Source organism: Synechococcus sp. WH 5701 (assembly GCF_000153045.1).
In the GTDB taxonomy this organism is placed as follows: Bacteria; Cyanobacteriota; Cyanobacteriia; order PCC-6307; family Cyanobiaceae; genus Regnicoccus_A; species Regnicoccus_A antarcticus.
In genome coordinates this window covers 997,823-1,054,435 of record NZ_CH724159.1, presented here as the reverse complement: position 1 = coordinate 1,054,435, position 56,613 = coordinate 997,823, and the positions used below count along the sequence as shown (strand labels likewise).

Here is a 56,613-nt window from a genome sequence, read left to right as displayed (position 1 = left end):
GCTGGTGGCCTGCCTGGCCAGGGCCCAGTCCCGGGGCAATGCCGTCTGGCAGGATGCGCGCCGCAACAACAATTTTGCGGTCTTCCAGCCAGCGCTTGAGGAGTTGCTGCAGCTGCGGCGGGAGCAGGCCGCTCAGCTGGCCCCGATCGAGCTGGCTGGCCGCAGCCCCTGGGAGATCCTCGCCCAACCCTTCGAACCCGACGTCAGCAAGGATCGACTCCAGGAGCTGTTCACACCCCTGAGCGCAGGGATCCCGCCGCTGCTGGAGCGGGTGCTGTCCTCATCCCCTGCTGCTGCGGCCAGCCCCTCGACCACAGCAGCAGCCATCCCCGAGGCGCTCCAGGAGACCCTCTGCGCCGAGCTGCTCCAGAGCTGGGGCTACGACCCCGCCCGCTGCCAGCGCTCGCGCTCGGCCCATCCCTTTTCCTGCACCCTGGGCCCAGCCGACTACCGCATCACCACCCGGGTGGTGCCCGATCAACCCTTCTCCGCCTTCCTGGCCACTGCCCATGAATGGGGCCACTCCCTCTATGAACAGGGGCTCCCCCGCGGTGATGACCACTACTTCCCCTGGCCCCTCGGGGAGGCCACCTCGATGGGGGTGCATGAATCGCAATCGCTGTTCTGGGAGTGCCGGGTGGCGAGAAGCCAGGCCTTCGCCAACCGCTGGCATCCCCGCTTCTGCGGGGCCCTGGGCAGCGATCCCTGGGGCGGCAGCCACCCCTTCTGGCGAGGGCTCAACCCGATGCGGCCGGGCTTGATCCGGGTGGAAGCCGACGAGCTCACCTACTGCCTGCACATCGTGCTGCGCTTCGAACTGGAACTGGCCCTGGTGGAACAGGGGCTGCCGGTGGTGGAGCTGCCCGAGCTCTGGAACCGGCGCATGGCTGAACTGCTGGGCCTCAGGCCCCAGCGGGATGCGGAGGGCTGCCTGCAGGACATCCACTGGGCCGAAGGCCTCTTCGGCTACTTCCCCTCCTATGCCCTCGGCCACCTGATCAGTGCCCAGCTGGCCGAGACCATGGAGCGTGAGCTCGGGCCGATCGAGTCGGCGGTGGGCGCCGCCCAGGAGCTTCAGCTTCAGCACTGGCTGGGCGAGATCGTCTGGCCCCTGGGCCGCTCCGTCAATGGGGAAGAGCTGGTGGCCAAGGTCACCGGGGCGCCCCTGAGCGCCAGCCCGTTCCTGCGTTACCTCTCAGGCAAGGTCGATCGGCTGCTGGAGTCCGCCTGAGTCAGCAACGGCGGTTCAGCCGCCCCGGCGTCCGTAAGATGCCGCCGCAGCCGCTTCGCAACGCCTCATGGCGAACATCGACCACGCCCCCAGCCGCACCATGCTCAACCTTCTGCATGTGCTGCCGGCGTTCGCCGATGAGGCCGAACTGCGGCTGAATGCGATCGTCGAGCTCAACTCGATGACGATCAACAAGTACGAGCTGATCACCGAAACCGGCCACCTCAAGCTTGATCGGGTGGGCTACTCCTCGCTCTCCTACCCCTTCGCCTACGGCTGCATCCCCCGCACCTGGGACGAGGACGGCGATCCGCTCGACATCGAAATCGTGGGTGTGACCGAACCGCTGGTGCCCGGCAGCCTCGTGGAGGCCCGCATCATCGGCATCATGACTTTCGATGATGGCGGCGAGGTGGACGACAAGGTGATCGCCGTGCTGGCCGATGACAAACGCATGGATCACATCACCAGCTATGAGCAGCTGGGCGACCACTGGCTCAAGGAAACCCAGTACTACTGGGAGCATTACAAGGATCTGAAGAAGCCAGGCACCTGCAAGGTCAATGGTTTTCTCAACACCCAGGAGGCGGTTCGGATCATCAAGGAGTGCGAAACCCGCTATCTCGAGCAGATTGACGCCAAACTGGTGAACTGAATCGCCCCGTGCGTTCGTCGTCGTACCTGTCCACAGCCCCGATCCACAGCATGCGCTCCATTCACTCCCGTCTGTTAGTGACCCCCGTCGGACTTGCTGCAGGCCTGCTCACCGGTCTGGCCAGCCTCGGGGCCGTTTGGTCGCCCTCGGCTCTGGCCAGTGGCAGCGGCATCATCACCCCTACCGCCCCGATCCCCAGCGCTCCAGCCACGGCTCCTCCGCCAACGGCGCCTCCCTCGGTCGGCAGCCCAGCAGCAGTCCTCCAGGCCGACCCCGCGCCTGCTGAGGCACCGTCTCCGGAAGCGGCTCCGGCAGCCCCCCAGGCAGCTCCTGTGAACAACTCCAGGATCCTGCTGGCCCTTGGCAAGCGCGAGATTCGCCTGGAACGCGATGGCAAGGTCTACGGCCCCTGGCCGGTGGCGATCGGTGATCCAGCCACCCCCACACCGCTGGGAACCTTCAACGTGATCAACAAGGTGATCAATCCCCAGTACGTGAGCACCAAGTCTGGGCAGAAGAAAGGTGTGATCGGACCGAATGGTCCCCTCGGCGATCGCTGGATCGGCTTCAACACCAAGGGGCCCAATCAATTCGGCATTCACGGCACCCCCAGTGCCTGGTCCTGGACCGTCAGCTCCCGCTCCGCCGTGACCAACGGTTGCGTGCGCATGTTCCACGAGCATGTGCGCAAGCTGTTCGAGATGGTGGAGGTGGGAACTCCCGTGGTGGTGGTGAAGTGAGCTGAACTCAGCTGCGAAGCTGACGGGCGAGGGCTCTGGCCATGCCATCGCGGCTGGCCAGGCCCAACAGAGCACTGGCCGGCAGACCGCTGTTCGGCAAGCCAGACGGTAACTGGGCAGGGCCAGGACCGCCGAGGTCGAAGATCGGCACCTGGCGCAGACCATTGGGCACCAGCTGGTCTTCGAGCTGGGCCAGGTTCGCCTGATCGGGCAGCCAGAGGAGATCGGAGCGACGGCACTCCGCTAGCGGCAACCCTTCCCCGCCGTGGACGGCGCTGATCGCCCGCTGCAGGTCGATCAGGGTCACCACCCCGATCACCCAGCTGTCGCGCTCCACCACCAGGCAGTGGCCGTGGGCTTCGATCAACTGTCCCAGGGCCTCCCTGGCCGGCGTGGTGGCCTTCAGCACCAATGGTGCCTCCGCTTCCAGGGCCTCCAGCACGTTCAGGGAGGCCAGCTCCTGACGTCGCTCCTCTTCGGCCGGATCCGGCCCCAGCAGGCCGGGATCCGCCAGTCCCTGCCAGCGTTCCACAAGGACTGCGCTGAGGCCGGTGGCGGCCATCAGTGGCAGCACGATGCGGATGTCGTGGGTGAGTTCGAACAGCAACAGCAGCGCCGTCAGCGGCGCCCTGGCACTGCCGGCAAGCACGGCCGCCATACCCACCATGGCGTAGGCCGGTGGTTCCGCCACCGGCAGACCCAAGCCGCCGTCCCCCAGCAGCTGTCCATAGAGATTGCCCAGCACGGCACCGAGGAACAGGGCCGGCGCGAAGCCCCCGCCCACGAACCCGGTGGCATTGCTCAGACCCGTGGCCAGCAACTTCACCACCAGCAGGGCCGCCAGGGTGGTGAGCGCCACTCCACCCTCACTGCCGAGCAGGGCCTCGATCGTGTCGTAACCGACCCCCAGCACCTGGGGGAAGCCCAGGGCCAGCACACCCACGGCGAGGCCGCCGAGGCCATTGATCAGCCAGAGCGGCAGACGGGAGAACCAGTGCTGTACAGGCTCGCTGCGCCCTGCCGCCAGCAGGCTCACCAGCGCCCACGACATCAGGCTGGCCACCAGCCCCAGGCCCAGGTAGAGCGGTAGTTCCAGCGGTGAGCGCACCTCATAGGCCGGCAGCCGGAAGATCGGCTCGTCACCAAGGCACAACTGGGTCACCAGCGAGGACGCCACCGCCGCCACCAGCACCGCCCGCAGGCTGGGCCGCCCGGGAATCGCGCTGTAGGCCCCTTCGAAGGCAAAGAACACCCCGGCGATCGGTGCCTTGAAGCCGGCCGCCAGTCCCGCCGCCACGCCGGCGGCCACCAGGGCCTTCTGGGATTCGGGCGGCAGCCGTCCGCGCAGTCCCACCCACAGGCCGAGGTTGCCGCCGCTCTCCACGCTCGGCCCTTCGGGCCCGAGTGAAGCGCCACTGCCCAGACTGAGAGAGGCCGCCACGAGACGCAGCCCTGGCAGGCGCGGCAGAGCAGGCGCCGCTCCGTCGGCCATCGCCATCAGACTGGGCAGGCTGGGGCCCAGATCGCGGCCCAGCTGGCGCAGCAGCCCCACCGCCACGCCGCCCAGCAGGGGAGCGATGACCACGGGCCAGGAGGCCAGCCAACCGGCGGGTCCGATCGCGGGAAGGGGGGTTGGCTCGGGCAGGGGTGCCGGAGGCGGCGGCAGAAAGCCGATCCCCCCCAGACCGATCTGCAGCAGCGCTTTCAGGGGTGTGCCGGAATCCGGAGCCGGGGCACTGAACACCTCCACCGTGGCCGGATCCAGCTGGTGCGGACTCACCAGATCGAGCACCCACTCCACCAGGGTGCCGAACAGGAAATTGTTGATGAAGCCCAGCAGGTAGTGGAAGCCCACCACGGCCAGACCGGTGAGGAGGCCCACCAGCGCAGCCCAGGCCAGCAGGCTCCACTGAAAGGGCAGACCGCGGGTGTCGCCCTCCAGAGGTGCGGCGGAGCCTGCCTCAGGCTTCGGGCCTGACCTCTGCAAAGATCTCCTCCAGAATCTCGCCAGCACCCTGGCTGCGCAGCAGCTGGGCGAGGCTGGTGCCGACTGCTTCGGGATCCTGCTGAGGGCCCCGGGCCTCATCCCGGATCAGGCGCAGGCCATCAAGGCTGGCCACCATCCCGGTGAGCACCAGCTCCTCCCCCTCGAAGCGGCTGTTCACGCCGATCGGCACCTGGCACCCGCCCTCGAGCTGACGCAGGAAGGCCCGCTCCGCCAGACAGCGGCGGGCGGTTGGCAGGTGCTCCAGCACCTTGATCTGCTCCAGCACCGCGCTGTCGCCATGGCGGCACTCGATCCCCAGGGCCCCCTGGCCCACCGCATGCAGCGAAATCGAGGGATCGATCAGGGCGTCGATGCGGTGGCCCAGGCCCAGGCGCCCCAGGCCGGCGGCCGCCAGGATCAGGCAGTCGTAGTCGCCGGAATCGAGCTTCTCAAGGCGCGTGATCACGTTGCCGCGCACGTCCTTGAACTGGAAATGGGGGAAGTGGTGGCGGAGCTGGGCCAGGCGCCGCAGCGAGCTGGTGCCCACCACACTGCCCTCCGGAAGGGTTTCGAGGCTGCAGCCCCGGTGGCGCTCGTGCAACACCAGGGCATCGGCGGGGTCTTCGCGCTCGGTGATGCAGCCGAGCATCAGCCCATCGGGGAGGTTGGTGGGCAGATCCTTGAGGCTGTGGACGGCGATGTCGGCCCGGTCCACCAGCATCTGGGCCTCCAGTTCCTTGGTGAACAGGCCTTTGTCACCGATCTTGGCGAGGGCCACATCCAGGATCTTGTCGCCCTGGGTGGCCATCGCCTCGATGCTGATTTCCAGGTCCGGATGAGCCCTGGTCAGTTCATCGCGCACCCAGTGGGTCTGCACCATCGCCAGCTGGCTGCGGCGGGAGGCGATGCGCAGAGTGGTGCCAGCCATCAATCGATTCCTCAGCCCGGCCGCGTGGCCGTTGAACAGCGGTCAAGCCTAAGGACTGGCCGGCCAGCCCCAGGCCAGAACAGGCTGCACCGTGATCAGCCGAAAAAGTCGAGGGGCAGGGGCCCCCAGGTGCCGGTGGCCTCCGGATGGCTGTCGCTCTGACCGCCGATCAGCAGCCCCTCGCCAAGGCCGGACTCGGCCCGCAGCAGAAAGCGGCCCGTGCGCTGATTCCCCTTCAGGAACACCTGACCCTCCACCTGAGTCTCGCTCTCGGCTTGCAGGGGGCTCCAGCCGTGGGCGGCCTCACAGGAGCGCAGGGCAGCCAGCGCCGCCTGGGCGGAAGGCGCCATCACGCCAACGGTGAACCAGTCACAGGCCGCCAGGCGCCCCTTCAGCTCCTGGCCAAGAGCCTGGCGCTGGGCAGCATCGAGGTTGGGGGCGCTGCGCAGGCCCAGCAGGCTGGCGAGATCAACCACCAGCGGATCGGAGCCCTCCCGGCGATCCCCGGGGGCAGAGGGGCTGGAGGGTGCGGTGCTGCTGATGGTCATGACGGCCTGCTCGGGCTCAGCCACTCTGACGGTCGGCGCAGAAGCGCAGGCTCGTCAGACAGATGCTCAGCCAGATGAACCCCACGGCCGCCCCCGCGATGATGTCGGTGAGCCAGTGAACCCGGCAGTAGAGGGTGCTCACCCAGATCAGACCCACCCAGAGGGCGGAGCCCAGCACCAGTGGGCGGCGCAGCTGCGGGTAACGCTCCGCCAGGATCGTGCACATCAGGAAATAGAACACCACCGCTCCGGCGGCATGGCCGCTGGGAAAACTGCGACCGATCACCTCCACCAGCCGTCCGAGGGGCCTGGCCCGGTCGAACTGGGGTTTCAACCAGCGATCCACGATCAGCAGGATGCCGCTGGTGCCGATCGCGAGCCAGATCAGCTGGTTCCACGACCGCTTGATCATCAGGAAGATCAGGGCCGCCAGCACCAGCATCGCCGTGAAGCGGGTGCCGCTCACCTGATACACCAGCACCAGAAAGCGGCCGATGCCCTCGGGGATGCGCTCCCCCAGCCAGGCCAGCACGGCCTCATCGAAGACCGGCTCCTGCTGGCTGAGCACCAACTGCTCGATCAGGATCACCACCAGGGCCGCCAGGCCGCAGAGCAGCAGCCGCACCGGGCCGAACAGCTGAAGCCAGCGGCGGATTGCGGCGGGTGTCGGTGCGGAGAAAATCGGGGAATGGGTTCGGATCAAGTGACCAGCCGATCGAATCGTTGGTGATCTGGATCACTCATCGTGCCCGACCATCGCTCCCTGTGCTGCGCGGGACACGCCAGAGTTGATGGCCAGTTCGGCTCTCCAGCAGCGTGGCCCCCGGCAGGGTCCCGGGCAGATCCCTCAGGCGATGTTCCTCCCCAAAGATCAGCACGCTGCCGGTGGCTGAGCCAGGGCCCGGGGGCGCTTGCAGGGCATCGCGAGCACCCTCGGGGCTGTCGAGGAAGACGGCCTGACGGCCGCTGTAGAACACAACGCTGTAGCGCTTGTAGCCCACGACCCAGAGCGGTTCGCCGGGTTCTGCGAGCTGTCCGGCCCGCTCAGCCAGCTCGCGCACCGGCCGCTGGCGCTGGGTCTCCATCAGCGGCGCCAGGGGGGGCACCACCAGAGCCAGCAGGAGCAGCATGGCGGCCAGATCCGGCAGCCACAGCGCCCGGGGCTTGCCGGCCCGCAGCAGCAAAACCACCAGGGCGATGGCGCTTCCCGCCAGGATCAGGGCCAGCACCACGGGCAGACCGGAGCGCCTCAGGGCCTCGGCGAAGCCGGGATAGGCCGGATCCGTGGCGGCCCAGCGCGGTGCCAGGGCAGCGGCCGGGGCCAGGGCGACGAACACCAGGGCGTTGATCCAGGCGCTCCAGCGCTGGGGACGATCTGGCTGGTGTGGAGCCCGCCCATCGCTGCCGTGATGGGCCACGGGGGCGACACTCGCCAGAGGAAACCAATAGAGGGCCAGCAGCAGGGCCGTGGCCGGCACCAGAGGGAGGATGTAGCCCGCCAGCTTGGTAGCGGCGGCGGAGAAGAACAGCAGCACCACCAGGAACCAGACCAGGGCAAACAGAGCCAACTGGGCCTGGGGAGGTTGGCGGCGCCAGGCCTTCAACTGCCAGAAGCGCAGGCGCACCAGGGCCACGGGCAGATGGAACGACCAGGGCAGCAGCAGCAACAGCACCCAGGGCAGGTAGAAGTGCCAGGGGCCGGCGTGGCGGTAGAGCACCGAGGTGAACCGCTGAATGTTGCTGAACCCGAAGAACCCCCCCAGAAACGCCATGCCATGGGCGTGAGCCGCCAGGACGTACCAGGGCAGCACCACGACCAGGAAGATCACAGCGACCGGAAGAAACGGCAATCGCCGCACGTAGGCGATCAGCTGGCCCTGGGCGATCAGGAAGACCAGAGCCACCAGCCCCGGCAGCACCAGGCCCACGGGCCCCTTGGCCAGCACAGCGATGGCACTGAACAGGGGCATCGCCACGAGGCCAAGGCGGCAGGCCGTGCTGCCGGAGGGCTGGCTGTAGCTCAGGAAGAAACCGAAGAGGCTCAGGGCGATGGCGCTGGCCAGGAACATGTCGGTGACGGAACTGCGGCCCCAACCGATCCAGCCGGGGTTGAGCGCCAGCAGGGCCGCACCGAACGCTGCCCTCTGCCAGCGCCGGCGCAGCCCCCCCTCAGCGCTGGCGCTGACCCAGAGCAGGCCGAAACCCGCCAGCACCACGGCGCTGGCCGCCAGGGCCACCGGCAGGCGGGCGGCCCACTCGCTCACGCCGAAGAGGCGAAAGCTGAGGGCAACCATCCAGTAGCCCCAGACGGGGTAGTCGAAGAAGAGTTCGCCATTCCAGACGGGGGTGATCCAGTCGCCCCGCTCGACCATCTGGTGACCCACCTCCACGAACAGGGCCTCGGTCTTGTCCATCAGCGAGAGGCTGCCCAGGTTCTGAAAGAACGCCAGCCAGCACAGCAGCAGATACCCAAGCCCACTCACGAGCCAGAGCCGGCGCTGATCGCGCTCCAGCCAGTCCATCCATCCCTGAGTGATCACCACACCATCCGGCAAGGAACAGGACACAAGCCTCCACCTTCGCCCGGCACAGGGCCGCGGCGGAGCGTGGACTCAGTGGACTCAGGGGCTCGGGATTACTTGATGTACTCCTTGAGCACACCGTTGCGGTTGGGATGCCGCAACTTGCGCAGGGCCTTGGCCTCGATCTGGCGGATTCTCTCGCGGGTTACATCAAAGATCTGACCGATCTCTTCGAGAGTCTTCATGCGGCCGTCGTCGAGGCCGTAACGCAGCCGCAGCACATCCCGCTCCCGCGGGCTGAGGGTGGCGAGCACACCTTCGAGATCTTCCCTCAGCAGATTCTTGGCCACATCCTGCTCAGGATTCTCGATGTCGGCTTCGATGAAGTCGCCCAGGCGGGAATCTTCCTCCTTGCCGATCGGGGTTTCGAGGGAAATGGGCAGCTGAGCTGATTTGGCGATGAAGCGGAGCTTCTCGATCGTCATCTCCATGCTCTCGGCGATCTCCTCCTCGGTGGGCTTGCGGCCGAACTCCTGGGAGAGCACCTTGGTGGTTTTTTTGATGCGGGAGATCGTTTCGTAGAGGTGCACCGGCAGGCGGATCGTGCGGCTCTGGTCGGCGATGGCACGGGTGATCGCCTGGCGGATCCACCAGGTGGCATAGGTGGAGAATTTGTAGCCCTTCTCGTGGTCGAACTTCTCGGCGGCGCGGATCAGGCCGAGGCTGCCTTCCTGAATCAGGTCCTGGAAGGAGAGGCCACGGTTCATGTACTTCTTGGCGATCGACACCACCAGGCGCAGATTCGACTGCACCATCTTTTCCTTGGCCCGGCGGCCCAGCATCAGGCGCCGACGGAATTTCACCGGTGGCATGTCTACCAGCACGGCCCATTCCTTGTTGTCGGGGTAGTGGCCATTGTCCTGCTCAAACTGGCCGGCCAGCTCTTCCAGCAGCAGCAGGTCAGCGATCTTGCGCGCCAGCTCGATTTCCTCATCGGGGCGGAGCAGACGGATCCGTCCGATCTCCTGCAGGTAGACCCGGATCGAATCTTCGGTGTAAACGCCCTTGGGCCCCACCTTGATGCTGGCCAGAGCCTTGGCGTTGGCTGCGGTCTTCTTGTCCTTGGCCCCGTCGGCGGCCTCGAGCAACTGGTCAGCCGCTGCACTGAGATCGGTGCTGGCCGCTTGAGTCTTGGGCTTGGCCGCCGCTTTGGCGGTGGTTGCTTTTGCCTTGGTGGAACTGGTCTTGGCCGCCGATTTGGTGGCCCCGGCTTTGGCGGTGGTGCTCTTCGAACTCGCCTTGGCAGCAGGTTTGCGGGTCCGGGTGACGGTGTTGGCTGCCGCCAGGGCTTCGGCCTCGCTGCCAGCGACAGCAGGGTCAGCCTTGGACTTGGCGGAGGCTTTGGCCTTGCTGCTGCTGGCCTTCGGCTTGAGCTTCACCGCCACTTCCTCTCCCGATGGAGCGGCCACCATCAGGATCTGAGGAACGCCTGGCTTGGGGCTGGCGGCGGACACTGGGCTCATAGCGGGACTGCGACGGGGTGACGGAATGGTCGAGTGAAAACAATTGGGCCGAAAGGATCAGACCGGCCATTCAGCCGAGCCGAATGAGCGTGATGACAACATCACGACACAAATCTTTGCTTCAACATTCGGGTGCAGCCGATGGCCGACCGGGATCAGGAACAGGCACCATCAAGGGCCGGGTGGAAGCTGTGGAATCAAAGACCTGACGACGTGGAACGGCCCGGAGGCCAGGCAGGGCTGTCAGGGGTGTTCGCAGACCGGGAGGCGCGCTGGAGGGATTCTCCAATCGGCCTGCTCTTCAGGTCTTCCCACTGGACGGAACTCTGCCTGGTTCCGACAGCAGCCAGTTGAGCTGCTCAACCCCCTTATCTTAAGAAACCCCTATGGGGATTGCAAGGCGAATCTCGACGCCGTTGGAGAACTCCTTGCCTCCGCGCTGGGTTCAGGTCTGGGTGGAGGCCGGTCGGGAGGGGCGGATCTTCACCTATGCCGCCCCCCCGGACCTGGGCCTGGCGGCCGGGGATCTGGTGACCCTGCGCCTGAGGGGCCGCCCCCAGATCGGCCTGGTGGTCGAGACTCTGGCGGCGCCTCCGGCCGATCTCGATCCAGCGGTGATCCAGTCCGTGGAGGGCCTTCACCAGGCCGCCGCCGTGGATCCCCACTGGCAAGCGCTGCTGCAGGAGGTGGCCCGTCAGTGCCACACCAGCCTGTTTCGAACCCTCAAGACAGCCTTGCCTCCAGGTTGGCTGGGACAGCGGGCGGGGCGGGCCCATGGCCAGCCGCGCTCCCAATGGTGGCTGGAGCTGTTGGAGAGCCCCCTGCCGCTCACCAGCCGCCAACGTCAACTCATCGAGCGCCTGCGGGCCGGCGCCGGCTCGGCTCCCCAGAGCACGATCATGGCGTGGGGATTCAGCCGCTCCCTGGTGCAGGCCCTGGTGAGCAAGGCTTGGTTGCGCCGCAAGCAGCGCTTCCTCTCTGGCAGCGGTGCCTCTCCGGCAGCCGCCGCTCAGGAGTCTCCTGATCTGACCGGCGGGCAGCTCGAGCCTCCCCGACCCCTGAATTCTGAGCAGCAGGGTGCCCTCGATCAGATCCTCGCGGCATCCGGCCCGCAGGAGTTCCTGCTCTGGGGAGTGACCGGCGCGGGCAAGACGGAGGTGTACCTGCAGGCGGCGGCGGACTGCCTGGCCTCCGGTCGCAGCGTCCTGATGCTCACTCCGGAGATCGGACTGATCCCGCAGCTGCTCGACCGTTGCTGTGCCCGCTTCGCCGGCCGCCTCGTCGAGTTCCACAGCGGCCTCACGGAACGGGAGCGCATCGCCGCCTGGCGCCGCTGCCTGCAGGCCGGCGCCACTGAGCCACTGATCGCCGTGGGCACCCGCTCGGCGGTGTTCCTGCCTCTGGCGCCCCTGGGCCTGATCGTGCTCGATGAGGAACACGACAGTTCCTACAAGCAGGACAGTCCAATGCCCTGTTACCACGCCAGAGATGTGGCCCGCCTGCGCTGCCGCGCCGCCGGAGCCCGGCTGCTGCTGGGGAGCGCCACTCCCTCCCTGGAATCCTGGCTGGCCTGCCGGCGGACCCAGCAGCCGGCCACCCTGCTGCGCCTCAGCCGGCGCATCAGTGGTCAGGAGGCTGCGCCGGTGCGGGTGGTGGATCTGCGCCAGGAGCTGGCGGAAGGCCACCGCCGCCTGATCAGCCGGGCCCTGATGGAGCGGATGGAGCGGCTGCAGGAGCGTGGGGAGCAGGCGGTGGTGCTGGTGCCCCGGCGCGGCTACAGCAGTTTCCTGAGCTGCCGCAGTTGTGGCGAGGTGGTCCAGTGCCCCGATTGCGACGTGTCCCTCACGGTCCATCGCCTGCGTGACGGCAGCCAGACCCTGCGCTGCCACTGGTGCGGCCACCGCCAGCCTCTGACCTCCCGCTGCGGGTCCTGCGGCTCCACCGCCTTCAAGCCCTTCGGCGCCGGCACCCAGCGGGTGATGGAGCAACTGGAGCAGGAACTCTCAGGCCTGCGCCTGTTGCGCTTCGACCGGGACAGCACCCGGGGCCGGGATGGGCACAGGCGCCTGCTGGAGCGCTTTGCGGCCGGGGAGGCGGATGTGCTGGTGGGCACCCAGATGCTCGCCAAAGGCATGGATCTGCCGCGGGTCACCCTGGCGGCGGTGCTGGCAGCTGATGGCCTCCTGTACCGGCCGGATCTGCGGGCCTCGGAACATTGCCTGCAGCTGCTGTTGCAGCTGGCCGGCCGGGCCGGAAGGGGGGAGCGCCCCGGGGAGGTGATCGTGCAGACCTACCTGCCGGATCACCCCGTGATCCAGCATCTGATCGATGGCCGCTACGACGCCTTTCTCGAGGCGGAACTGCAGCTGCGCCGCCAGGCGGGCCTGGTGCCCTTCAGCCGGGCCTGTCTGCTGCGCCTGGCTGGGCCATCCGGAGCGGCCACCGCCACCGCCGCCGCCGCCCTTGCCGAGCAGCTGCGGCCCCAGGTGGAGCAGGCCGGCTGGCAACTGATCGGACCAGCGCCTGCTGCGGTGGCGCGGGTGGCCGGCCGCTACCGCTGGCAACTGTTGCTGCACGGCCCCGCCGGCTCCGATCTGCCCCTGCCCCCAGAAGCCGAGCTGCGCGCTGGGTTGGCTCGCAGCGTGAGCCTCTCGATTGATCCTGATCCGATCGAGCTCTGAGGTGAACCCTAAGGAGAGGGCAACTCGGGCCAGCCGAATCCCGCCTGCCGCCGTAAGCGCTGCAGCAGAAGGCTGAGCCCCAGCAACAGGACGATCAGCAAGCTGCCCAGTCCGAGGCGGCTCCAGCGCCAGCTGCGCAGCTCCAGCCGGTTCATCGCCCCCAGCTGAAGGGGCCAGCTCAGGCCCTTGGGCCGGGGTTCCACAGCCAGCGGCTGGGCCGTGCGCACGGCCCCGACACCCATGGAGCTGAGCCGCACCTTGAAGCTCAGACCCGGCAGGGGCTGCAGCTGGCGCAGGTCGAGCTCGAAGCCGATCTGTTGACGAACTCCAAGCAGCCAGTTGCGCTCCTGAAGGCTCAGCTGCGGAGCAGGCAGGGCCTGCCCCGTGAGCTCTCCGGCGTCGAGGGCCAGGCGCTTGAGCAGGGCAGCAGCCTCCGCCGGCGAGACCACACCGCTGCTGAGGCTGAGGCGGCCCTGATCCGGGTCCAGGGAGAGCTTGAAGCGGCTGAGATCCGCATCATCGGCGAGGGTGCTGGCGAACTGTCGCTGCCAGGGCATCCAGCTGCCGCTGACACTCGTGAGGCTCTGGCTCAGCTCAAGGCGGCCGGGCGCCGGCAGGCTGAGGTCGGTTTCGACGCGCAGGCAGCCCCCCAGCAGCCCCGTGAGCAGCAAAAGCACAGCCGCCACCACAATCGCAAAGCCCAGGGGCGCCCGGGTTGGACCCACCGGCGGCGGTGGCGGTGCCTCCGGTCTGGCGCGGCCTGGACGAGCCTGATCCAGGGACACCACCCGTTGCTGCAGCGACTCCACCGCGCCGATCTGCGGCAGCGTGAGCGACCAGTTCTCCGGCCGCTGGAGGCTGGGGGCCTCCAGAATCAGGCTGAGATCGCGGGCCTGGCGGCGCAGATCGGGATCGGCGCAGGCCTTGAGGCCTCGCACACAGCTTGCTGCATGCTCCGACTCACCCTGGCCGATCAATGCGGTGGCCATCAGCATCCGGGCCCGGCCCCCGAGGGGCACCGTGACGCCATGGGCCGCCACGATCGGCTCCAGCAGGCGCAGACAGCGGCCATACTCCCCGCGCTCGATCGCCGCCCGTGCCGGCTCCAGCGGATCGTCAGCCACGCCGCGGGACACCCGCCCGGCTGGCGGCACGGCTGCTGCCGACCACCATCGTGCCGACCCCGGCATCGGTGAACACCTCCAGCAGCAGGGCATGGGGCACGCGGCCATCGAGGATATGGGCCGCGCCGACCCCCTGGGCCAGCGCCCGGATGCAACATTCGGTCTTCGGAGTCATCCCCGCGTTGACGACGCCGGTGCTGATCAGCTCCCGGGCCTCGGGCAGGGTGATCTGGCGCAGGAGACTGGACGGGTCTTCACGGTTCTGCAGAATGCCCGGGGTGTCGGTGAGCAGGATCAGCTTCTCGGCCTGAAGGGCGGCGGCCAGCTCCCCGGCCACCGTGTCGGCATTGATGTTGTGGGCCTGACCGCTGGGATCGGCCGCCACACTGGAGATCACCGGGATGTAGCCGCTCTGGAGCAGAGGAGCGAGCACATCGGGGTTGACCGCCGCCACCTCTCCCACCAGCCCGTGGGAACCCTCCCCCCAGGTGCGGGCCTCCACCAGGGCCCCATCGCTGCCTGAGAGGCCCACGGCCCGGCCGCCCACCCGGTTGAGACCGTTGACGATCTGCTTGTTGACCCGGCCCACCAGCACCATCTCCACCACATCCATGGTGTCGAGGTCGGTGACCCGCAGGCCGTCACGGAATTCAGCCGGGATCTCCAGCTTCTTGAGCCACTGGTTGATCTCCGGTCCGCCGCCGTGGACCACCACGGGCTGCACCCCCACGCAGGCCAGCAGGGCCAGGTCGCGGAAGACCGCCTCACGCAGGTCTTCGCGCACCATCGCCGCGCCGCCATACTTCACCACCACGCGGCGGCCGGCGAAGCGCTGGATGTAGGGAAGCGCCTCACTGAGGACGGACACCCGCAGGGTGTCCTCTGCGCTGATGACGGGGTCCTGGCTCAAGACGGGGAAGGGAGAGGGTGGGCAGAGGGTCCGGCCACATCGGCGCCGGGCAGCAGGCTCAACTCCAGCTCCCCGGGGGAGACCAGGCGCAGCTCGGCGCGAAGGCCAGGACCGAAGAAGCGGCCCAGGCGCTCCTGCTTGGCCAGCCAGCGCTCCGCTGGCACCCCATGGCAGCGGAAGTGGAGGACTAGGCCATAGCTGCCCTCCACATCGCGCTCGGCCACGCTCAGCAACTCCGGCGGAGCGTCGTCGTCCCAGAGTTTGAGGGCTTCGAGGGAGCTCTCCAGATGGGCTTTCTGGCCATAACGCCAGCGGGTCACGTCTTTGAGAAGCTTGCGCAGGGGCTCACTCTCGGGGCGCTCGCGCAGCTCACGCAGCTCGGTTGCCGGCGTCAGCTTCTGGGCGGGAGGCAGCTCCGACGACTTCAAAGCCAGACCCCCCAGTAGCAGCGGAACGCCGTAGAACACCCCTGCCAGGCTGATGTTTGGGCTGTCGGTGGCGTAGGCGATCGAGCCGATCACCGTGAGCGCCGCGCCGAGGATGGTCAGCAGACTGCCGGGCGATGTGAGTGCTTCCATCACGCCATCTTCCTGCAGCGCGGTCCAGGATGGCCACCGTTGCCCAGGAGCACCACCGGCCATGGAACAGCCCAGCACCGATGCCGATCCCGCTTCGCCTCCATCCACTCCCAGGATTCCTCTCAACGACCCCAGCACCCTGACGCTGCTGGATCAGCTCACCGAAGACCGCCTCTGGCTGCTGCAACAGATCGATGGCGGCCGCTGGCCCGACCTGAGGCTGGATCTCGCAGCACTGGAGCGGGAACTCGGTCAGCTGCTCGACCAGGCACGCCAGCGGCTGGAGGCCAGCTGATCCAGGCTTCAGAACGGGATCTCGTCGTCGTCGTCGGCGAGATCAGGCACCAGCGGCGAGGTGTTCCAGGTGGGAGGCGCTGGCTCCGCTGAGGCAGGGCGCGGGGCCGGAGTGGCTGAACGAGCTGCCGAAGGTACGGGCCGGGGAATCGTGCGCGCCGGCACCCCGGCGGCCGGTGCGGCAGCTTGGGCCATCAACGGGTGCAGGCGAGCGAGGGTGAATTCAGCGCGCTTTTCCTTGATGCCGTCGGGTCGCGAGACCGTGCTCATGCGCAGCCGCCCCTCGATCATCAGCCGCTGACCCACCTGCACCCGGTTCTGCAGATCCTGGGCGAGATTGCCCCAGCCCACCACCTTCAGCTGTCCCGGGGGATCATCGGGGCGGAGACCCTCGAGTTCGACGGCCATCTCCGCCACCGGCGTCTGGTTGTCCTGGGTGTAGCGCACCTGGGGTGCCTCCAGCACCACCACTTCCAGCAAACAGTGGTTCACGACCCCTTCGGCGACAGCGGGCTCCATCCTGATGCACGGACCCAACCCCTCGATCTGGCTGCTGAGCGGCACCGGTGAGGGGCCCTTGATCGCCGCCCGGCTGCTGGCCGCCGGCTGGAGTGTGCAGCTCTCGCTGGTGAGCGAGGACGCTCTGCGCGCCTATGCCCCCCATCCCCGGCTGCAGAGTCGCCTGGGGGCGCTGGCCGGGCCCGGGGCGATCGAAGCCGAACTGCAGGACGCTCCCCTGGCCCCCTTCCGCTGGGTGATCGATGCCAGCCACCCCTTCGCCTGCCGCATCAGCGCTGATCTGGCGGCGGTCTGCGCCCGCTTTAACCAGCCTCTGCTGCGCCTCTGGCGTCCGCCTGCCCCCCAGCGGCCTGGATCCAGGCTGATCCTGCTGGACCAGCTGGAGGATCTGGCCGCCCTGGATCTGGAAGGCGAGCGACTGATGCTGGCCATCGGCGCCCGTCATCTGGCCAGGGCGGTGGAACGGGCCGGCGCCAGGGTCTGCTTCGCCCGCATCCTGCCCAGTCCCGCCAGCCTGCGGCTGGCCCTGGCGGCGGGGCTGGCGCCCGGGAGCCTCGCCTGCCACAGGCCCGGCACTGGCCTATCGGCCACAGCCACAGCTTTGGGCGCCATCGAGCGGGCCCTGCTGCAGCACTGGGGCATCACGACCGTGCTCTGCCGGCAGTCGGGAGGGCCGACGGAGCAGATCTGGCAGGGGCTCTGCGCTGAGCTGGGGCTGACGCTGTTGCTGCTGAAGCGACCGGATGAACCGATCAGCGAGGCAGGCCTGTGGCCACTGGAGCCGTTGCTGGAGCGGGTGGGGTTCCCAGGTGTTCAGCCACCAGCTGGGGAAGGGAAGCCCTCGGGCGGGGACCCAGCTGGGTGATCACCTGGCCGGCACAGAGGGATCCCAACTGGCCGCAGCGTTGCAGGGGCTCCCCCCGGCTGAGTCCGTAGAGGAAACCGGCGGCATAGAGATCACCGGCCCCGGTGGTGTCAACCAGTGGGCCGAGCACATAGGGGTCGATCCGATGGACTTCGCCGCCACCCAGCACCACGGAACCAAGCGCCCCGCGGGTGAGCACGGCGATGGAGCAGCGGCCACGCACCTGCTCCATTGCCGCCTCGAATCCATCGCACTGGTAGAGCGCGGTGATCTCGGCCTCGTTGGCGAAGAGCACATCAACATGGCCATCCACCAGCTCCAGGAAGCTTTCGCGGTGGCGCTCGACGCAGAAGGCATCGGAGAGGGAGAGGGCCACCTGGCCACCGGCGGCGCGCATCACCTCCGCGGCGGCGAGAAAGGCCCGCTTGGCGGCCTCCCCATCCCAAAGGTATCCCTCCAGGTAGAGCATCCCCGCCTGTCGCACCAGATCCAGGTCGAGATCAGCTGGTTCAAGGTCCACCGAGGCGCCCAGATAGGTGCACATCGTGCGCTGGGCATCGGGGGTCACCAGGATCAGGCAGCGGGCGGTGGCTGCTCCGCTGCTGGCTGCCGGGGTCTCGAAGCGAGCCCCCACCGAGCGGATGTCGTGGCTGAAGATCGCCCCCAGCTGGTCATCGCGCACCCGGCCGATGAAGCCGGCCCGAGCCCCCAGCATGGCCAGGCCCGCCAGGGTGTTGGCGGCCGAGCCGCCTGAGGTTTCCAGGCCCGGCCCGGCGGCGGCATAGAGCTGCTGGGCCTGCTCGGCATCCACCAGGGCCATGCCGCCCTTGCTGAGGCCGTGCTCCTCGAGGAAGGCGTCGTTGGAGCTGACGAGCACATCGACGATCGCGTTGCCGATGCCCACCACATCAAGGCTTCGGCCGTCAGCAAGCATCGTCATACGTTCAGCAGGGCGCGTTTGGGTCCGTGGATGGGATCCTCCACCACGATGGTTTGATCGCGCTGGGCACCGAGGGAGACGATCGCAATCGGCACCTCCATCAGCTCAGCCAGGAAGCGCAGGTAGGCCATGGCTGGGGCGGGCAGATCCTCCAGGGCGCGGCACTCGGCTGTCGAGCATTGCCAGCCCGGCAGGGTCTGGTAGATCGGACGGCAGCGGGCGAAGGTCTCGGCGCTGCTGGGGAAATGCTCGATGCGCTCGCCATCGAGCTCATAGGCCACACCGACCTGGATCTCATCGAGCTCATCGAGCACATCCAGCTTGGTGATGGCCAGGCAATCCAGACCGTTCACCTCCACGGCGTAACGCCCGATCACCCCATCGAACCAGCCACAGCGTCGACGGCGGCCCGTGGTGGTGCCGAACTCGCCGCCCCGGTCGCAGAGGTGGTCGTTGAGGCTGCCCTGAAGCTCGGTGGGGAAAGGACCCTCACCCACCCGGGTGGTGTAGGCCTTGGCGACTCCAATCACACGATCGATCAACGTCGGCCCCACGCCAGCGCCGATGCAGGCGCCACCGGAGACGGGATTCGAGGAGGTGACGTAGGGGTAGGTGCCGTGGTCGAGATCGAGCAGGGTTCCCTGGGCGCCCTCGAAGAGGATGTTCTGGCGGGCGCGGGCAGCCTGGTGGATCGTGCGGGTGCAGTCGACCACGTGCGGGGCCAGACGCTCGCCGTAGGCGAGGTATTCCTTCAGCACCACCTCGGGATCGAGGGGCTCAAGGCCGTAGATCCGCTCCAGGATCAGATTCTTCTCGGCCAGGGGCCCCATCAGGCGCTCGCGCAGGCGCTCGGGATCGAGCAGGTCGATCACCCTGATGCCGTTGCGATCCGACTTATCGGCGTAGGTGGGACCGATACCCCGGCCGGTGGTGCCGATGCGCCGGTCACCACGCCGCTGTTCCATCGCCTGGTCGAGCAGGCGGTGGTAGGGCATGGTGACGTGGGCCGTTGAGGCCAGCTTCAGCCCCGAAATGTCGATGCCGTAGTCCTCGAGCATGTCGAGTTCTTCGAGCATGATGCGCGGATCAACCACCGTGCCCGAACCGATCAGGCAGATGGTGTCGGGGTAGAGAATTCCGGAGGGAATCAGGTGCAGCTTCAGCACCTTGTCGTCGACCACGATCGTGTGGCCGGCATTGACACCGCCCTGATAACGAACCACCACATCGGCGGATCGGCTCAGGAGATCAGTGATCTTGCCTTTTCCCTCGTCGCCCCACTGTGCACCGATGACGACAACATTGGCCAAGGACACAGCGGCCCGTAGCCGCTTCAAAGCACAAGGGTCAAGAGTCTCAGATGACCAGCCCCTTCGTCAAAGCCCAGTGGTCTGCAGGCAAGCTGGCTGAACGCAGAAAGGGCCCCGACCCTTGACCCTGCAAGGGGATCAGGTGCCCCGGACCACAGAGGTTTCGGCCTTTTTCAATTCCTTCTCCAGACGGGTCTTGAGCGCTTCAGGAAGGGGGCGGTTGGCGTAATTGGTGTAGTGCCCGGCCAGGGAGTTCAAGGCGGTCTGCATGGTGGTGAAGGAGGGCAGTCCGTTGACCCGTCCCTTCGGCCTGTAGAGGGCCATGTAGTCGTTGATCAGGACGCGGGCCTCGCTTTCGGCGTCGGGGCGGGCCGGATCATCCTGGCTGAGGGCGATGGTGCCCAGCAGTGATTCAGCCACCGTCATAGTGTCCTCGACGTAGGACCCGCTGAGGCTGTTGCTGACACTCCCGCAGCTGCTGAGCGTGAGGCTGAGTCCGAGGGCGATCGCCAGCAGGGGAGTGAGCCTGCGGCTCCACCAGCTCCGGGAGAACATCCCGGCCAGGAAGGACTCAAAGGCTGTGCTGAGGGCTGCACCTGCGGCACGGGAGAAGGACCTCCAGACAACAGTCATCAGCATCTCCACACGACTTCGGCCGATCCTACGAGCTGCCCGTCGCGGCAAGGCCCAGACGGGCGGCGGCGATGTGGTCCTGCAGCAGGGCCACCACCGCCCCGGCGGCCACGTCGCGCTTGGCCCCGCCAGCGCGCTCCACCAGCTCCACCTGGGCGGAGGCGGCACCGCGCCCCACCACCACCCGCCAGGGAATTCCGATCAGATCCGCATCCTTGAACTTCACGCCGGCCCGCTCGCTGCGGTCATCGAGCAGCACCTCGAGACCCGCCTGCTCGAGCTCGTCATGGAGCTGCTCCCCGAGAGCCACCTGAACGGGATCCTGGGCGCTGGCCACCAACACGATCACCTCGAAGGGGGCGATCGCCACAGGCCAGCAGATTCCCTGCTGATCGTGGTGCTGTTCCACGGCGGCCTGGGCCAGACGGGACACCCCGATGCCGTAGCAGCCCATCCACAGGGGCTCGTCCAGGCCCTGCTCATTGGTGAAGGTGGCCTCCAGGGCCTGGGAGTACTTACGACCGAGCTGGAAGATGTGACCCACCTCGATGCCGCGGCTGGCCTCGAGCCGCTGGCTGGGGTCCTGGAGGCAACGCTCCCCCGGCTGGGCTGAGCGCAGGTCAGCCACGCCCGGCAGTCCAGCGCCCAGAGCCGGCCAGCGGGCTCCCACCAGGTGAGTGTCGGGCCGGTTGGCGCCGCAGACGAAGACTTCGAGCTCCGCTGCGGTGGGATCCGCCAGGCGCAGAAAGGCGGGGTGCCAACTGCGGGCTCCGGCCAGCAGCTCATCCCCCAGATGCGGGCCGATGCAGCCCAGGGGCCAGGCGGGCAGGCCCTCGGAGCGGATCTGCTCCGGGGTGATCGGCTCCAGGTCCAGCAGGGCCCCAGCCCCCTCCCCCAGGCTCCCGCTGACGGCATTGGCGAGCTTGGTGGGGTTGAGCTGCTGATCACCGCGCAGACTCACCAGCACCGCCCTCGGCTGGCCCTTGGCGCAGCGGGCCAGAAGAAGCAGCACCTTCACGGTCTGGCTGGGCTCGAAGCCATGGGCGGCACAGAGGGCTTCGATGCTGTGCTGATCCGGCGTGTGGAGTTCCACCGCCTCGGCAGCGGCCGGCACCAGGGGAACCGCCGGCTCCGGCAGGGAGCAGGCCCGCTCCTGGTTGGCGGCATAGCGCCCGTCCGCACTGCTGAGGATCAGATCCTCCCCGGCATCGGCGGTCACCATGAACTCCTGGCTGGCCGAGCCGCCGATGGCGCCGCTGTCGGCCTCCACGGCGACGGTGCGCAGGCCACAGCGGCTGAAGATGCGGCGGTAGGCCTGGTCCATGCGCTGGTAGGTGAGCCTGAGGTCGGCCTCGTCGGCATGGAATGAATAGGCATCCTTCATGATGAATTCACGCCCGCGCATCAGGCCGAAGCGGGGCCGGATCTCATCCCTGAACTTGGTCTGGATCTGGTAGAGGGTCACCGGCAGTTGCCGGTAGGACCGCAGCAGGTCGGCGGCCAGGGCCGTGATCACTTCTTCGTGGGTAGGGCCGAGCCCGAGGGAGCGCTCCTGGCGGTCGACCAGGTGGAACATGATTCCCTCCCCGGCGGTGTAGCCCTGCCAGCGACCGCTGCGCTCCCAGAGGCTGGCGGGCTGCAGGGCGGGCAGGAGGGTTTCCAGGGCGCCGGTGGCGTCCATCTCCTGGCGCACGATCGCCGAGATCTTGCTGAGCACGCGCCAGAGCAGGGGCAGGTAGGCGTACACACCTGAGGCCACCCGGCGCATGTAACCGCCACGCAGCAGCAGCTTGTGGGAGGGGATCTCGGCTTCCGCCGGGTCATCCCGCAGCGTCACCAGCATCAGGCGGGAGACGCGCATGGAAATGAGCAGCTTGAGCGGCCTGGGACCTTATCACCGGGTCTTGCAGGGGGCCAACGGGACCGGTTTAATCACCCCACCGGGTGGGCCGATTCAGAGGCCTGGCCAACCAGGCTTCCTCTGCTAATGTCGGCATGCATTCCCAGCCGTCCAAGATAAGTCTTATGGTTGCACCCACGGCCGGCTCCAACGGAGAGCTCCCACCGACCGTGGCGCCCTCCTGGCCTGCCGGCCTGCCTGATCCTGGCCCCGAATCGAGCGAAGGACTGATCGGCATCGACGAGGTGCAGAAAGCGCTCAACCGTTCCAGGGCCTCGGTGTACCGATACACCAACACCGATCCCCGCAACCTCAACCCACCATTCAATCCGCGCAAGCTCAATCCGGAATACCGCACCGATCAGAAGGAGGCTCTGCTGTTTCACCCCAATGAGGTGGCCCGTTTCGCTCGCGATGTGCTCCGCATCAAGGAGGTGACGGTGGAGGTGCTCAATTCGCCCTCGACGGCCACCCAGCAGCTGCTGAGCTCGATCCTCCAGGAACTTCAGGCCATCCGGCACAGCCTCCAGGATCTGGATCAGGCCCCGGCGGTGCTCAGCAGCAAGCGCGATCAGCTGGAGCAGTCGCGCCCTGCCGCCTGAGAGGCCCGTCATGGGCTTGGGCAGACGGGTGCCAGAGGTGGCATATTGAAGTTGGTAACCGACTGACTGAAGGTTGTTTTCTTTCCTCCAGCCAGGTCGTTGCCGCTTCCAGGTTCAGCTCTTTGATCGGCCTGAGTGCCCATCGAACTCTGCACCTTGAAGCTGGTCCCTCATCCCTCTCCATGGATTCCGAACCTCCGCGAACCGGCACTCCCACAGCCACAGCCACTGCCTCTGCAGTGTTCGCCAACCTCCTCACCCCCACCGCCACCGAGTCAGGGAGTGGGTCGCCAGCAGCAAGAGGGGGTTCCACAGATGATTCGTACAATCCAGACGGATTTCTGGATCCCGGCTCACCGCTCCTTGGAGTCACGATCGCCCTGCTGGCGCTGATCGTTCCTGTGGCTGCGGTTCTGCTTGAGCGCAGCGCTTTCCGGGCTGATCCCCGCTTCTCCATCCCCATCAGTCGTGGACATCAGCAGCCTGGCCGCCTCGCCATCCCAGGGATTGGTGAATCTGGTGGTGGAGATCCCCGCCGGTAGTCGCAACAAGTACGAATACAACAGCGTGGCCGGCCTGATGGCTCTCGATCGAGTGCTGCACTCCTCGGTCCGCTATCCGTTCGACTACGGCTTCGTTCCCAACACCCTTGCCCAGGACGGAGCTCCCCTCGACGCGATGGTGATCATGGAAGAGCCCACCTTCGCCGGCTGCCTGATCACCGCCCGGCCAATCGGCTACCTCGACATGATCGACTGCGGCGCCCATGACGGAAAACTGTTGTGCGTTCCCGAGGCCGACGGCCGTCAGAGCGGGTTGTGCAGCATTCGCCAGATCGCTGCGAACCAGCTCGAGGATGTGGCCGAATTTTTTCGCACCTACAAGAATCTGGAGGGGCGGGCGGTTGAGATCATCGGATGGGAGGACGCCGATGCCGTTCCTGCCCTGCTGGAGCGCTGCATCCAGGCCGCCCGCGCCGATCAGGACGAGCGCTGCAGCAGGAAGCCCTCGTAATCGAGGGCCTGGAACACCCGCGCCGGATCCCCGAAGCCAGCGGCGTTCACCAGAGCGGTGAGCCGCGCCAGGCCCACTGGATGGGCCCCGTGGGTGAGTGGCTCGAGCAGTTCAAGGGGTGCCTCGAGCTGGGAAGCCCGCTGGAAACCCAGCCAGGCCTCAGCCATCTGCTCTTCCAGCAGGGGTAGGGCCGGGCGCATCAGATCCACCAGCACCAGCTGGCCCCCAGGCCGGAGGCAGCGGGCCAGGGCCGAAAGAAACGCCAGCTTGCTGCCGTCATCGGGTAAGGCCTGCAGCACCAGCACCGAGAGTGCCCCATCGAAGCTGGCCTCCAGCTCCAGCGCCTCCACGGTGCTCTGCTGCCAGGTGAGGCCAGTTGCCGCGGTGCCGAGGCGCTGCTGGGCGGCGCTGAGCATCACCTCGGAGGGATCGATCGCGCTCAGTCGCCAGTCGGGGCGCTGGGCCAGGGCCTCCACCAGCTCGGCCCCGGTTCCGCAGCCGGCCACCAGCACCTCAGCTCCTGCCTGGGCTGCAAGGGGTGAGGCCGCCAGCAGGGCCACCCCGAGGCGGGCAAGGCTGGCGTAGCCAGGGATCAGGCCCTGCACCACCTGGTCATACCCGGAGAGTTCGCCGCTGATCGGTGCAGCCATGGCCCTGTGCGCGCTCTTGAGGATCGTAGGCAGCGGCGGCGGCGGCGCCCGGACCAACAACCTTTGCAAGGCGGCCATGCCAAGACCCGCCGGAAGGTAAGTTGGTATGCGCCAGTAGCCGCTGCGATCCGTGCCCACCATCCGCTTCGATAATGAAGACCAGAAGGTTGGTTGTATCGAGGGGGCCAACCTGCGCCAGGCGGCTTTGGATGCCGGCATCAACCCCTACAAGGGTCTGAACAACCTCAACAATTGCGGCGGCCTGGGCCAGTGCGGCACCTGCGTCGTCGAGGTGCTTGAGGGCGCCCAGAATCTTTCGCCCCGCAGCGATGTCGAGCAGGTTTACCTGTCTGATCGCCCAGCCAACTACCGCCTCAGCTGCCGCACCAGCGTCAACGGCGACGTGACCATCCGCACCCGGCCGGACGCCGCCGTGGGCAAGGGCTCCAACAGCCTTGTCGGTGCGCTGAAATCGCTCGTCGGGCGGAAGTGAGCCCAGCTGGCGCCTCCAGCGGAGGCCGCCCTCGGCTCTACAGCTATCCGAAGTGCTCCACCTGCCGGCGGGCCCTGAAGTGGCTTGCGGCTGAGGGCCTGGAGGTGGATCTGGTCGACATCACCCTCTCGCCCCCATCCAAGGCGCAGCTGGAGCACATCTGGGCGAGCCTTGCTGACCCCCGGCGCTTGTTCAACACCAGCGGGGCCAGTTACCGCGCCCTTGGAGCCGCCCAGGTCAAGGCAATGTCTCGCGACGAAGCCATCACAGCCCTGGCCGCTGATGGCAAGTTGATCCGCCGCCCCCTTCTGCTGGCTGAAGGCGTTGCGGTGCTCACGGGCTTTGATCCCGAGATCTGGAAGGAAGCCCTGAAGCCTCTGCTCCGATCGGCTGGTCCTGAGCTGCGGTCGACGGTGGCACCGTGAGCTGATCCAGCTCACGAATCAGGGCATCGATCCCGGTGCGATTGATCTGGGCCAGGTAGGTGAGCTTGAGTTCCTCCAGCAGCGCGCAGACCAGCTGCTGGCTGCGCTCCAGCACCGGACCACTTTCGAGGGCTTGGGCCAGCTCGTCCCAGAAACGATCGACGCAATCACGCAGCAGATCGATCTGGCGGTTGTCGCGCCGCTGCAGCCTTGAGCCAGCGCCGCGCGAGAGCTCCATCATGCTGTCCACCATTCCGGAGGCGAGCTGCTGGGTGAGTTGCTGCTCGACCTGCATCAGCAGCTGAAGCTGGCGCAGACCCGGTGGCACCACCATCGATTGAAGCGTCTGCTGCAGGGCATGGGCCAGGACGGCCTGGAGCTGGGGCGCCAGCCGAGGGCCGACATCGCTGAGCAGCAGGGGGCCCCAGATGCGCATCAGTTCCACCAGTTCACGCTCGTCGTTGATCGAGACGCTCTGATGGCTGCGCAGTCGGCGGATCCGCTGGGGCCACTGGGGGGAGCGGATCAAGCCCTGGGCCCCGTCCATGAGCTGCAGGGCGAGCACCTCGAACAGCTCCACGGCAAGGAGGGCCACCACCGCTCGGCTGACCACAGCCCGAAGGGGCTCCATGTTCACCAGGCCACTGGTCTGAAGCCTCTCCACCACAGGAATCAGGCGCAGCCAGCGCCAGAACGGCATCAGCAGGGGCAGATCAGTCCAGCGCCGCAGCAGGGCCTCACCCCAGCTCAGGCCAGGCAGGCGGCGGCGCAGCCGTGCCGCCCGCAGCAGGATGTCAGCCAGGAAGACGCTCTGGAAAAGCAGCAGATCAAAGCGCCAGAAATTGTCGGTGGGACGGCCGTTCTCATCGATGGAGCGCCAGTAGTTGGTGGCCACCAGCGGCAGCACCTGCTGCTGCCAGAAGCGGCGCTCCTCGCTCCAGGGCTGGCGGCTCAGCCAGTCGTCTCCAAGCAGCTGTTCGGCCGATTGTTTGGCCGAATCCTGGTCGGCGCGCTCGCGCAGGCGATTCTTGATCTTCTCCAGCGTGCCGGAGCCACCCGAGGCCAGAAATGGGTTGTCGTCGATCATCTGATCGGTGAGCGCAACCTGACGACGGCGCAGGTCGCTGGCTGAGGACCCGGCCAGCAGGGCGCGGTCCATCTGATCGAACGCATCCAGGTAGGCCTGGGTTTCCCGGTGGGCTTCGATCCCCTTCACCGGGTCGTAGTGGGGCGTGATGTCGGGCAGAAAGCCGAGCCGCAGCACGAGCGGGGCCGAGGGCAGGGGATAGAGGTTGCGCTGGAGCCAGAACGTCCGCAGGGGCACGTAGGTGATGTCGAAGCAGACCCAGAGCAGATTGAAGGCCGCCCAGAGCGCAACGAACTGATCCCAGCGATGTCCAAGGCGGTTGCTGCCTGCCGAGGACCTCAGATGCCAGCGCGGCCGCACCATGGAGAACAGCGTCGATTGACCCAGGGTAGGGAGGGGGATTGCCCCGCTCCGGAGCCTTAGGGTGACCGGCTCCAGCAGGAGAGCATTGAGCGCCGAGGATTCCCCATCACCGACCACACCAGCTGGGATACCTGAACACGAGCCGGAGAAGGGGTCGAAGCCGCAGGAGCACTCGGGCCAGGGCTCGGAGAGCTCCTGGGCGTTCTGGCGCAGCGTGCTGCTCACCCTGGCGGTGGCACTGGGGATCCGTCAGTTTCTGCTGGAGGCCCGCTTCATCCCCTCGGGCTCGATGCTGCCCGGCCTTCAGATCCAGGACCGGCTGCTGGTGGAGAAGATCACCTTTCGCAGCCGTGCCCCCCGGCGGGGAGAAATCGTGGTTTTCCACTCCCCCTTTCACTTCGACCCCGCCTTGCAGGCCAATCGAAGCCCGAGCCCCCTGGGCTGCCTGCTGGTGAACCTCCCCCTGATCGGCTCGATCCCGGGCCTCCAGGAGCCCGCCTGCGATGCCTACATCAAACGGGTGGTGGCCATCCCCGGCGACCGGGTGGTGGTCAACCCACGCGGGCAGCTGAGCATCAACGGCAAGGCCATCAGCGAGCCCTACGTCGAGAACTTCTGCCCGATCGACAGCCAGGGCATCGGTCCCTGCCGCACCCTCGACACTGTCGTGCCCCCTGGGACCGTGCTGGCCCTCGGCGACAACCGCGCCAACAGCTGGGACGGACGCTTCTGGCCCGGTGGTCCCTTCCTGCCCCGCAAGGAGATCATTGGCAGGGCCTTCTACCGCTTCTGGCCGCTGGATCGCACAGGTCCCCTGGGGGCTCCGGATCCCCTCAGCGGGGTCCCAGCCAAAGCCGGGGCAGCAGCCCCGTCGCCAGCACCCGGCCCCTGAGGACCTCGCCCCCCAGGGGCTGGTTGGCCGCCTTGGAGGCATGACTATCGGCGCTGGGGATCCACTCCATGTCCGGGTCAAAGAGGAGCCAGCGCCTGGAGCCGCACTGGAGCCGTGGCTCCTCCAGATCGAGCAGCCGGGCCGGCCCCCAGCACAGGGCTTGCCAGAGCGCTTCGGGGCTCCAGCCCTGCTCCCGCACCAACTGGTTCCACAACAGCGGCAGCACATAACGGTGACCCGCCAGACCAGGCCGGCGCTGATCCAGGGGCAACAACTGCTCCTCGGGATCGAGCGGTTGATGGTGCACCGCCACCGCACCGATCACCCCATCGGCCAGGGCCGCCACCAGGGCACGGCGATCCTCGGGGGTGCCCAGGGAGGGCACCAGCCGCCAGCCCTCGGCCACGGGATCGAGACTGCCGCTGTCGGCCACCAGATGCCACCAGCAGACCGTGGCCATCGGCGCCGGATCGGCCGCCCGCAGCAACTTCACGCCAGCGGCAGTGGAGAGATTCGCCAGGCGCAGGTTCACCTGGGGCAGTGAGGTCGCTAGGGCCAGCAGGTTCTGCAGGGGGATGGTTTCGCTCAGCTGAGGATCCAGGGGCCAGCCGGCCCGCAGAGCCTCCACCCCTTCACGGACGAAGCCGCCGTGATCCAGGCTGGCGTTCCGCGGTGCCAGAAGCACGGGACGATCGGCGCATTCGCCGATGCTGAGTCCCCGTTCCAGCAGCGGCAGCGGTGGCAGCTCCCCCTCCTCCGCCAGTCCGAGGGCACCGGCGGTCAGCAGATCGGCGTGGGCAGAGAGTTCTTCCCCGCGGCCCCCGAGGCTGAATCCCCCCCACAGCCGCAGCTCGAAGGGGGGCTCCGCCGCGAGGCGGAGGCATTCGGGGCGATCGCGCCAGTTGCGGGCCCGCGGCAGCAGCGCCACGGTGCCGTAGCCGGCCGCCGCGGCTGAGCGGACCAGGCTCTCGAGGGTTTCGGCACGGCCGTCCTCGGGTTCCTCCAGGACGCTGTGGGGATCGACCAACGCCGGTGCCAGCAGCCAGGAGCCAGCGGGTTGCGCTGCCAGGCCGAGCCGCACCGCCCCGTCCCAGGCGCTGGCACCAAGTGCTGTGATCACGCCCTGCTCGAGCAGCACATCGCTGCGCTGGAGCGGCTGGTCGGGCCCCTGCAGCAACTGGACATCCTGCAGGAGCTGGGCCGACATCAGAGGGCACCGGCGGCGGTGCGGTCGATCACGCCACCGAGGTGGGTGGTGAGGTTCAGGCAGGTCACCACCGGCAGGGCTCGGCCAGCACTGTCCGGCGGCGGCCAGTCGATCACACTCACCCCGCCGTTGCCCTGCTTGACCATCCAGATGTCAGCTGGGGTGAGACCCAGCAGGGCACAGAGGATCGTCTTGTTGACGGCGTCATGGGCCACCACCAGGGCAGTCTCATCCGCCTCCAGGCCATCGGCGAGGCCACTCCAGCAAGCCAGGGAGCGATCCCAGACCTGCTGGAGATTCTCACCTTCGGGCATCTGAACGGTGTGGGGCGCGTCTTTCCACTGCTGCAGCAACTCCCCCCAGGCCTGGGAAATCTCCTGCTCCAGGCGCCCTTCCCACTGGCCATGTCCGATCTCCACCAGGCCCTCCTGGCTGCTGAGCAGCACCCCGGGGTGGGCCGTGAGGATGGCTTCGGCGGTCTGGCGCGGCCGGGCCATCGAGCTGGTGAAGGCCCTCTGGATCGGTACGTTGCTGAGGAAGTCGGCCGCCGACCGTGCCTGGGCCAGACCATTGACATTGAGAGGGATGTCGATCTGCCCCTGGAAGCGACCCTGGCGGTTCCAGTCGGTTTCGCCGTGGCGTACCAGCAGCAGACGCGCCCCGGCGCCTTTCGGCGGTAACCCGTTGCCGAGGTGGGCGGTGACATTGAGTGATTCGATCTGCACCTGTACGCCGCCGCCGGCCTGACGCTGCAGGTTGAACACGGAGAGGGAGGCGTTCTCAAGGCGAAGTCCCTGAAAGCGGCTGGCGGGCAACCCCAGCAGCTGCAGCACCAGGCAGCGCAGGATGGCGCTGTGGGCCACCACCAGCACCGTGGTCAGATCCTTTCCCGACTGATCAGCCTGATCCAGATGCTCACGCTCCAGGCGATCCAGCCAGCGGCGGGCCTGGTCCATCAGCTCAGGAATCGGCCGGAATCGACTTCCATCAGAGCGCTCCAGTTCCAGCTGATCGGGAGCCTCTCTCCAGAGGCGGTAGGCCTCGGGGAATCGTGCTTTCACCTCACTGCCCAGCAGGCCGGACCAGGGGGCCAGGTCCACCTCGAGCAGATCGTCGTCGAACTCGGCGCTGAGGCCGCCCCCCTGGGCCTCCAGCAGCTGGGCAGCGGTGGCGGCGGCCCGGCTCAGGGGGGAGCTGTAGACGGCATCGAGGTGAAGGTCCGCCAGCGCTGCGCCGGTGAGGCGGGCCTGGCTGTGGCCCTCGTCGGTGAGGCAGGAGAGATCATCCCGGCCCTGGATGCGGCGCTCGGTGTTGAAGCTGCTGAGTCCATGGCGGACAAGCAGGAGCCGAAGGGGCACGAGGTCTGGAGCTGGAAGCGCCGTCATCGTATGGGAGGGATCCCAACACAGCTCAGGGCCGCGACCGATGCTGGCCACCAATCGGGCTCGGGGGAGAATCGCTCGATTGCAAGGAGCTGGGGTGGCAACAGGAGGGCGAGGACGGGCCGGATCCCTGAAAGTGGGGCTGGCCATGGTCAGCCTTGTGCTGAGCCTGCTGCTCTGGCTCAACGGGCTGCTGGAGAGTCTGGAGCGCCCATCGGTGGGTAACGACCTGTCCCGGCGTCAACTGGAGCTGAGTGCTCTGGCTGCCCCGGCGGTTCCGCCATCGCTGCGGCCGCTGTTGGTGGGCGTTGACCCAGGAGCCCTGTTGCTGGTGGAGCTGGAGCAGCAGGCAGAGGAGAGCGGCGACAGCACCACGGCCTCAGGGGCCGCCCAGGCCGCCGGTGATCGGGAGGCCTGGATCAGCCTGTTGGAGCGGGCGCTGCTGCAACTGCGCCAGGGGCAGCCTGCCGCCGCACGCCCCCTGCTGCTTCAGCTGCAACGGCTTGCCACCGCTGACGATCGGGCCCTGATCGAGCAGCTGCTCCAGGTGCCCCAGGGCGGCAGCTGGCCCGTCGAGGCGGTGGGCATGCTCCAGGACCCACTGGTGCGGCGGCTGAGCTGCCAGGTGCTGGGCGACGCCAGCGATTGCGCCGAGCCGGCCGCCGAGCGACGGGCCCTGCTGCAGCTGCTGGGCATCAATCTGCTGCCCGCCCTGGCCCTGCTGGCTGGACTGCTGCTGCTGCTGCGGGAAGGCTGGCTGCGCTGGCGTGGCAAGCAAGCTCCCCTGCCGGACCTGGTCGGCCCCGACCTGGGGCTGATCGATGTGGTGCTTCTGATCGCCGGAGGGTTCGTGCTGCTGGGGGAAGTGCTCACGCCGGTGCTGCTGGGTCCTCTGCTGCAGGCCACTCTCTCGGCACTGGCGATCAAGCCTCCCCTCGCCGATGGCGTCACGGTGCTCACCATGTACCTCGGTCTGATGGCCGCGCCGCTGCTGATGCTTTTGGTTCTGTTGCGCTCGGGGGGCGAGGCCCCGGAGGGCGGCTGGCTGCAGTTCCGCTGGCGGCCGCTGGGTTCAGTTCTGCGCAAGTCGATGAAGTACCTGCTGATCGTGCTGCCCCTGGTGTCACTGGTGGGCTGGCTGCAGCAGCACTTCTTGAGCGATGTCGGCGGGAGCAATCCCCTGCTGGAACTTGTGCTGCGCAGCGGCAACGGACTGACCCTCGCCTGTTTCGCCTTTACGGCCATCGTGCTGGCCCCGCTGTTCGAGGAGACCATCTTCCGAGGGGTTCTGCTGCCGGTGGTGGGCCGGGAGATCGGGCCCCTGCCCGCGGTGTTGATCAGCAGCATGGTCTTCGGCATCGCCCACCTCAGCCTCGGAGAATTTCCGCCCCTGTTCACCCTGGGCCTGGGTCTGGGCTGGCTGCGCCTGAGCAGTGGCCGCCTGAGCACCTGCGTGGGTCTCCACGCCCTCTGGAACGGACTCACCTTCACCAACCTGCTGTTGCTGGCGCGCTGATCGTCGGCTTGCTGCCCCTTGCGCCCCATGGTTCACTTGCGGAGATTCGTCAGGTACCGGTGGTCGCCGTTCCATCGCCCCAGCCCTTCTTCAGGCGCCGCTCCCTGGAGCTCATCCAGGGCTCCTTCTCCGCTCGGCGCGTGGTGCGCCAGTCCCCCTGGCTGGCGGGTCTGCACAGGGCCTCCGATGGCCTGCTCGTGGCCCTCGGCCTTTCGATGGTGGGCCTTACCGCTCTCACCCTGCACTGGCAGGGACAGTGGACCCGCAGTTTTGAGCGACTGGAGTCGACCCAGGTGCTGGAACATCGCCTGCAGGAATCCACCGCGGTGCTGGAGCAGCACCATCTGGCGATGGCTCGCCGTCCCGGCCTCCTGGAGCCCACAAGCCTCCAGCGCCTGATTCATCTGCCCTCCCCCAGCTCCAAGACCCCTGAGAGCCGTCCCACACCCAGTGCCAGCCAGCCTCAGCTCAAGCCGTTCAACCTCCAATCCCTCGATCCCCGCTCACTCAGCGTGGAGCTGAGCCGGATCAGCCTCGACCCTGAGATCGTTCGGGCCGGGTACTGAGGGTGGTGCGTCGCTCCGCCACTGGATCACCCCCCATTCCCCTCCATGGAGGGGGACGCAGCTCCACCGAGGCGGATAATCCGCGCAGCAGCCGGCGCCGGGTGATCCAGCTGCAACCGGTGCCGGCGGGCCGCTTGCTCACCGTCTATCTCACGCTCTGCCTGGCTCTGACAGGCCTGGCTGGACGACTGGCCTGGCTTCAGGTCAAGGAGGGCGACCGTCTGCAACAGCGGGCCCGGGCGATCCAGACCCAGAAGACGAAGCCGATCGGCAAGCGCCGGCCGATCGTCGACCGCAAGGGCAGGCTGGTCGCCCTTGATGAGGAACGCTTCACCTTGTGGGCCCATCCCCGCTACTTCAACTTTCCCGGTGACGATCCCAACCTGATCCGCAGCAGCTCCGACACGGTTGAGAAGCTCGCCAAAGTGCTGCTGGTGCCTGCAGCGGATCTCATGCGCACGATCGACGGCCGCAAAACCGGGGTCAAACTCGCCACTGATCTCGATCCGGAAACAGCCCGTCGTCTGCGTGAGCTCGGCATCAGTGGTCTTGACCTCGAGCCCTACCCCCAGAGGATCTACCCGCAGGGTCAGCTGTTCGCCAATGTGGTGGGGTTCCTCAATCTGGAGCGGGTGGCCCAGGCGGGACTTGAGCAGAGCCGTGACAAAGACCTGCGCCGTCAGGAAACGACGCGTCAGATGCGCCGCGGCGCCGACGGCACTCCATTACCCGACGGACTTCAGGCCGGGGTCCTTTACACCGACGATCTGCGGCTGCAACTCACCCTTGACGCCCGCCTGCAGCAGGTGGCCCAGCAGGCACTCGCCAGACAGCTGAAGCAGTGGAAAGCCAAGCGGGGCTCCGCCATGGTGATGGATGTGCGCAACGGCGAGATGCTGGCGCTCACCTCGATTCCCAGCTACGAGCCCAACAAGTTCTGGAAGTTTTCTCCGGGGCTGTTCCGCGAATGGTCGGTGCAGGATCTCTATGAGCCGGGCTCCACCTTCAAGCCGATCAATCTGGCGATCGCCCTGCAGGAGAAGGCCATCCAGCCCAATGGCACCGTCAACGACGTGGGACAGCTCACAATCGGAGGTTGGCCGATCTTTAACCACGACCGCAGGGCCAACGGCATTCTGGATTTCGCCACCGTGCTTCAGGTGTCCAGCAATGTGGGCATGGTGCAGGCCATGCGCCGGCTCAAGCCCTCCATCTACTGGGAGTGGATGCGCCGGATCGGCATCGACACCGTTCCAGATACCGATCTGCCAGGGGCCGTGGCGGGAGAGCTCAAGACCCGCGAGCAGTTCACCACCCAGCCGATCGAACCGGCCACGGCCGCTTTTGGCCAGGGGTTCTCGCTCACACCGCTGAAGCTCCTGCAGTTGCACGCCATGCTCGCCAACGGTGGGCGTCTGGTGAGCCCCCACATCACCCGCGGCCTGCGCTCCGGCGACAGCCTGGCTCCAGCCCCTGCCGCCAGCGGCCTGCAGCTCATGCAACCTGCCGTCACCAAGCAGGTGATGGACTGGCTGGAAACGGTCGTGGAGAAAGGCAGTGGCAAGGGCGTTCAGGTACCCGGATACCGCATCGGTGGAAAGACCGGCACCGCCCAGAAGGCCCTCAACGGGGTCTACATCCCGGGAGCACGGATCACCAGCTTCGTGGCCCACCTACCGATCGACGATCCCCGCTTTGTGGTGCTTGTGGTGGTGGATGAACCCCAAGGGGGCAATGCTTACGGCTCCACCGTGGCGGTTCCGGCGGCCAAGGAGATCATCGAAGCCCTGCTCGTGCTGGAGAAAGTTCCGCCCAGTACAGGCAAGAAGCCAGCCGGCCAGCCAACGGTGCGGGGTTGAGGACGCTCCGGGTGGACTCGGCTCTGCCTGGCTAGCCTCGTCCCAGACGCCAATGCTTGGGGACATGCCCAACCTGCTCGATCAACTCGCTTCCATGACCGTGGTCGTCGCTGACACGGGTGAACTGGAAGCGATCAAGCAGTTCACCCCCCGTGACGCCACCACCAACCCATCCCTGATCCTGGCGGCCGCTCAGATTCCTCTGTATCAGCGACTCATCGATGAATCCCTGAAGGCCTCCAGAACGGTGATCGGTGCCACAGCGCCCGCTGAAGCGGTGGTGCTGGAAGCTCTCGATGAGATCTGCGTCACCTTCGGCAAGGAGATCCTCCAGATCGTCCCCGGACGAGTGTCCACTGAGGTGGATGCCAGGCTCAGTTACGACACCGAGGCCACGATCGAGAAGGCTCGCAAACTGATCGGTCTTTATGCCGATGCCGGGATCAGCAAGGAGCGGGTGCTGATCAAGATCGCCTCCACTTGGGAGGGCATCAAGGCCGCTGAAGCACTGGAGAAGGAGGGCATCCACTGCAACCTCACTCTGCTGTTCAGCTTCACCCAGGCGTTGGCCTGCGCCGAAGCGGGGGTGACCCTGATCTCACCGTTCGTGGGCCGCATCCTCGACTGGTACAAGCAAGATACCGGCCGTGAGTACTATCCCGGCCCTGAAGACCCAGGAGTGATTTCCGTCACCAAGATCTTCAACTATTACAAAACCTATGGCTACCGCACCGAAGTGATGGGTGCGAGCTTCCGCAACATCGAGGAGATCATCGAGCTGGCCGGTTGCGATCTGCTCACGATTTCACCCAAACTTCTCGATCAGCTACGCCAAACCGAAGCCCCCCTGCCGCGCAAGCTCGATCCCCTCAATCCTGGGTCCACCGAAGCACAGTTCAGCCTGGATCGCTCGAGCTATGTCACTGCCATGGCGGCCGATCGCATGGCCAGCGAAAAGCTCGATGAGGGCATCCGCGGCTTCAGCAAAGCGATCGAGACCCTCGAGGCTCAGCTGGCCCATCGACTCGCCGAACTCGAGGGGGAGGCCGCCTTTGCCCACGCCGCCCAGGAGATCTTCCTGCTCAACGACATGGATGGTGACGGCTGCATCACCCGCGAAGAGTGGCTGGGCAGCGATGCTGTCTTTGATGCCCTCGACACCGACCACGACGGCAGGCTGGTTCCCGAAGACGTGCGTGGTGGACTCGGAGCTCCCCTGGCCCTGGCGGCCGTCGCGGCCTGATCAGCCACACTCGAAGTTCATCCCTGGCCTGATCCATGAATGCCCTCGACACCCTGCGTGCTCTTGCCACCCAGGGTGAAGTGCGTGACTACGCTCCAGGCGACTTGATCTTCAAGGCCGGAGAATCCGGCGATTGCATGTTCGGGTTGCTGCAGGGCAGCGTCCTGCTCAGCTGGAACGGAGACGCGGGGCACGAGGAGATCAGGGAAGGTGATGTCTTCGGTGCCGGTGCGCTGGTCACCCCGGATCACCGCCGTTACGGCAATGCCAAGGCCATCACCCCCTGCCGGATCCTGATGATGAACCGGGAGAAGTTCCTCTTTGCCGTTCAGGAATCGCCGATGTTCGCCATCGAACTGCTCTGTTCCATCGATCAGCGTCTGCGCCAGCTCAAGGACTGTCTGCGCTAGCTCTGAGTGCGGTTGAACATCAGGCGGCGGATCACACGCTGGGCGATGTCGCCATAGCCCAGCTCCCCCGAGAGGATCTGGGCTATGCGCCGCGGAGCGGTGGGCCTCTTCACCCCCAGTTGATAGCCCACCCGGGGCAACCGGTAGAACACCTGGGCAATGCGCCGTCCCCAGGCCATCGACTGGCCCCAGTCAGCGCGCATGCGCTCGCTGTAGCCCTCCAGGGCCCTGGCCTCGCCGCCCAGCCAGCGGTCGAGGGCCTCGGCGGCCCGGGTGCCGCTGAGCAGTGCGGGGCGCAGTCCCTCCGCCAGAAAGGGATCCACCAGCGAGGCCGCATCACCGACCACCAGGGCACCGGCTCCATGGTGGAGCCGGTGATGCCCATCCCAGACTCGCAGAGGAGACACCCGCCGCTCGCCACTGTCGGGTGGCAGGCCCAGGCTGGGCAACAGGCGCGCCAGCACGGCCTCGGCCTCCAGGGGCTCGCGGCCGATGAAGCTGCCCACACCGATGCTGAGCCCCCCCTGGCGGGGAAAGGCCCAGCTGAAACCATGGCGCACCAGGCCGAATTCGAAATGAGCCGTGTCGGGCTCCTGCACTTCACCCTCCACCTCCACCGACACAGTTGAGGCGAAGCGAGGCTGAAGCGAACCCAGCCCCAGCCGTTGGCCGAAGACTGAGCGAGCCCCATCGGCGATCACCACAGCCCTGGAGTTGAGCGAGCCTCCCGCTGAGGTCTGCACGCACCAGTGATTCTCCTCCCGGGTGATCGCTTCCACGGCGGTGCCCTCAAGCAGATCAGCACCGCAGTCAACCGCCTGCTCCGCCAGAAAGTGATCCAGGCGTGAGCGGCGAACGATCCAGAAGGGTGCCTCCCCAGGCAGCTCGGCGATCACGGGATCCTCCAGGCACCAGGTGAAGCGCACTTTGGTGATCACCCGATCGACGGCCGGGGTGAGATCGAACGGGAAGAGGGCCTGCACGGAGGCGGCCATGCCACCACCACAGGGCTTCGGCCGGGGCAGGGTTCCTGCCTCAAGAAGCTTCACCCTCCAGCCCCGAGCAGCCAGGTGGTAGGCCGCCGCCGCCCCAGACGCGCCCGCTCCGACCACGATCACATCGGCATCAAAGCCTGACCCGGCTGCAGAGCTGGCCACGCTCAGACCTTGAGGATGTCGGCTTCCTTCTCCGCGAGGCTTTTCTCCAGTTCGACGATGAAGCGGTCGGTGAGCTTCTGCACCTTCTCCTGCTCATCGCGGCTCTGATCTTCGGAGAGCTCCCCGTCTTTCTCCTGTTTCTTGATCTTCTCGATCGCGTCTCGGCGGATGTTGCGCAGGGCCACCTTGCCGTCTTCGGCGTAGCGGGAGGCGAGTTTGCAGAACTCCTTGCGTCGGTCAGCCGTCAACGGGGGGATATTGATGCGGATCAGACGGCCATCGTTGTTGGGGGTGAGGCCCAGATCACTCATGGCAATGGCCTTCTCGATCGACGCCATCGCTGCGCTGTCGAAAGGCTGGATCTGGATCGTCTGGGAATCGGGGGTGGAGAGGCTGGCCACCGAACGCAGGGGTGTTTCGGCGCCGTAGTACTCAATGGTGATCTTGTCGAGCAGCGAGGGATTGGCCCGCCCGGTGCGGATGGTGTTGAAGGTGCGCTGGGTGGCTTCCAGCGACTTGCGCATGCTGGCGTCGAGATCCATGGGCGTTGCGGGGATTGACCGGGGTCAGCCGGCAGGAACGATGCGGGTGCCGATCGGCTCGCCGGCAATGGCGCGGCCGATGTTGCCGGGCCCGAACAGGTCGAAGACCACGATCGGGATGGCGTTGTCCTTGCAGAGGGCGATGGCGGTGCTGTCCATGACGGCCAGCTCACCGCTGAGCACGTCCTGAAAGGTGAGCTGGTCGTAGCGGATGGCGTCGGGATGGCAGGCCGGATCCTTGTCATACACCCCGTCCACTTTTGTGGCCTTGAGCACCACGTCGGCGTTGATCTCAGCAGCCCGCAGGGCGGCGGTGGTGTCGGTGGTGAAGAAAGGGTTACCGCAACCGGCGCCGAACACCACCACCCGCCCCTTCTCAAGATGACGAATGGCTCGGCGCCGGATGTAGGGCTCGGCGATCTCCTGCATGGCGATGGCGGTCTGGACCCGGGTGGGAACACCAACCCGCTCCAGGGCGTCCTGGAGCGTGATGGCGTTCATCACGGTGGCGAGCATGCCCACATAGTCGGCGGTGGCCCGGTCCATGCCGGCCGAGGAACCCTTGAGGCCGCGGAAGATGTTTCCTCCTCCCACCACGATGGCCAGTTCCTTGCCGGTGTTGACCACCGCCGACACATCCGCCGCAATGGCCTGGACGATGGCGGGATCGATGCCGTAGCCCTGCTCCCCCATCAGCGCCTCGCCGCTGAGTTTGAGCAGAACGCGCTGGTAAGCCATCGGAATTCCGCGCACGGCGAACACAGTCGGCGGCAGAGTAGCAAGCGCTCCCGCAATCGCTGAAGTGGCGCCTGCAAGGTTCAGAACTCGATGCCGGCCTGGGCTTTCACCCCCTGCTCGCGGAAGGGATGGCGCACCAGCTTCATCTCGGTCACGAGATCGGCCCGGTCGACCAGGCCCTGGGGAGCCCCCCGGCCCGTGAGGGCCACGTGGCTGAGCTCCGGGCGGAGATCGAGCCCCTCCAGCACCTGATCCAGCTCGAGATAGCCCAGTTTGAGGGCCACGTTGACCTCATCGAGCACCACCAGCTTGCGAGCGGGATCCGCGAGATACGCCAGAGACCGCTGCCAGGCCTGCTGCACCAGCTGCCGGTCCCGCTCCCTGTCCTGGGTCTCCCAGGTGAAGCCCTCTCCGAGGGCATGCCAGGCCAGATCATCACCGAAGAGCTGCAGGGCCCGGGCTTCCCCCGGCTGCCAGCCCCCCTTGATGAACTGCACCACCGCCACCCCCTCGCCATGACCCAGGGTTCGCAGCACCAGACCAAGGGCAGCCGTGGTCTTGCCCTTGCCATCTCCGGTGAACACCAGCACCAGCCCCTTCTCAAGGCTGCGTTCCCCCACCCGCTGCTGCTGCACCTCCCGGCGCCGTTGCATGCGGCGGCGGTAGGCCTGGGCGTCGCGCTCGGGGGCGAGATCCCCGCCGGGCCCCAGCTCTGCAGCCACCTGATCGAGCGGGTCGGCCGCAGGAGAGTCGGACATGGACGCTGAGCTCGGCAACCGCTGAGCACTCTGGCGCGCTGTCTGGCTCAGAGGGTCAGTCGCTGGCGGGCCAGGGCCGCATCCACGGCCTGCTGCTGGTCCCGACGGGTGATCCAGTGGTGGTAGGTGCGGGTGTGGATCGCCACCGAGTGGCCCATCATCCGCGCCGCCACCGTGTCGGGCAGGCCGATGTGGATGGTGCGCACGGCCCAGGAATGGCGCAGGTCGTAGGGGGTGCAGGGGAGCTCGTAACGGCGAAACTGCTCGGCCACCCGACGGCCCACCTGCTGCAGGGTGGTGCGCCTGAGGTCGGTGCAGACAGCGGGGAGCCTGGCGCCGCCCTCGCCAAGGGGGGCCAGATCGAAACGGTCCACCCATTCGGGCTGGAAGGGCCACACCTGGTGCTCACCGGTCTTGGTGGTGGGCAGCACCCGGATCACCCGGTCGCCACCCTGGGCCAGAGCGGAGAGATCCGCGAAGAACACCTCGTGGTTGCGAAGGCCATAGGTGGCCATCAGGCCGTACACCAGCCGCCAACGGGGGTTGGGAATGCGCTCCACCCACTCCAGCAGCTGGGCATCGCTGGGCAGACGCCGGTACTGGGCCTGGTGCAGGCCATAGCCGGCGGCCCGCTCGCGCCAGTCGCCGGGAAGGGGCAGTTCCAGCTGCCGGGCCAGGGCCGCCAGGGCGGTGCCGCACTGCTGACGGCTGCGGCTGGCAGGGGGATACGCCTCCAGAACCTGCACCAGCTGCTCGCTGTCGAGGGGCTCCCCCTGCTCCAGCCGGGCTCGCAGCCTGCGCAGGTAAGGCTGGTAGGCGGCACTCCAGGTGGTGCGGCTTCCGGCGGGATTGCGGCGGCGGCGGGGATCGCTGAAAAAGGCTTTCTCGAAGTCCTCGAGCCGCTCCAGCGCCGAAGCCGCTGCTGTGGGTCGGCCCCAGTCCCCCCAGTCGAAGCGACGCTGGCGCAGGGCCTGGCTCACCCGTTTCAGTTCCCGCCGGGCCTGGTTCAGGCCACTGGGGCTGGCCTCCAGGCCCAGGCTCAGGCGCTGCACCCGCTGGGGGCCTCCCCGTGGACAGGGCAGGGGACCGCGCAGGGCCAGCCGCCCCCCCCGTCGCTCCAGTCGCAGGGCCAGGCCGCTGGCCGCCAGGCGGGCATTCTCCTGGCTCACTGCGGCATCAATCGCGGCAAGGGAAGGGGTCAGAGCAGGGGTCAGGGCAGTGGGAGCCGGTGGCCGCCACCAGACGGTGGGTCGGCCGCCATGGCGGCGATGGGCGCGCCGACGTTATCGATCAGTGCCGCCTACCGCCAGCGGGCACCAGCAGGGTTACGCTCTGAGCCAATCAGTGGATCAGTTCAGGTATGGCCAGGGTCGGCGTCTTGCTGCTGAACCTCGGCGGGCCTGAGCGCATCGAAGACGTCGGCCCCTTTCTCTACAACCTGTTTGCTGATCCGGAGATCATCCGGCTGCCCACCCCCCTGCTTCAGAAGCCCCTGGCCTGGCTGATCAGCACCCTGCGCAGCAACAAATCCAAGGAGGCCTACCGCGCCATCGGCGGTGGCTCCCCCCTGCGCCGCATCACCGAGCAGCAGGCCCGCGAGCTCCAGAGTGAGCTGCGCCAGCGGGGCGTCCAGGCCACCACCTATGTGGCGATGCGCTACTGGCACCCGTTCACAGAGTCGGCCGTGGACGACATCAAAGCGGATTCGGTGGATGAAGTGGTGGTGCTGCCGCTCTATCCCCACTTCTCGATCAGCACCAGCGGTTCGAGCTTCCGCGAACTGCAGCGCCTGCGCCAAGCCGATCCCGCCTTCAGCAAATTGCCGATCCGCTGCATCCGCAGCTGGTACGACCATCCCGGCTACGTGCTGGCGATGGCCGAGCTGATCGCCGCTGGGGTGCGCAGCTGCCACGACCCCGCCTCCGCCCACGTGTTCTTCAGCGCCCACGGCGTGCCCAAGAGCTACGTGGAGGAAGCCGGTGATCCCTATCAGCAGGAGATCGAAGCCTGCTCCACTCTGGTGATGGCCAAGCTGGAACAACTGCTCGGCCATGGGAATCCCCACACCCTGGCCTATCAGAGCCGGGTGGGTCCGGTGGAGTGGCTCAAGCCCTACACCGACGAAGCCCTGGTGCGGCTTGGTGAGGAGGGGGTCCAGGAGTTGGTGGTGGTGCCGATCAGCTTCGTGAGCGAGCACATCGAGACCCTCGAGGAAATTGACATCGAATACCGGGAAATCGCCACTGAAGCCGGCATCAGCAACTTCGTGCGCGTGCCCGCTCTTGACACCTACCCCACCTTCATCAAGGGTCTGGCTGATCTGGTGCAACTGGCCCTGGCCGGCCCCGAAGTGAACCTGGATCAGGCCGCCTCCCTGCCCACCCAGGTGAAGCTCTACCCCCAGGACAAGTGGGCCTGGGGGTGGAACAACAGCTCCGAGGTCTGGAATGGACGCCTGGCCATGCTTGGTTTTTCGGCTTTTCTACTGGAGCTGTTGAGTGGCCGGGGTCCGCTTCATGCCATCGGTCTCCTCTAGACCTCGCGGACTCCTGGCCGGCCTGGTGAGTCTGCAGCTCGGCCTGGCCTTTGACCTGGGTCTGACTCCCCAGCCGGCCCGAGCGGAACTGCGCTGGGCCCGGGGGGTGTTCCCGATCGTCCACTTCGCTGGCTACACCAGTCATTTCGGCCGCCGGACCGGTCCAGGTGGCGGCAGGGAGATGCATTCCGGCCTCGACATCGCCGCGCCGCTCGGTTCGCCGATCCGCAACTGGTGGGCTGGCACTGTGGCCGACGTCTTCCATGACGGAAGCTGTGGAGTGGGGGTGGTGATCCGCTCTGGCGACTACGAGCACATGTACTGCCACCTGGCCGGAGCGGCGCATGGCGGCACCTATGCCAGTGGCCCGGTGCTGCTGCGCCCCGGCCAACGGGTGCGGGCTGGCCAGCTGATCGCTCATGTGGGCCTGAGCGGCCGTACCACGGGCCCCCACCTGCACTGGGGAATCCGCTACCGGGGCACCTGGCTCGATCCGGGCCTGATTCTCCGGGCCATGGTGCGCGGCCGGCGGTTGCAGCCACAGTCCCCGCAACAGTTCTCCCAAGGTCGGAAGTGAGCTCCTACGCTGACGGTCTTCGTTACGTGTGTTGCCCGCCACCGTGACCGTGACCACCGTGCCCTCGACAACTGTCAACCCCGCAGCCCCTACAGCAGGGTCCTCTCCAGGCGATCAACACCCGATTCCCGCTGAGGCGGTTGCCCCCATCGTTCCCGGGCGGCTGAGCGGTGCTGATGCCCTGATGGATGCGCTCCATCGCCACGGCGTCACCGATGTGTTCGGCTACCCAGGCGGAGCGATCCTGCCCATCTACGACGCGCTGCACAAGGCCGAGAGCCGGGGCTGGTTGAAGCATGTGCTGGTGCGGCACGAACAGGGGGGCACCCACGCCGCCGATGCCTATGCCCGGGCCACCGGCCGGGTGGGGGTCTGCTTCGGCACCTCCGGGCCCGGCGCCACGAATCTGGTCACCGGCATCGCCACGGCCCAGATGGATTCGGTGCCGATGGTGGTGATCACCGGTCAGGTGCCCCGCGCCGCCATCGGTACCGACGCCTTCCAGGAAACCGACATCTTCGGCATCACCCTGCCGATCGTGAAGCACTCCTGGGTGGTGCGCGACCCTGCCGACATCGGCCGGATCGTGGCCGAGGCTTTCCTGATCGCCTCCACGGGCCGCCCTGGTCCGGTGCTGATCGATGTCCCCAAGGATGTGGGGCTCGAGGAGTTCGACTACACCCCCGTCGAGCCGGGCACGGCCATCCCGGCGGGGTACCAGGTGCCCGGTGGTCCCGCCCCTGAGGCGATCGCCCAGGCGATCGAGCTGATCCGCCAGGCGCGCCGCCCATTGCTGTATGTGGGTGGCGGCGCCATCAGCTCCGGCGCCCACACCTCCCTGATCGCCCTGGCCGAGCGTTTCCAGCTGCCGGTCACCACCACCTTGATGGGCAAGGGGGCCTTTGATGAGCGCCATCCACTGGCGGTGGGCATGCTGGGGATGCACGGCACCGCCTACGCGAACTTCGCTGTCACCGAGTGCGATCTGCTGATCGCCGCCGGCGCTCGCTTCGACGACCGGGTCACCGGGCGTCTCGACAGCTTCGCTCCCCGCGCCCAGGTGATCCACATCGACATCGATGCGGCTGAGGTGGGCAAGAACCGCCTGCCGGAGGTGCCGATCGTCTCTGATGTGCGCCTGGCGCTGGAGGCCCTTCTGGAGGCCTCAGTCGGGGAGAGCGACAACGGACGCACGGGTCCCTGGCTGGAGCGCATCAGCCGCTGGAAACGTCATTACCCGCTGGTGATCCCCACCCCGGAGGGGGCCATCGCCCCCCAGGAGGTCGTGCTGGCCCTGCGCGACCTGGCCCCTGACGCCTTCGTCACCACGGATGTCGGTCAGCATCAGATGTGGGCCGCCCAGTATCTGAACAACCCACCGCGCCACTGGATCAGCAGCAGCGGCCTGGGCACCATGGGCTTCGGACTGCCGGCGGCCATGGGTGTGCAGGTGGCCTTCCCTGACGACCAGGTGATCTGCGTGGCCGGCGACGCCAGCATCCTGATGAACATCCAGGAACTGGGCACCCTCTCCCAGTACGACCTGCCCGTGAAGGTGGTGATCCTCAACAACGGCTGGCAGGGGATGGTGAGGCAGTGGCAGGAGAGTTTCTACGGCGAGCGTTACTCCGCCTCGGAGATGACCCGTGGGATGCCTGATTTCCCACGGCTGGCCGAAGCCTTCGGTGTGAGAGGGGTGGGGATCAGCGAGCGGGCCAGCTTGCGCGAACAGCTGGCCGAGGCCCTGGCCCATCCAGGTCCCGCTCTGATCGACGTGCGTGTGCGCCGCAACGAGAACTGCTACCCGATGGTGCCCCCCGGCGCCAGCAACGCTCAGATGGTCGGTCTTCCCAGCCATCCGGAACTGGCCATCGACACCACCCGCCAATGCGGCTCTTGTGGCTTCAGTACCGAAAGCGCCCATCTCTTCTGCCCCAGCTGCGGCGCCAAGCTCTGATCCCCCTTCCTCTGCTCCTGGCCTTGATCCTGGCGATGGGACTGCTGCTGGATCCCCTCGCTGCCCTGCCGGCTGCCGCCGCAGAGGTGTTGCAGGTGCGCAGTGGTGTGCTGCTCCAGGTGGGCGATCAGAACCGCAGCTACCCGGTGCAGCTGGGCTGCATCAGCGTGACTCCCGAGCAGTCAGGAGCCGCCGAAGACTGGCTGCGCCAGGAACTGCCACGTCGCACTCGAGTGAATCTGCGTCCGCTGGGCTCCGCTGACGGGGTGCTGCTCGCCCGTGTTCAGGTGTTGAGGGGAGGGGCTGACCTGGGCTCAGGCCTGGTCAGTGCCGGCCTGGCCCAGCCCTTGCCGTCGCTGATTCGCCCAGAAGGCTGTCCGTCCAGTGAGGACGACCCCACGGAACCATGAGCTTGAACCGCACCGCGAAGGGAATTGTGCTGGTGCCGACCCTGTTGCTTGGAGGGGCCTTCCTCAGCGCCGCACTCTGGAACGGTGATGGCTCGGACGCCAATCGCCCCCTGGCCCTGGGTATCGCTGCGTTGCTCCTGGCCGGAGGCCTGCTCACCCAGCTGCTGCCGGAGGGGAAACCGGAGGCCGAACCGGAGGACAACAGTGCCCCGTAGGCGAGACGGGCAGCCGCAGCCCACGTCCTGATCGGTTTCAGCGGCGTGGGGCCACCGGCGGCGGAGAGCCAGTTTGGCCAGCCCCCTTGGTTCTGGATTGCTGCTCCACCAACCGGAAGTACTCCGGTGTTGGATAGAAGGCGTAGGTGTCCTTGGTCTGTTTGACGATCTGATCCATCACGGCGCTGAGATCAGCGGCCTGAACGGTGAGTTTGTTGCGGTCGGGGATGCTGGCCATCGCCTTTTGCAGCGAGGCGTAGTCGAAGAAAAAGAGCCCGCGCTCCCCCTGAGGCGTCTTGACGGTGATCAGCGGCTTGGTGAAAAACACAGGCACGGAGAGACCCTCCTGAATCGCCTTCTGATCGAGGCCCTGCTTGCTCAGCAGGCTGCGGGCCTGGCTCAGATCGGAGGATGTGGGAATCACCGGTGAGAGCAGCTTGCGGTCCTTCAACGACTTGTTGAGCTCCTGCACTCGCTCCAGGGCCACATTCATTGGCATGGGCAGCACCCCGGCCTTGATGGTGGGGTTGGCCTTGAGAAAGGCAGCCAATTCCTGCTCGGCCTTGCTCCGATCGAGATAAAGAGGCAGCACCAGGGCCTTGTCCCGTTGCAGGGGAAGGGGGATTCCCTTGGAATCGGTGAGCACGAAGATCGGGATCACCGCCAGCTTCTTCATGGCCTCCTGCTGGGGAATGGCCAGCGCTGGCAGTGGCTGAAGCAGGCCCACCAGTCCGGCGTAGCCGGCCAGCAAAGCAATCAGGCGGTGGCGAAGCGAACACCCCGCAGGGGAGGCGGGCAGTGAAGCCAGCATTGGAGCGGTGGGGCCCGGCATGCGTCCCTCGAAGAGAAGATCAAACCTAGGAACAGAGCAGCACGTAATCTCGCTGAGCTGGACGGTACAGGCCATGACCACTGGCGGACTGGGAAGCGGGCCACCTCCCGCCCCAGAGCACGGGGTGCGGCTTCCCCTCTGGAGCGTCGGTGTCGGGCTGGCGGCTGTGCTCGTGGGAGTTCAGAGCCTGGCGGCCAGTACCCCCTTTCCCCAGGAGGTGCTGATGCTGCTGCCCAGTGAAGGGTTGCTGGCGGGGGTGGGAGATGGCCTGCGCCGCGGTTACGGACTGGCCATGGAGGAGACCAGGGCCTGCGGCCTGCGCCCCCCAAGCCAGGCACTGGGCTGGCTTCCGCCGGAGAAGGATCCAGAGGCCCTGTTGCTCGGCGTCCCGATGCCGGAGCTGTTGATCGCCCCTCCTGCGGTCAATCTGCTGCCCTTCGGACGGCTCGCCCAGAGCCGGGGGGTGAACGTGCTTCTGCCGTTGCAACGGGGCTACTCCCTGCGGCGTCTGCCCAGCCAGGTGGGCGCCGACAGGATCTGGCCGGTCCTGCCGTCGCGGAGCCTCGAAGCCGATCGGCTGGCGAGGGGGCTGCTGGAGGACAACAAGGGCAAGGTGATGGTGATCCATGACGGCGGAGCGGAGCAGGCGGCCCTGGCCGATCGCTTCGTGGAGACGATCGAAGGCAGCGGTGGCTGGACCGTGGGGCCCACCAACGACCCCGAGGCGATCGTGGAGCCCGACGCCAAGGTGATGACCCAGCTGCGCGATGACGTGGGCTGGTACACCCCCTCCTCCCTGGTGGTGATGACAACTCCGGGCAGCCCCCTGGCCAAGGCTGTAGCCGAACTCGACCTCCCCGAGAACCTGACGCTGGTCTGGCCCTTTCCCGTGAGCGAGCCCTTGCCCCTGGCCCAGCTGGGCGTCGACTCCCTCAGCCGCGGGCCGGGCTGGGACCGGTTTGAGCTGGCCTTCAAGCAACGCCACGGCTATGCCCCGGGGCTGGTGGAGGCTGCCGGCTTCGACACCGGCCAGCTGGTGGCGGTCTCTTCTCTCGCCGGGCAGAAAACGAGAACCTGGTCTCTGGATTGGCTCGATCCCAAGGCCAAGCCCCTCGATCTCTGCGATGCCCTCAAGGCCCGGCGGGCCGGCAAACCGGTGGCCCTGCGGGGGGCCGCCAGCCGCCTTGACCTCGCGCCCGGCACCCCTCCGGCCGGGGAGCTGCGGCTGACGCCGCTGAAGGCAGACCCGGCCGCCAGCCGTTCCTAGCCTGGATCTCTGCCCGAGTCGATCGCCATGGGCCCCAACCCAACCATCCCCACCCCCCCCATGAGCAACGCACCTCTGCTGCGGCTCTTCGAAGAGGTGGGCATCGGTGCCATTGCTGAGGTGGGCGGCAAGAACGCTTCTCTGGGGGAAATGATCCGGGAGCTGACCAGCCAGGGCGTGAGGGTGCCCGGCGGTTTCGCCACCACCGCCGCCGCTTACCGCCTGTTCCTGAAGTGCAATGGCCTGGAGGTCCCCCTGCGGGCCATCCTGGGGGAGCTCGACAGCGGCGATCTCACGGCCCTGCAGCAGGCTGGTCGGCGCGCACGGGAGCTGATCCTTGGGGCTTCACTGCCGCCGGAGCTCGTCGATGCCGTGGCGGCTGCTTATGCCGAGCTGGGGGCCGGGCCTGTGGCAGTTCGCTCCAGTGCCACCGCGGAGGATCTGCCCGATGCCAGCTTCGCCGGCCAGCAGGAGACCTTCCTAAATGTGCGCGGAGAACACGATCTGCTGGCCGCCTGCCTGCGCTGCTACAGCTCCCTGTTCACCGATCGGGCCATCTCCTACCGCCAGATCAACGGCTTCGATCACCTGGAGGTGGCCCTCTCCATCGGCGTGCAGCGGATGGTGCGCTCCGACCTGGGCGCCGCCGGAGTGATGTTCACGATCGACACCGAAACCGGCTTCCGTAACGCCGTGCTGCTCAATGCGGCCTATGGCCTTGGCGAGAACGTGGTTCAGGGTGCTGTGAATCCCGATGAAATCCTGTTGTTCAAGCCCACTCTGCGGGAGGGCTATGCCGCGATCGTGAGCAAGCGCCTGGGCAGCAAGGCGATCCGGATGGTGTACGACGACGGCGGTACGGTGCGCAACGAACCCGTGCCGCTGTCGGAGCGCGTCCGTTATGCCATCAGCGATGAAGAGGCCCTCACCCTGGGCCGTTGGGCCTGCCTGATCGAAGACCACTACAGCGCCCGCCATGGGACGGCCACACCGATGGACATCGAGTGGGCCCGCGACGGAGAAAGCGGCGAGCTGTTTATACTTCAGGCCCGTCCTGAAACGGTCGAATCCAGACGGTCGGGCTCGGTGCTCTGTCGCTGGCATCTCAAGCCCCATCATGCGGAGCTGATCACCCACGGACGCGCCATCGGAGCCTCGATCAGCAGTGGCCGCGCCCGGGTGATCCTCAACCCCAGTGGCATCGACCGCTTCGAAGTTGGCGATCTGCTGGTGACCGAGCGCACCGACCCCGACTGGGAACCGATCCTCAAGAAGGCCCGGGGGGTGATCACCAACCAGGGGGGACGCACCTGCCACGCGGCGATCATTGCCCGAGAGATGGGCATCACCGCGGTGGTGGGCTGTGGCGACGCCACCGAACGCATCCAGGACGGGGAAGCGATCACGATCAGCTGCGCCGAAGGCGAAGACGGCATGGTCTACCGGGGACTGCTGCGCTACGAGAAGGAGGAGCAGAAGCTGGAGCACTTGCCACCCACGCGCACCCGCATCCTGATGAACGTGGGGAACCCGGAGAAGGCCTTCCGCTTCGCGGCCATCCCCTGCGACGGCGTTGGTCTGGCCCGGTTGGAGTTCATCATCGCCAACCACATCCGGGTGCACCCGATGGCGTTGCTGCAGCCTGAGCGGGTGAGCGATCCAGCAGAGCGCGAGGCCATCGCCAGCCTCACCGCCGGCTACGACGACCCCACCGAGTACTACGTGGACCGGCTCGCCCAGGGGATGGCACGGATCGCGGCGGCCTTCCATCCCAGACCGGTGGTCTTGCGCTTCTCCGACTTCAAGAGCAATGAGTACGCCCGCCTGCTCGGTGGCAGGGCCTTTGAGCCCATCGAAGCCAATCCCATGATCGGCTGGAGGGGAGCGGCCCGCTACACCTCCCCGGGATTCCGGGCGGCCTTCGGCCTGGAATGCAGCGCCCTGCTGCGGGTTCGCCGCCAGATGGGTCTGCGCAACACCATTCCGATGGTGCCCTTCTGCCGCACCCCGGAGGAGGGCGAGCGGGTGCTCGAGGAGATGGCCCGCCACGGCCTGGTGCGCGGGGAGGACGATCTCAAGGTGTATGTGATGTGCGAGCTGCCCAGCAACGTGATCGGCGCTGAAGCCTTCTCGCAGCATTTCGATGGTTTCTCGATCGGCACCAACGACCTCACCCAGCTCACCCTCGGCATCGACCGTGACTCCTCCCTGGTGGCCGACCTCTTCGATGAACGTCATCCGATCGTTCAGGAGATGATCCACCTCGCCATCCAAACCGCCCACCGCTGCGGTCGTCCGATCGGCCTCTGCGGCCAGGCCCCCAGCGACTACCCCGAATTTGCTCGCTTTCTGGTGAACGAAGGCATCAATTCGATCAGCCTCAACCCCGATGCGGTGATCGCCACCCGGTTGGCGATCGCCGCGATCGAGGCTGAACTGGCGGCGTCCAGCTGAAGCGACAGCAGGTTTGAGTCGGTCGGGAGGAGGGGCCGATAGCGTCACCTCTCGTCGCGCTGTTTCATGTCAGGCCCGACCACCCGTCTGTGGGACGAGAACCACCAGGATCTACCGTTTCACGCCCTCGAAGGCGCTGCGCTGGTGACCCGGCTGGGCAGCGATCCCGAGCGAGGTCTGAGCGACGAGGAAGCGGCCCGGCGCCTCTCCCGCTTCGGTCCCAATCAGCTCACGGCGCTACCGGGGCGGCCAGGCTGGCTCCGCTTTCTTGACCAGTTCCACAATCCGCTGCTTTACACCCTGCTGGTCACGGGCCTGATCAAGCTCTGGATCGACTCCCTCGGCGAAGCGCTGGTGATCTGGAGCGTGACGCTGATCAATGCGGTGATCGGCTTCGTGCAGGAGGATCGGGCCGAGTCCTCGATCGCGGCACTGGCCCAGTCGGTGCGTACGCAGGTGGATGCGGTGCGTGGCGGACGGGAGCTCCGCCTGCCCTCCGAGCAGCTGGTGATCGGCGATCTGGTGCGGCTGAGCGCTGGCGCCAGGGTGCCCGCTGACCTGCGCCTGCTTCAGGTGCGTGAACTGCGGCTGGATGAATCGGCGCTCACGGGGGAATCCCTGCCGGTGTCGAAATCGGCTCAGGCGGCGCCTGTGGATGCCGCCCTGGGGGATCGCCTTGGCATGGCTCATGCCGGCAGCTTCGTCACCGCTGGTCAGGCCACAGGGCTGGTGGTGGCCTGCGCCGGAGCCAGCGAAGTGGGTCAGATCTCCACGGTGCTGCGTCAGCGCCAGAGCCTGAGCACCCCACTCACCCGCAAATTCCAGCGTTTCAGCCAGACGCTGCTGAAGCTGATCCTGGTGCTGGCCGCCCTCACCTTTGCGGTGGGTCTGATCCGGCAACGGAGTTCCGCTGAGATGTTCGACGGGGCCGTGGCCCTGGCCGTGGGGGCGATCCCCGAGGAGCTGCCGGCGATCGTGACCGTCACCCTGGCGATCGGCGTCAAGCGCATGGCCCGTCGCAACGCGATCATCCGCAAGCTGCCGGCCGTGGAAGCCCTTGGCAGTACCACGGTGATCTGCTCTGACAAAACCGGCACCCTCACCCAGAACAGGATGCTGGTGCGGGAGATCTACGCCGCTGGCGACCTGTGCACGCTCGAAAGCCTCTGGGACCAGGAGTCCCTGGTGGCCAACCGGGCCATGGGCGAAACCCTCCTGGCGGGGTTGCTCTGCAATGACGCCCGCCACAGTGAGGAGGGCGGGCTAGTGGGGGACCCCACGGAAACGGCGCTGCTGGTCGCGGCCCGCTCCGCCGGCCTGGATCATGAGCGCAGCCTGATCGAGCACCCCCGGCGGGATGCGATTCCGTTCGAGTCCGAACGGCAGTACATGGCCACCCTGCACGGGAGTGCACGCATCCTGGTGAAGGGCTCGGTGGAGGCGGTGCTGCCCCGCTGCCTCAGCCAGCTGAATGCCGCTGGCAGCGATGAGCCCCTTGATGACGAGGCCATTCATGAGGCTGTGGCCTCGATGGCTGGCCGCGGCCAGCGAGTCCTGGCTTTTGCGGTGGGCTTGGCGCAGCCCCAGCAACCCAGCCTCGAGGAACACCATGTGGCCCGGGGCCTGCAGTTCGTGGGTCTGCAGGGGATGCTCGATCCCCCCAGGCCTGAGGTGATCGCGGCCGTGGCAGCCTGCCGCGCCGCGGGCATCCGGGTGAAGATGATCACCGGCGATCACCTTGAGACAGCCCTGGCGATCGCCGGCCAGATCGGCCTGGGCAGCGGAGATGGCCCCCTGGAAGGCCTCGATGGCCCGGCCCTCACCCGGCTTGCGCCCGACAGCCTGGCCAGCAGCGTGGAGCGTCTGGATGTGTTCGCCCGGGTGGCCCCGGCCCAGAAACTCGAGCTGGTGCGGGCGCTGCAGGCCAACGGTGAAATCGTGGCCATGACCGGCGATGGGGTCAACGACGCCCCGGCCCTGAAGCAGGCTGATATTGGCATCGCCATGGGCAGAGGTGGCACCGAAGTGGCCCGGGAAGCCGCCGACATGCTGCTCACCGACGACAACTTCGCCACGATCGAGGCCGCCGTGGAGGAGGGTCGCGCCGTTTACCTGAACCTGCGCAAATCACTGGCCTTCGTACTGCCGGTGAACGGGGCCGCCTCGATGACCATCCTGCTGGCCGCGCTGCTGGGCCTGGAGTTGCCCGTCACGGCGCTGCAGGTGCTCTGGCTGAACATGGTGAGCTCGCTGACGATGTCGGTGCCGCTGGCTTTTGAGCCTAGGTGCGAAGGGTTGATGCTCCAGCCGCCCAGGCCTCCGCGCCAACCCCTGCTCACAGGCGGACTGATCCAGCGAATTCTGCTGGTGTCGATGTTCAACTGGGCCCTGATCTTCAGCCTCTTCGCCTGGGGGCGCCACGATGGCCTTGATCTGGCCGGCGCCCGCACCATGGCGGTGCAGGGGCTGGTGCTGGCCCAGATGGTCTATCTGCTCAGCATCAGCCAGGTGAGCAAGGGGCTCCACCGCCTCGGCGAGAGGGGATGGGGCCAGCTGACTCAGGCTCCGGTGCTGCTGCTGGGTCTGGCTCTGGCCCTGATGCTTCAGGTGACCTTCAGTCAGCTGGCGTGGATGAACCAGCTCTTCGGAACCGAGGCCCTGAGCCTGAAGCAGTGGCTGATCTGCGCCCTGCCGATGCTGCCGATGCTGCCTGTGGCCCTGGCTGGACAACGGCTGGATCCCACCACTGATCCAGCGGGACGTGAGCTGGTGCCTGTGGAGCGCAGAGCTTGAGCCCCCAGGCCTGGATTGCCCTGGCCACGGCGGTTGCCGTGCTCATGGCCACCGCCACCGGTCTGACCCAGTTCACGGCGGCGGCTCTGCTGGGGGCGTCCCTGGTGATCTTCACCGGTGTGATCAGCCTGCCGGAGGCGGCCAGCAGCGTGGCCCAGGCCCAGGGCACGCTCACACTGCTGTTCGGAATGATGGTGGTGGTGCAGGCCCTGGAGGCCACCGGGGCTTTCCCCGTGCTGGCCCATCGCCTGATGAAGGCATCCCAGGGTGAAGGGCGGAGGCTGCTGCTCGGCCTGGTGCTGCTCACCAGCGCCATTTGTGCCTGGTTGCCGAATGCCGCCACGGTGTTGCTGATCGGCCCGTTGCTGCCGCCGCTGGCCAGGGAATTGGACCTGGATCCGCGCCCGCTGCTGATTCTGCTGGTGCTCACGGCCAACAGCGCCGGCTTGCTGACCGTGATCGGCGATCCAGCCACCTACCTGGTGGCCAGCCAGATCGGCCTGGGCTTCCTCGCCTACGGGCAGCAGGTGGCCAGCGCCGGCGCCCTCAGTCTGTTGATGGTGCTGCTCACCCTGCCCTGGCTGTACCGCAGCACCTGGAGACTGCGGCTGCCTGCCCTGCAGCTGGAAGCGCCACGGCTGCTCCATCCCTGGGCCTTCACCCTGCTGCTGCTGGTCGTGCTGGTGATGCTGCCGCTGTTCCTCTGGGGTGAGGGGCTGCCGATTCCACTCAGGCCCGAGGGCACGGCACTGGCGGGGGCGACGGTGAGCCTGGTGGTGGTGCAACGCAGCCGCATGATCAGTGTGGAACGCCTGCTCTCCCGGCTCGACTGGTCGACACTGCTCTATTTCATCGGCCTGTTCGTGCTGATTGGTGCCCTTGAGAAGCAGGGGGTGCTGGCCTCAGGAGCCTCGTTGCTCAGCGCACTGATCAGCAGCAGCAGCAGTGCCGGCGCCCAGCTGCTGCTGCTCGGTACCGCATCGGCCTCCGCTGTGGTGCCGAACATTCCTCTGGTGGCCACGCTCACACCTGTGCTGTTGGAGAGCAGCAGCCAGGCTGGACTGCTCGGGGCCGGCGGGACGGTTCCGGAGGCCCTGCTTCCCAGCTTCATTGCTCTGATGCTGGGGGGGACCCTGGGGGGCAACGCCACCTTGATCGGCGCTTCAGCCAATCTCGTGGCCGCCGGCATCGCCAGCCAGGAGGGTTGCCCGATCTCTTTCCGCCAGTGGCTGAATTTCGGTGTTCCCACGGTGCTGCTGCAGCTGGCGGCCTCGGCCCTGTGGCTGCACCAGTGGCAACCGCCGGCCGGCTGACTTAGTCGCCCTGAGGGGGCTGGAGCCGATCAACCACGCTTAACGGAGTCATAGGCAACGCAACTTCATTGGCACCCCGCAGCGCACGGGAAGCCCCTAAGGTTCTGCGAATCTCCCGCACACCGCACAACGCGATGACCGTCCCCTTCTTCGAGACGGCCTGGCTGATCCCTCTATACCCGTTGCTCGGCGGTTTGTTCTCCTTCCTCTGGTCCCCTGGCCTGATCAGCCAGAGTGGTCCGAGGCCAGCCGGGTATCTCAACCTGGTCATGAATCTCCTGGCCTTCAGCCATGGCCTGCTCGCCTGGATCGGCTGCTCCGGCCGCAGCCTCAGCTTCACCTGGACCTGGCTGTCTACAGCTGGGTTGACCATCAATTTCGACGCCACGATTGATCGCAGCGTGTTGATCGCCATCACGATGATCTGTGGTGTTCATCTCCTTGCCCAGGTCTATGCGATCGGCTACCTGGAGATGGATTGGGGCTGGCCCCGCTTCTTCGGATCTCTGAATCTGTTCGAAGCAGGTCTCTGCGCCTTGGTCCTCACCGATTCGCTGTTCTTCTCCTATGTGGTCCTGGAGCTCCTCACCCTGGGCACCTACCTGATCGTCGGCACCTGGTACAACCAGTCGCTGGTGGTGAAGGGGGCCCGGGATGCCTTTCTCACCAAACGGGTGGGCGACCTGGTGCTGCTCGCGGGCGTGATCGCCCTGCTGCCTATGGCAGGCAGCTGGAATTTCAACGACCTGGCCCTCTGGGCCGCTCAGGCCGAACCGTCGCCAGCTCTCACCCTGATCCTGCTGGCCCTGGTGGCCGGACCGATGGGCAAATGCGCCCAGATCCCCCTTCACCTCTGGCTGGATGAGGCCATGGAGGGTCCCCTGCCCTCCACGATCCTGCGCAGTTCAGTGGTGGTGGCCGGTGGCGCCTGGGTGCTGCTGCGACTGCATCCTCTGCTGGCCATCAGCCCCACAGCCCAGGCTTTTCTGGTGGTAGTAGGCGGCACCACGGCTCTGGTGGGTGCCCTGATCGCCCTGGCCCAGATCGACATCAAGCGGGCCCTGTCGTTTCTTGTGAGCAGCTGGTTTGGCCTGCTGTTCATGGCCGTTGGTTGCGGTGCTGTGGACGCGGCCTGGCACATGCTGCTGATCTATCCGCTGCCGATGGCCCTGATGCTGATGGCAGTGGGCACGGTGATCAGCAGCAACGTCACCCAGGACCTCAGCCAGCTGGGGGGCCTCTGGTCGAGGCGGCCGCTCACGGGGCTGGCTTTTCTGGTAGGCGCGGCCGGCCTGGTGGCCCTGCCTCCGCTCGCTGGTTTCGGTGCCTTGAGCGAACTGGCCGGTTCCCTGCTCAATGGCCCCGCACCAGCGGCCCTCCTGACGGTTCTTCTGCTCACCAATACCCTGATCAGTGCAGGGTTGGTGCGCATCTTCCGGCGGATCTGGGGCGGAACCCCTTCGGTGTTCACCGCCCGCTCGGCTGAGGTGCTCTGGCTGATGGTGCTGCCCACCATGGTGGGAGCAGGCCTTGTGCTCCACTTGCCGCTGCTGCTGGCCCCGACTCCGTTCGGGGGTTTCTACTGGAGCCCTATGGCCCTGCCTCTGCTGGCCTCCACCCTGCTGGGGGGAGCGCTCACCTGGCAGCAGCTTCCCCACCCTCTTGATGGCCTGCAGCATTGGCTTGCAGCCGATATGCACACCGAGACTTTTTACCGCCGCACCGTGGTGGGCCTGGTGGTGGTGCTGGCAGCGGCCAGCCGCTGGGTGGATCGCCGCCTGGTGGATGGCTTCAGCGACCGCAGCGGCGGGCTGACCATGGAAGGTGCACGCCGGCTCAGCTTGAGCACTTCAGGACGGGTGCAGGGCTATGCCCTCACCGTGCTCATCGGCGTGCTGCTGATGGGGGCTTGGATCCTGGTGCGCCAGCCGGCCCTGGCACCAACCCTGCTTCGTTTCTGACGCCCGTCTCACCAGCCGTCGACTCCCATGCTGCTCCTTCTCCTGTTGCTTCCGCTGGCGGCCGCGCTGGTGATGATCATTGCTCCACCAGGGCCCTGGCCCCGCCGACTGGCCCTTGTGATCCCCGGCCTGCAGCTGCTGCTGATTGTCAGGATGGTGATTCAGCCCGCCAGCGACCTGAGGCTGGTTTGGCTCCCTCAGCTCGGCCTCGATTTTCACCTCGGCCAGGACGGCCTCTCGCTCCCCCTGGTCGGCCTCACCGCCCTGCTCACCCTGATGGCCGTAGCCGCCACCAGTCTGGAGCTGCCGCGCCAGCGGCTGTTCTTCGCCCTGGTCCTGGCCACCAACCTGGGTCTTCAGGGGGCCCTGCTGGCCCGCAATGGTCTGCTGTTCGTGATCGCCTTCGAGCTGATCCTGATTCCCACCACCCTGCTGATCGCCATCTGGGGCCACGAGCGCAGCCGCGAGGCCGCCATTCGCTACCTGATTTATGGAGCTGTCTCGGGTGTATCCCTGCTGGCAGGGGTGCTTGCCCTCGGTCTGCTCAACGCGAACGGCTTCAGCCTCGCCTACGACGAGATGGCGACAGCGGTTCTGCCCCAAGGCTCCAAGGTCTGGATTCTCGGGCTGCTGATTCTGGCCTTTGGCCTCAAGTTACCGGCTGTGCCTTTGCATGGCTGGCAACCCTTGGCCTACAGCGAATCCTCCTCACCGGTGGCCATGCTTCTTGCCGGTGCCGTCTCCAAGCTCGGTGCCTACGGACTGCTGCGCTTCGGGGTTGGCTTCATGGGTGAAACCTGGGAATCCTGGGCGCCCCTGATCGCCGTGGCGGGTACCGCAGGTGCGGTCTATGGAGCCTTGAATGCCATCGCCCAGACCGACATGCGCCGGCTGGTGGCCTACAGCTCCCTGGGGCATATGGGTCTCCTGCTGCTGGCCATGGCGGCCGCAACCCCCTTGAGCCTTCAGGGAGCCGTCTCCCAGGTTCTGGCCCACGGGGTGATCTCTTCTCTCCTGTTCTGCGTGGTCGGTCTGATCGAAGCCAAGACGGGCACCACCGAGATCGCTGAACTCTCCGGCCTGCTCAACCCCCTCCGTGGTCTGCCCTTCACCCTTGGAATGTTCCTGCTGGCCCTGATGGCTGCCGCAGGTCTGCCAGGCATGGTGGGCTTCGTGGCTGAACTGGTGGTGTTCCAGGGCAGCTGGAGCGTGTTTCCTCTGCCCACCCTCGGCTGCCTGTTCGCCTCCGGACTCACGGCGGTGTATGCGGTTCGCTTGTTCAACCGGGTGGGCTTCGGCAAGCTCGATAACGCCAAGGCCTTCTATCCCGCCACCACCTGGCCCGAGCGGCTGCCGGCCCTGGCCCTCTCGCTTTTCGTGTTGGTGGGCGGCCTCTGGCCACCACTCACCCTGGGCTGGAGTGAATCCGTCACCACGCCCCTGGCTCAGCACCAACCCCTGATCGCTTCCCTCCCAGCCACCTCAATCCTTCAGGAGCTCCACTCA

At 67.0% G+C, this 56,613-nt stretch carries 53 protein-coding genes (3 of these 53 cut by a window edge); 28 read left to right on the top strand and 25 right to left on the bottom strand.

The features are described 5' to 3' along the window. The 3 genes from WH5701_RS06285 to WH5701_RS06275 all read left to right on the top strand — a co-directional run. Window positions 1–1,231 carry the 3' portion of a carboxypeptidase M32 gene (locus tag WH5701_RS06285; RefSeq protein ID WP_006171259.1) on the top strand. The gene continues 308 nt to the left of window position 1, outside the view, so only the last 1,231 of its 1,539 coding nucleotides appear in the window; the start codon falls outside the window, past its left edge; the stop codon is at window positions 1,229–1,231. 67 nt (window positions 1,232–1,298) lie between these two features. Continuing rightward, window positions 1,299–1,886 carry an inorganic diphosphatase gene (locus WH5701_RS06280; protein WP_006171258.1) on the top strand — a complete coding sequence of 196 codons (588 nt, stop codon included), beginning with the start codon at window positions 1,299–1,301 and terminating at the stop codon, window positions 1,884–1,886. Between the two features lie 77 nt (window positions 1,887–1,963). Then, entirely contained in the window at window positions 1,964–2,626 is a 663-nt protein-coding gene (locus tag WH5701_RS06275) for a L,D-transpeptidase (protein WP_006171257.1), read from the top strand. Between the two features lie 7 nt (window positions 2,627–2,633). Here WH5701_RS06275 and WH5701_RS06270 read toward each other — a convergent pair whose 3' ends face one another. From WH5701_RS06270 to rpoD, 6 genes are all read right to left on the bottom strand, one after another. After that, window positions 2,634–4,613: a chloride channel protein gene (locus WH5701_RS06270; RefSeq protein WP_006171256.1), complete on the bottom strand. Its 1,980-nt coding sequence runs from the start codon at window positions 4,611–4,613 to the stop codon at window positions 2,634–2,636. Further along, window positions 4,588–5,541, bottom strand: a complete 954-nt coding sequence (gene hemC / locus WH5701_RS06265) for a hydroxymethylbilane synthase (protein WP_006171255.1) — start codon at window positions 5,539–5,541, stop codon at window positions 4,588–4,590. Before hemC ends, WH5701_RS06270 begins: the two co-directional genes overlap by 26 nt. A 95-nt stretch (window positions 5,542–5,636) precedes the next feature. After that, complete coding sequence (locus tag WH5701_RS06260; RefSeq protein WP_156776577.1) at window positions 5,637–6,089, bottom strand: DUF1824 family protein; 453 nt, start codon at window positions 6,087–6,089, stop codon at window positions 5,637–5,639. Window positions 6,090–6,105: 16 nt separating this feature from the next. Further along, complete coding sequence (locus WH5701_RS18385; protein WP_006171252.1) at window positions 6,106–6,792, bottom strand: phosphatase PAP2 family protein; 687 nt, start codon at window positions 6,790–6,792, stop codon at window positions 6,106–6,108. Between the two features lie 37 nt (window positions 6,793–6,829). Then, window positions 6,830–8,629: a glycosyltransferase family 39 protein gene (locus WH5701_RS06250; protein ID WP_232201797.1), complete on the bottom strand. Its 1,800-nt coding sequence runs from the start codon at window positions 8,627–8,629 to the stop codon at window positions 6,830–6,832. Between the two features lie 95 nt (window positions 8,630–8,724). Next, the gene (rpoD, locus tag WH5701_RS06245; protein ID WP_006171248.1) at window positions 8,725–10,134 is read right to left on the bottom strand and encodes an RNA polymerase sigma factor RpoD; all 1,410 of its coding nucleotides are present in this window, start codon (window positions 10,132–10,134) and stop codon (window positions 8,725–8,727) included. Between the two features lie 386 nt (window positions 10,135–10,520). On the opposite strand from rpoD, the gene priA reads away from it, so the two are divergent. Further along, window positions 10,521–12,815 (top strand): primosomal protein N', encoded by a 2,295-nt coding sequence (gene priA / locus WH5701_RS06240; RefSeq protein ID WP_037979699.1) that lies wholly within the window; start codon window positions 10,521–10,523, stop codon window positions 12,813–12,815. An 8-nt stretch (window positions 12,816–12,823) separates the two neighbouring features. Here priA and WH5701_RS06235 read toward each other — a convergent pair whose 3' ends face one another. From WH5701_RS06235 to WH5701_RS06225, 3 genes are read right to left on the bottom strand one after another with little or no spacing between them, the layout of a single operon-like run. Next, window positions 12,824–13,969 carry a DUF3153 domain-containing protein gene (locus WH5701_RS06235; RefSeq protein ID WP_006171246.1) on the bottom strand — a complete coding sequence of 382 codons (1,146 nt, stop codon included), beginning with the start codon at window positions 13,967–13,969 and terminating at the stop codon, window positions 12,824–12,826. Then, window positions 13,932–14,849, bottom strand: coding sequence for an acetylglutamate kinase (gene argB, locus WH5701_RS06230; protein ID WP_006171245.1), 918 nt, complete (start codon window positions 14,847–14,849; stop codon window positions 13,932–13,934). Before argB ends, WH5701_RS06235 begins: the two co-directional genes overlap by 38 nt. Continuing rightward, entirely contained in the window at window positions 14,846–15,427 is a 582-nt protein-coding gene (locus WH5701_RS06225) for a DUF2854 domain-containing protein (RefSeq protein WP_037979697.1), read from the bottom strand. The genes argB and WH5701_RS06225 overlap by 4 nt, the downstream gene beginning before the upstream one ends. A 61-nt stretch (window positions 15,428–15,488) precedes the next feature. On the opposite strand from WH5701_RS06225, the gene WH5701_RS06220 reads away from it, so the two are divergent. Continuing rightward, on the top strand, window positions 15,489–15,722 hold the full coding sequence (locus WH5701_RS06220; RefSeq protein WP_006171243.1) for a hypothetical protein: 234 nt from the start codon (window positions 15,489–15,491) through the stop codon (window positions 15,720–15,722). A gap of 8 nt (window positions 15,723–15,730) precedes the next feature. On the opposite strand, the gene WH5701_RS06215 is transcribed toward WH5701_RS06220, so the two are convergent. Then, window positions 15,731–16,213 (bottom strand): single-stranded DNA-binding protein, encoded by a 483-nt coding sequence (locus tag WH5701_RS06215; RefSeq protein WP_037980525.1) that lies wholly within the window; start codon window positions 16,211–16,213, stop codon window positions 15,731–15,733. A gap of 31 nt (window positions 16,214–16,244) precedes the next feature. On the opposite strand from WH5701_RS06215, the gene WH5701_RS16755 reads away from it, so the two are divergent. After that, window positions 16,245–17,105, top strand: coding sequence for a precorrin-6A/cobalt-precorrin-6A reductase (locus WH5701_RS16755; protein ID WP_006171240.1), 861 nt, complete (start codon window positions 16,245–16,247; stop codon window positions 17,103–17,105). On the opposite strand, the gene WH5701_RS06205 is transcribed toward WH5701_RS16755, so the two are convergent. The 4 genes from WH5701_RS06205 to WH5701_RS06190 form a co-directional block, all read right to left on the bottom strand. Then, window positions 16,993–18,045, bottom strand: a complete 1,053-nt coding sequence (locus WH5701_RS06205; protein ID WP_006171237.1) for an adenosine kinase — start codon at window positions 18,043–18,045, stop codon at window positions 16,993–16,995. The genes WH5701_RS16755 and WH5701_RS06205 overlap by 113 nt on opposite strands. Continuing rightward, window positions 18,042–19,361 (bottom strand): adenylosuccinate synthase, encoded by a 1,320-nt coding sequence (locus WH5701_RS06200; RefSeq protein WP_198005179.1) that lies wholly within the window; start codon window positions 19,359–19,361, stop codon window positions 18,042–18,044. The genes WH5701_RS06205 and WH5701_RS06200 overlap by 4 nt, the downstream gene beginning before the upstream one ends. Window positions 19,362–19,493: 132 nt before the next feature. Next, a complete protein-coding gene (gene psb27, locus WH5701_RS06195) occupies window positions 19,494–19,910 on the bottom strand; it encodes a photosystem II protein Psb27 (protein WP_037980520.1) in 417 nt (138 codons plus the stop codon). A gap of 106 nt (window positions 19,911–20,016) precedes the next feature. Further along, window positions 20,017–21,849, bottom strand: coding sequence for a proline--tRNA ligase (locus WH5701_RS06190; protein ID WP_006171230.1), 1,833 nt, complete (start codon window positions 21,847–21,849; stop codon window positions 20,017–20,019). A 164-nt stretch (window positions 21,850–22,013) separates the two neighbouring features. Between WH5701_RS06190 and WH5701_RS06185 the strand changes: the two genes are divergently transcribed. Beyond that, window positions 22,014–22,490 carry a hypothetical protein gene (locus tag WH5701_RS06185; protein WP_006171228.1) on the top strand — a complete coding sequence of 159 codons (477 nt, stop codon included), beginning with the start codon at window positions 22,014–22,016 and terminating at the stop codon, window positions 22,488–22,490. A 353-nt stretch (window positions 22,491–22,843) separates the two neighbouring features. Here WH5701_RS06185 and WH5701_RS18590 read toward each other — a convergent pair whose 3' ends face one another. Next, window positions 22,844–22,966, bottom strand: a complete 123-nt coding sequence (locus tag WH5701_RS18590) for a hypothetical protein (protein ID WP_255144366.1) — start codon at window positions 22,964–22,966, stop codon at window positions 22,844–22,846. On the opposite strand from WH5701_RS18590, the gene WH5701_RS06180 reads away from it, so the two are divergent. Beyond that, entirely contained in the window at window positions 22,959–23,504 is a 546-nt protein-coding gene (locus WH5701_RS06180; protein ID WP_006171226.1) for an inorganic diphosphatase, read from the top strand. The two genes, WH5701_RS18590 and WH5701_RS06180, sit on opposite strands and share 8 nt — an antisense overlap. Here WH5701_RS06180 and WH5701_RS06175 read toward each other — a convergent pair. Then, window positions 23,471–24,154 carry a class I SAM-dependent methyltransferase gene (locus WH5701_RS06175; RefSeq protein ID WP_006171225.1) on the bottom strand — a complete coding sequence of 228 codons (684 nt, stop codon included), beginning with the start codon at window positions 24,152–24,154 and terminating at the stop codon, window positions 23,471–23,473. The genes WH5701_RS06180 and WH5701_RS06175 overlap by 34 nt on opposite strands. 130 nt (window positions 24,155–24,284) lie before the next feature. Between WH5701_RS06175 and WH5701_RS06170 the strand changes: the two genes are divergently transcribed. Beyond that, the gene (locus WH5701_RS06170; protein ID WP_006171224.1) at window positions 24,285–24,647 is read left to right on the top strand and encodes a 2Fe-2S iron-sulfur cluster-binding protein; all 363 of its coding nucleotides are present in this window, start codon (window positions 24,285–24,287) and stop codon (window positions 24,645–24,647) included. Continuing rightward, on the top strand, window positions 24,644–25,072 hold the full coding sequence (locus tag WH5701_RS16750) for a Spx/MgsR family RNA polymerase-binding regulatory protein (protein ID WP_006171223.1): 429 nt from the start codon (window positions 24,644–24,646) through the stop codon (window positions 25,070–25,072). The genes WH5701_RS06170 and WH5701_RS16750 overlap by 4 nt, the downstream gene beginning before the upstream one ends. On the opposite strand, the gene WH5701_RS06165 is transcribed toward WH5701_RS16750, so the two are convergent. Beyond that, a complete protein-coding gene (locus WH5701_RS06165) occupies window positions 24,981–26,522 on the bottom strand; it encodes a hypothetical protein (protein ID WP_050751388.1) in 1,542 nt (513 codons plus the stop codon). The two genes, WH5701_RS16750 and WH5701_RS06165, sit on opposite strands and share 92 nt — an antisense overlap. Window positions 26,523–26,736: 214 nt before the next feature. On the opposite strand from WH5701_RS06165, the gene lepB reads away from it, so the two are divergent. Next, window positions 26,737–27,414, top strand: coding sequence for a signal peptidase I (gene lepB / locus WH5701_RS06160; protein ID WP_006171218.1), 678 nt, complete (start codon window positions 26,737–26,739; stop codon window positions 27,412–27,414). Here lepB and WH5701_RS06155 read toward each other — a convergent pair. Both WH5701_RS06155 and WH5701_RS06150 read right to left on the bottom strand, forming a co-directional pair. Next, window positions 27,356–28,621, bottom strand: coding sequence for a dihydroorotase (locus tag WH5701_RS06155; protein ID WP_006171217.1), 1,266 nt, complete (start codon window positions 28,619–28,621; stop codon window positions 27,356–27,358). The two genes, lepB and WH5701_RS06155, sit on opposite strands and share 59 nt — an antisense overlap. Further along, a complete protein-coding gene (locus WH5701_RS06150; RefSeq protein WP_006171215.1) occupies window positions 28,621–29,979 on the bottom strand; it encodes a histidine phosphatase family protein in 1,359 nt (452 codons plus the stop codon). The genes WH5701_RS06155 and WH5701_RS06150 overlap by 1 nt, the downstream gene beginning before the upstream one ends. Before the next feature lie 172 nt (window positions 29,980–30,151). On the opposite strand from WH5701_RS06150, the gene WH5701_RS06145 reads away from it, so the two are divergent. The 5 genes from WH5701_RS06145 (at window position 30,152) to WH5701_RS06125 (ending at window position 35,597) form a co-directional block, all read left to right on the top strand. After that, window positions 30,152–31,519 carry a CPBP family intramembrane glutamic endopeptidase gene (locus WH5701_RS06145; protein ID WP_071934273.1) on the top strand — a complete coding sequence of 456 codons (1,368 nt, stop codon included), beginning with the start codon at window positions 30,152–30,154 and terminating at the stop codon, window positions 31,517–31,519. A 59-nt stretch (window positions 31,520–31,578) separates the two neighbouring features. Further along, window positions 31,579–32,085 carry a hypothetical protein gene (locus WH5701_RS06140; protein ID WP_071934216.1) on the top strand — a complete coding sequence of 169 codons (507 nt, stop codon included), beginning with the start codon at window positions 31,579–31,581 and terminating at the stop codon, window positions 32,083–32,085. Window positions 32,086–32,087: 2 nt separating this feature from the next. Beyond that, a complete protein-coding gene (locus WH5701_RS06135) occupies window positions 32,088–33,944 on the top strand; it encodes a penicillin-binding protein 2 (RefSeq protein WP_006171212.1) in 1,857 nt (618 codons plus the stop codon). A gap of 64 nt (window positions 33,945–34,008) precedes the next feature. Continuing rightward, window positions 34,009–35,187 (top strand): transaldolase, encoded by a 1,179-nt coding sequence (locus WH5701_RS06130; RefSeq protein WP_037979690.1) that lies wholly within the window; start codon window positions 34,009–34,011, stop codon window positions 35,185–35,187. Window positions 35,188–35,222: 35 nt separating this feature from the next. Then, window positions 35,223–35,597: a Crp/Fnr family transcriptional regulator gene (locus WH5701_RS06125; RefSeq protein ID WP_006171210.1), complete on the top strand. Its 375-nt coding sequence runs from the start codon at window positions 35,223–35,225 to the stop codon at window positions 35,595–35,597. On the opposite strand, the gene WH5701_RS06120 is transcribed toward WH5701_RS06125, so the two are convergent. The 5 genes from WH5701_RS06120 to WH5701_RS06100 all read right to left on the bottom strand — a co-directional run bounded on the left by WH5701_RS06120 (window position 35,594) and on the right by WH5701_RS06100 (window position 39,961). Then, window positions 35,594–36,754, bottom strand: a complete 1,161-nt coding sequence (locus WH5701_RS06120) for an NAD(P)/FAD-dependent oxidoreductase (RefSeq protein WP_006171209.1) — start codon at window positions 36,752–36,754, stop codon at window positions 35,594–35,596. The genes WH5701_RS06125 and WH5701_RS06120 overlap by 4 nt on opposite strands. A gap of 2 nt (window positions 36,755–36,756) precedes the next feature. After that, window positions 36,757–37,296 (bottom strand): ribosome recycling factor, encoded by a 540-nt coding sequence (gene frr, locus WH5701_RS06115; protein ID WP_006171208.1) that lies wholly within the window; start codon window positions 37,294–37,296, stop codon window positions 36,757–36,759. 24 nt (window positions 37,297–37,320) lie between these two features. Then, on the bottom strand, window positions 37,321–38,034 hold the full coding sequence (gene pyrH, locus WH5701_RS06110) for a UMP kinase (RefSeq protein ID WP_006171207.1): 714 nt from the start codon (window positions 38,032–38,034) through the stop codon (window positions 37,321–37,323). Between the two features lie 80 nt (window positions 38,035–38,114). Further along, a complete protein-coding gene (gene cobO, locus WH5701_RS06105) occupies window positions 38,115–38,792 on the bottom strand; it encodes a cob(I)yrinic acid a,c-diamide adenosyltransferase (protein WP_006171206.1) in 678 nt (225 codons plus the stop codon). Between the two features lie 47 nt (window positions 38,793–38,839). Continuing rightward, window positions 38,840–39,961, bottom strand: a complete 1,122-nt coding sequence (locus tag WH5701_RS06100) for a site-specific integrase (protein ID WP_006171205.1) — start codon at window positions 39,959–39,961, stop codon at window positions 38,840–38,842. 191 nt (window positions 39,962–40,152) lie between these two features. Here WH5701_RS06100 and hemH point away from each other — a divergent pair, with 191 nt between their 5' ends. From hemH to WH5701_RS06075, 5 genes are all read left to right on the top strand, one after another. Next, the gene (hemH, locus tag WH5701_RS06095) at window positions 40,153–41,328 is read left to right on the top strand and encodes a ferrochelatase (RefSeq protein ID WP_006171200.1); all 1,176 of its coding nucleotides are present in this window, start codon (window positions 40,153–40,155) and stop codon (window positions 41,326–41,328) included. 25 nt (window positions 41,329–41,353) lie between these two features. After that, a complete protein-coding gene (locus WH5701_RS06090; protein WP_006171198.1) occupies window positions 41,354–41,905 on the top strand; it encodes a M23 family metallopeptidase in 552 nt (183 codons plus the stop codon). 184 nt (window positions 41,906–42,089) lie between these two features. After that, window positions 42,090–43,862 carry a biosynthetic-type acetolactate synthase large subunit gene (ilvB, locus tag WH5701_RS06085; RefSeq protein ID WP_006171196.1) on the top strand — a complete coding sequence of 591 codons (1,773 nt, stop codon included), beginning with the start codon at window positions 42,090–42,092 and terminating at the stop codon, window positions 43,860–43,862. 35 nt (window positions 43,863–43,897) lie between these two features. Further along, on the top strand, window positions 43,898–44,272 hold the full coding sequence (locus WH5701_RS06080) for a hypothetical protein (protein WP_050751465.1): 375 nt from the start codon (window positions 43,898–43,900) through the stop codon (window positions 44,270–44,272). Next, window positions 44,269–44,487 (top strand): GIVxVP protein, encoded by a 219-nt coding sequence (locus tag WH5701_RS06075; RefSeq protein ID WP_006171193.1) that lies wholly within the window; start codon window positions 44,269–44,271, stop codon window positions 44,485–44,487. The genes WH5701_RS06080 and WH5701_RS06075 overlap by 4 nt, the downstream gene beginning before the upstream one ends. A 37-nt stretch (window positions 44,488–44,524) precedes the next feature. Here WH5701_RS06075 and WH5701_RS06070 read toward each other — a convergent pair whose 3' ends face one another. Beyond that, window positions 44,525–45,319, bottom strand: a complete 795-nt coding sequence (locus tag WH5701_RS06070) for a Tic22 family protein (RefSeq protein WP_198005140.1) — start codon at window positions 45,317–45,319, stop codon at window positions 44,525–44,527. Window positions 45,320–45,392: 73 nt separating this feature from the next. On the opposite strand from WH5701_RS06070, the gene WH5701_RS06065 reads away from it, so the two are divergent. Next, window positions 45,393–46,586: a histidine kinase gene (locus tag WH5701_RS06065; protein WP_156776574.1), complete on the top strand. Its 1,194-nt coding sequence runs from the start codon at window positions 45,393–45,395 to the stop codon at window positions 46,584–46,586. Window positions 46,587–46,646: 60 nt separating this feature from the next. After that, window positions 46,647–49,040: a phosphoenolpyruvate synthase gene (ppsA, locus tag WH5701_RS06060; RefSeq protein ID WP_006171190.1), complete on the top strand. Its 2,394-nt coding sequence runs from the start codon at window positions 46,647–46,649 to the stop codon at window positions 49,038–49,040. Window positions 49,041–49,106: 66 nt separating this feature from the next. After that, window positions 49,107–51,833 carry an HAD-IC family P-type ATPase gene (locus WH5701_RS06055; protein WP_006171188.1) on the top strand — a complete coding sequence of 909 codons (2,727 nt, stop codon included), beginning with the start codon at window positions 49,107–49,109 and terminating at the stop codon, window positions 51,831–51,833. Continuing rightward, window positions 51,830–53,146 carry an SLC13 family permease gene (locus WH5701_RS06050; protein ID WP_006171187.1) on the top strand — a complete coding sequence of 439 codons (1,317 nt, stop codon included), beginning with the start codon at window positions 51,830–51,832 and terminating at the stop codon, window positions 53,144–53,146. The genes WH5701_RS06055 and WH5701_RS06050 overlap by 4 nt, the downstream gene beginning before the upstream one ends. A 134-nt stretch (window positions 53,147–53,280) precedes the next feature. Continuing rightward, entirely contained in the window at window positions 53,281–55,107 is a 1,827-nt protein-coding gene (locus WH5701_RS06045) for an NAD(P)H-quinone oxidoreductase subunit F (RefSeq protein ID WP_037979688.1), read from the top strand. Between the two features lie 27 nt (window positions 55,108–55,134). Next, window positions 55,135–56,613, top strand: partial view of an NADH-quinone oxidoreductase subunit M gene (locus WH5701_RS06040; RefSeq protein ID WP_006171185.1) — the 5' portion only. 3 nt of this gene lie beyond the right edge of the window; the window shows 1,479 of its 1,482 coding nt (coding positions 1–1,479); its start codon is at window positions 55,135–55,137; its stop codon lies beyond the right edge, outside the window. Beyond that, on the top strand, window position 56,613 holds a 1-nt sliver of the coding sequence (locus tag WH5701_RS06035) for a CO2 hydration protein (RefSeq protein ID WP_006171184.1). Its footprint extends 1,292 nt past the window's final position; a 1-nt sliver of its 1,293-nt coding sequence is all that appears in the window; only part of the start codon is in view: it crosses the right edge, with 1 base visible at window position 56,613; its stop codon lies off the right edge, out of view. Before WH5701_RS06040 ends, WH5701_RS06035 begins: the two co-directional genes overlap by 4 nt.

Coding starts and splice junctions, on each gene's coding strand:
- WH5701_RS06260 (WP_156776577.1), bottom strand. CDS start 6,089: ATGACCATCAGCAGCACCGCACCCTCCAGCCCCTCTGCCCCCGGGGAT.
- WH5701_RS06065 (WP_156776574.1), top strand. CDS start 45,393: ATGACCACTGGCGGACTGGGAAGCGGGCCACCTCCCGCCCCAGAGCAC.
- priA (WP_037979699.1), top strand. CDS start 10,521: ATGGGGATTGCAAGGCGAATCTCGACGCCGTTGGAGAACTCCTTGCCT.
- WH5701_RS06190 (WP_006171230.1), bottom strand. CDS start 21,849: ATGCGCGTCTCCCGCCTGATGCTGGTGACGCTGCGGGATGACCCGGCG.
- WH5701_RS06080 (WP_050751465.1), top strand. CDS start 43,898: ATGGGACTGCTGCTGGATCCCCTCGCTGCCCTGCCGGCTGCCGCCGCA.
- psb27 (WP_037980520.1), bottom strand. CDS start 19,910: ATGTTCTCCCGGAGCTGGTGGAGCCGCAGGCTCACTCCCCTGCTGGCG.
- WH5701_RS06075 (WP_006171193.1), top strand. CDS start 44,269: ATGAGCTTGAACCGCACCGCGAAGGGAATTGTGCTGGTGCCGACCCTG.
- WH5701_RS06145 (WP_071934273.1), top strand. CDS start 30,152: ATGGTCAGCCTTGTGCTGAGCCTGCTGCTCTGGCTCAACGGGCTGCTG.
- pyrH (WP_006171207.1), bottom strand. CDS start 38,034: ATGGCTTACCAGCGCGTTCTGCTCAAACTCAGCGGCGAGGCGCTGATG.
- WH5701_RS06125 (WP_006171210.1), top strand. CDS start 35,223: ATGAATGCCCTCGACACCCTGCGTGCTCTTGCCACCCAGGGTGAAGTG.
- WH5701_RS06205 (WP_006171237.1), bottom strand. CDS start 18,045: ATGACGATGCTTGCTGACGGCCGAAGCCTTGATGTGGTGGGCATCGGC.
- cobO (WP_006171206.1), bottom strand. CDS start 38,792: ATGTCCGACTCTCCTGCGGCCGACCCGCTCGATCAGGTGGCTGCAGAG.
- hemC (WP_006171255.1), bottom strand. CDS start 5,541: ATGGCTGGCACCACTCTGCGCATCGCCTCCCGCCGCAGCCAGCTGGCG.
- WH5701_RS16755 (WP_006171240.1), top strand. CDS start 16,245: ATGCACGGACCCAACCCCTCGATCTGGCTGCTGAGCGGCACCGGTGAG.
- hemH (WP_006171200.1), top strand. CDS start 40,153: ATGGCCAGGGTCGGCGTCTTGCTGCTGAACCTCGGCGGGCCTGAGCGC.
- ppsA (WP_006171190.1), top strand. CDS start 46,647: ATGAGCAACGCACCTCTGCTGCGGCTCTTCGAAGAGGTGGGCATCGGT.
- rpoD (WP_006171248.1), bottom strand. CDS start 10,134: ATGAGCCCAGTGTCCGCCGCCAGCCCCAAGCCAGGCGTTCCTCAGATC.
- WH5701_RS18590 (WP_255144366.1), bottom strand. CDS start 22,966: ATGTCCACGACTGATGGGGATGGAGAAGCGGGGATCAGCCCGGAAAGC.
- WH5701_RS06045 (WP_037979688.1), top strand. CDS start 53,281: ATGACCGTCCCCTTCTTCGAGACGGCCTGGCTGATCCCTCTATACCCG.
- WH5701_RS06220 (WP_006171243.1), top strand. CDS start 15,489: ATGGAACAGCCCAGCACCGATGCCGATCCCGCTTCGCCTCCATCCACT.
- WH5701_RS06280 (WP_006171258.1), top strand. CDS start 1,299: ATGGCGAACATCGACCACGCCCCCAGCCGCACCATGCTCAACCTTCTG.
- WH5701_RS06165 (WP_050751388.1), bottom strand. CDS start 26,522: ATGGTGCGGCCGCGCTGGCATCTGAGGTCCTCGGCAGGCAGCAACCGC.
- WH5701_RS06175 (WP_006171225.1), bottom strand. CDS start 24,154: ATGGCTGCACCGATCAGCGGCGAACTCTCCGGGTATGACCAGGTGGTG.
- WH5701_RS06225 (WP_037979697.1), bottom strand. CDS start 15,427: ATGGAAGCACTCACATCGCCCGGCAGTCTGCTGACCATCCTCGGCGCG.
- WH5701_RS06185 (WP_006171228.1), top strand. CDS start 22,014: ATGGTTGCACCCACGGCCGGCTCCAACGGAGAGCTCCCACCGACCGTG.
- ilvB (WP_006171196.1), top strand. CDS start 42,090: ATGGATGCGCTCCATCGCCACGGCGTCACCGATGTGTTCGGCTACCCA.
- WH5701_RS06130 (WP_037979690.1), top strand. CDS start 34,009: ATGCCCAACCTGCTCGATCAACTCGCTTCCATGACCGTGGTCGTCGCT.
- WH5701_RS06055 (WP_006171188.1), top strand. CDS start 49,107: ATGTCAGGCCCGACCACCCGTCTGTGGGACGAGAACCACCAGGATCTA.
- WH5701_RS06070 (WP_198005140.1), bottom strand. CDS start 45,319: ATGCCGGGCCCCACCGCTCCAATGCTGGCTTCACTGCCCGCCTCCCCT.
- WH5701_RS06155 (WP_006171217.1), bottom strand. CDS start 28,621: ATGTCGGCCCAGCTCCTGCAGGATGTCCAGTTGCTGCAGGGGCCCGAC.
- frr (WP_006171208.1), bottom strand. CDS start 37,296: ATGGATCTCGACGCCAGCATGCGCAAGTCGCTGGAAGCCACCCAGCGC.